The organism is Ruminococcus callidus ATCC 27760, from assembly GCF_000468015.1.
GTDB classification, from domain to species: Bacteria; Bacillota; Clostridia; order Oscillospirales; family Ruminococcaceae; genus Ruminococcus_C; species Ruminococcus_C callidus.
In genome coordinates this window covers 1-57,671 of record NZ_KI260449.1, presented here as the reverse complement: position 1 = coordinate 57,671, position 57,671 = coordinate 1, and the positions used below count along the sequence as shown (strand labels likewise).

The 57,671-nt window shown below is 40.6% G+C and carries 57 protein-coding genes and 1 tRNA gene (1 of these 58 running past the window's edge); 28 read left to right on the top strand and 30 right to left on the bottom strand.

Annotated features, from left to right (window positions below; all coding sequences use genetic code 11):
• The 3 genes from mobQ to RUMCAL_RS10705 all read left to right on the top strand — a co-directional run.
• On the top strand, positions 1–220 hold the end of the coding sequence (gene mobQ, locus RUMCAL_RS10715) for a MobQ family relaxase (protein ID WP_021682889.1). Its footprint begins 1,361 nt before the window's first position; the window shows 220 of its 1,581 coding nt (coding positions 1,362–1,581); its start codon lies off the left edge, out of view; the stop codon is at positions 218–220.
• A gap of 65 nt (positions 221–285) precedes the next feature.
• Positions 286–930: a CHC2 zinc finger domain-containing protein gene (locus RUMCAL_RS10710; RefSeq protein ID WP_040647966.1), complete on the top strand. Its 645-nt coding sequence runs from the start codon at positions 286–288 to the stop codon at positions 928–930.
• Positions 899–2,236, top strand: a complete 1,338-nt coding sequence (locus RUMCAL_RS10705) for a virulence-associated E family protein (protein WP_040647965.1) — start codon at positions 899–901, stop codon at positions 2,234–2,236. The genes RUMCAL_RS10710 and RUMCAL_RS10705 overlap by 32 nt, the downstream gene beginning before the upstream one ends.
• A 28-nt stretch (positions 2,237–2,264) precedes the next feature.
• Here RUMCAL_RS10705 and RUMCAL_RS16780 read toward each other — a convergent pair whose 3' ends face one another.
• Complete coding sequence (locus RUMCAL_RS16780; protein ID WP_021682886.1) at positions 2,265–2,504, bottom strand: hypothetical protein; 240 nt, start codon at positions 2,502–2,504, stop codon at positions 2,265–2,267.
• On the opposite strand from RUMCAL_RS16780, the gene RUMCAL_RS10700 reads away from it, so the two are divergent.
• The 13 genes from RUMCAL_RS10700 (at position 2,478) to RUMCAL_RS10640 (ending at position 21,156) form a co-directional block, all read left to right on the top strand.
• Complete coding sequence (locus tag RUMCAL_RS10700) at positions 2,478–2,675, top strand: hypothetical protein (RefSeq protein WP_002304371.1); 198 nt, start codon at positions 2,478–2,480, stop codon at positions 2,673–2,675. The genes RUMCAL_RS16780 and RUMCAL_RS10700 overlap by 27 nt on opposite strands.
• On the top strand, positions 2,676–4,346 hold the full coding sequence (locus tag RUMCAL_RS10695; protein ID WP_015565206.1) for a recombinase family protein: 1,671 nt from the start codon (positions 2,676–2,678) through the stop codon (positions 4,344–4,346).
• A gap of 292 nt (positions 4,347–4,638) precedes the next feature.
• Positions 4,639–5,559 carry a VirB6/TrbL-like conjugal transfer protein, CD1112 family gene (locus tag RUMCAL_RS10690; RefSeq protein WP_021682885.1) on the top strand — a complete coding sequence of 307 codons (921 nt, stop codon included), beginning with the start codon at positions 4,639–4,641 and terminating at the stop codon, positions 5,557–5,559.
• A 60-nt stretch (positions 5,560–5,619) separates the two neighbouring features.
• Positions 5,620–6,069 carry a PrgI family protein gene (locus RUMCAL_RS10685; protein WP_040647950.1) on the top strand — a complete coding sequence of 150 codons (450 nt, stop codon included), beginning with the start codon at positions 5,620–5,622 and terminating at the stop codon, positions 6,067–6,069.
• Positions 5,987–8,455 (top strand): VirB4-like conjugal transfer ATPase, CD1110 family, encoded by a 2,469-nt coding sequence (locus tag RUMCAL_RS10680; RefSeq protein WP_051343824.1) that lies wholly within the window; start codon positions 5,987–5,989, stop codon positions 8,453–8,455. The genes RUMCAL_RS10685 and RUMCAL_RS10680 overlap by 83 nt, the downstream gene beginning before the upstream one ends.
• Positions 8,456–8,484: 29 nt before the next feature.
• Positions 8,485–12,372: a M23 family metallopeptidase gene (locus RUMCAL_RS10675; RefSeq protein ID WP_021682882.1), complete on the top strand. Its 3,888-nt coding sequence runs from the start codon at positions 8,485–8,487 to the stop codon at positions 12,370–12,372.
• Positions 12,335–12,721 (top strand): hypothetical protein, encoded by a 387-nt coding sequence (locus RUMCAL_RS10670; RefSeq protein WP_021682881.1) that lies wholly within the window; start codon positions 12,335–12,337, stop codon positions 12,719–12,721. The genes RUMCAL_RS10675 and RUMCAL_RS10670 overlap by 38 nt, the downstream gene beginning before the upstream one ends.
• Positions 12,718–13,491, top strand: coding sequence for a CD1107 family mobile element protein (locus tag RUMCAL_RS10665; protein WP_021682880.1), 774 nt, complete (start codon positions 12,718–12,720; stop codon positions 13,489–13,491). The genes RUMCAL_RS10670 and RUMCAL_RS10665 overlap by 4 nt, the downstream gene beginning before the upstream one ends.
• Before the next feature lie 3 nt (positions 13,492–13,494).
• Positions 13,495–13,647, top strand: a complete 153-nt coding sequence (locus RUMCAL_RS15610) for a hypothetical protein (RefSeq protein WP_021682879.1) — start codon at positions 13,495–13,497, stop codon at positions 13,645–13,647.
• Positions 13,648–13,661: 14 nt separating this feature from the next.
• Positions 13,662–15,743 carry a type IA DNA topoisomerase gene (locus tag RUMCAL_RS10660; protein ID WP_040647948.1) on the top strand — a complete coding sequence of 694 codons (2,082 nt, stop codon included), beginning with the start codon at positions 13,662–13,664 and terminating at the stop codon, positions 15,741–15,743.
• 4 nt (positions 15,744–15,747) lie between these two features.
• Positions 15,748–16,587: a fibronectin type III domain-containing protein gene (locus tag RUMCAL_RS16550; protein WP_242823508.1), complete on the top strand. Its 840-nt coding sequence runs from the start codon at positions 15,748–15,750 to the stop codon at positions 16,585–16,587.
• A gap of 15 nt (positions 16,588–16,602) precedes the next feature.
• A complete protein-coding gene (locus RUMCAL_RS10645) occupies positions 16,603–18,339 on the top strand; it encodes a DUF4316 domain-containing protein (RefSeq protein ID WP_021682874.1) in 1,737 nt (578 codons plus the stop codon).
• A 27-nt stretch (positions 18,340–18,366) separates the two neighbouring features.
• On the top strand, positions 18,367–21,156 hold the full coding sequence (locus RUMCAL_RS10640; protein WP_021682873.1) for an LPD3 domain-containing protein: 2,790 nt from the start codon (positions 18,367–18,369) through the stop codon (positions 21,154–21,156).
• 3 nt (positions 21,157–21,159) lie between these two features.
• Here RUMCAL_RS10640 and RUMCAL_RS10635 read toward each other — a convergent pair whose 3' ends face one another.
• The 5 genes from RUMCAL_RS10635 to RUMCAL_RS10615 all read right to left on the bottom strand — a co-directional run bounded on the left by RUMCAL_RS10635 (position 21,160) and on the right by RUMCAL_RS10615 (position 24,807).
• Positions 21,160–22,788, bottom strand: coding sequence for a recombinase family protein (locus tag RUMCAL_RS10635; RefSeq protein ID WP_021682872.1), 1,629 nt, complete (start codon positions 22,786–22,788; stop codon positions 21,160–21,162).
• Positions 22,789–22,883: 95 nt separating this feature from the next.
• A complete protein-coding gene (locus RUMCAL_RS10630) occupies positions 22,884–23,129 on the bottom strand; it encodes a hypothetical protein (protein ID WP_021682871.1) in 246 nt (81 codons plus the stop codon).
• 138 nt (positions 23,130–23,267) lie between these two features.
• On the bottom strand, positions 23,268–23,729 hold the full coding sequence (locus RUMCAL_RS10625) for a hypothetical protein (protein WP_021682869.1): 462 nt from the start codon (positions 23,727–23,729) through the stop codon (positions 23,268–23,270).
• Positions 23,726–24,076 (bottom strand): hypothetical protein, encoded by a 351-nt coding sequence (locus RUMCAL_RS10620; protein ID WP_021682868.1) that lies wholly within the window; start codon positions 24,074–24,076, stop codon positions 23,726–23,728. Before RUMCAL_RS10620 ends, RUMCAL_RS10625 begins: the two co-directional genes overlap by 4 nt.
• Positions 24,077–24,291: 215 nt before the next feature.
• Entirely contained in the window at positions 24,292–24,807 is a 516-nt protein-coding gene (locus tag RUMCAL_RS10615) for a hypothetical protein (protein ID WP_021682867.1), read from the bottom strand.
• Positions 24,808–25,277: 470 nt separating this feature from the next.
• On the opposite strand from RUMCAL_RS10615, the gene RUMCAL_RS15605 reads away from it, so the two are divergent.
• The 9 genes from RUMCAL_RS15605 to RUMCAL_RS10570 all read left to right on the top strand — a co-directional run bounded on the left by RUMCAL_RS15605 (position 25,278) and on the right by RUMCAL_RS10570 (position 33,574).
• Positions 25,278–26,150, top strand: coding sequence for a MobC domain-containing protein (locus RUMCAL_RS15605; RefSeq protein WP_021682865.1), 873 nt, complete (start codon positions 25,278–25,280; stop codon positions 26,148–26,150).
• Positions 26,054–27,361, top strand: a complete 1,308-nt coding sequence (locus RUMCAL_RS10605; protein ID WP_156902522.1) for a relaxase/mobilization nuclease domain-containing protein — start codon at positions 26,054–26,056, stop codon at positions 27,359–27,361. Before RUMCAL_RS15605 ends, RUMCAL_RS10605 begins: the two co-directional genes overlap by 97 nt.
• Before the next feature lie 15 nt (positions 27,362–27,376).
• Entirely contained in the window at positions 27,377–27,970 is a 594-nt protein-coding gene (locus tag RUMCAL_RS10600; RefSeq protein ID WP_021682863.1) for a recombinase family protein, read from the top strand.
• Between the two features lie 134 nt (positions 27,971–28,104).
• A complete protein-coding gene (locus tag RUMCAL_RS10595; RefSeq protein WP_040647946.1) occupies positions 28,105–28,317 on the top strand; it encodes a hypothetical protein in 213 nt (70 codons plus the stop codon).
• A 419-nt stretch (positions 28,318–28,736) separates the two neighbouring features.
• Positions 28,737–29,897: a restriction endonuclease PLD domain-containing protein gene (locus RUMCAL_RS10590; protein ID WP_040647945.1), complete on the top strand. Its 1,161-nt coding sequence runs from the start codon at positions 28,737–28,739 to the stop codon at positions 29,895–29,897.
• A 3-nt stretch (positions 29,898–29,900) separates the two neighbouring features.
• Positions 29,901–31,763, top strand: a complete 1,863-nt coding sequence (locus RUMCAL_RS10585) for a Z1 domain-containing protein (RefSeq protein WP_021682859.1) — start codon at positions 29,901–29,903, stop codon at positions 31,761–31,763.
• Between the two features lies 1 nt (position 31,764).
• Positions 31,765–32,739 carry a restriction endonuclease PLD domain-containing protein gene (locus tag RUMCAL_RS14755; protein ID WP_051343822.1) on the top strand — a complete coding sequence of 325 codons (975 nt, stop codon included), beginning with the start codon at positions 31,765–31,767 and terminating at the stop codon, positions 32,737–32,739.
• Complete coding sequence (locus tag RUMCAL_RS10575; RefSeq protein ID WP_021682856.1) at positions 32,739–33,152, top strand: very short patch repair endonuclease; 414 nt, start codon at positions 32,739–32,741, stop codon at positions 33,150–33,152. The genes RUMCAL_RS14755 and RUMCAL_RS10575 overlap by 1 nt, the downstream gene beginning before the upstream one ends.
• 20 nt (positions 33,153–33,172) lie before the next feature.
• A complete protein-coding gene (locus RUMCAL_RS10570; protein ID WP_021682855.1) occupies positions 33,173–33,574 on the top strand; it encodes a hypothetical protein in 402 nt (133 codons plus the stop codon).
• 42 nt (positions 33,575–33,616) lie between these two features.
• Here RUMCAL_RS10570 and RUMCAL_RS10565 read toward each other — a convergent pair whose 3' ends face one another.
• The 3 genes from RUMCAL_RS10565 to RUMCAL_RS10555 all read right to left on the bottom strand — a co-directional run bounded on the left by RUMCAL_RS10565 (position 33,617) and on the right by RUMCAL_RS10555 (position 35,601).
• On the bottom strand, positions 33,617–34,669 hold the full coding sequence (locus RUMCAL_RS10565) for a DNA cytosine methyltransferase (RefSeq protein WP_021682854.1): 1,053 nt from the start codon (positions 34,667–34,669) through the stop codon (positions 33,617–33,619).
• Positions 34,659–35,018, bottom strand: a complete 360-nt coding sequence (locus RUMCAL_RS14750) for a helix-turn-helix domain-containing protein (RefSeq protein WP_021682853.1) — start codon at positions 35,016–35,018, stop codon at positions 34,659–34,661. The genes RUMCAL_RS10565 and RUMCAL_RS14750 overlap by 11 nt, the downstream gene beginning before the upstream one ends.
• 352 nt (positions 35,019–35,370) lie before the next feature.
• Positions 35,371–35,601: a DUF6809 family protein gene (locus RUMCAL_RS10555; RefSeq protein WP_040647943.1), complete on the bottom strand. Its 231-nt coding sequence runs from the start codon at positions 35,599–35,601 to the stop codon at positions 35,371–35,373.
• Positions 35,602–35,648: 47 nt separating this feature from the next.
• Between RUMCAL_RS10555 and RUMCAL_RS10550 the strand changes: the two genes are divergently transcribed.
• Complete coding sequence (locus RUMCAL_RS10550) at positions 35,649–40,370, top strand: SNF2-related protein (protein ID WP_021682850.1); 4,722 nt, start codon at positions 35,649–35,651, stop codon at positions 40,368–40,370.
• Positions 40,371–40,661: 291 nt separating this feature from the next.
• Here RUMCAL_RS10550 and RUMCAL_RS10545 read toward each other — a convergent pair whose 3' ends face one another.
• Together RUMCAL_RS10545 and RUMCAL_RS10540 are read right to left on the bottom strand one after the other, a co-directional pair.
• Positions 40,662–41,006, bottom strand: a complete 345-nt coding sequence (locus RUMCAL_RS10545) for a plasmid mobilization protein (protein WP_021682849.1) — start codon at positions 41,004–41,006, stop codon at positions 40,662–40,664.
• On the bottom strand, positions 41,003–41,296 hold the full coding sequence (locus RUMCAL_RS10540; protein ID WP_040647941.1) for a hypothetical protein: 294 nt from the start codon (positions 41,294–41,296) through the stop codon (positions 41,003–41,005). The genes RUMCAL_RS10545 and RUMCAL_RS10540 overlap by 4 nt, the downstream gene beginning before the upstream one ends.
• 497 nt (positions 41,297–41,793) lie before the next feature.
• Between RUMCAL_RS10540 and RUMCAL_RS15125 the strand changes: the two genes are divergently transcribed.
• Positions 41,794–42,465 carry a type III toxin-antitoxin system ToxN/AbiQ family toxin gene (locus tag RUMCAL_RS15125; protein WP_021682846.1) on the top strand — a complete coding sequence of 224 codons (672 nt, stop codon included), beginning with the start codon at positions 41,794–41,796 and terminating at the stop codon, positions 42,463–42,465.
• Positions 42,466–42,643: 178 nt separating this feature from the next.
• Here the strand turns inward: RUMCAL_RS15125 and RUMCAL_RS10530 are convergent, their stop codons facing one another.
• The 15 genes from RUMCAL_RS10530 to RUMCAL_RS10455 form a co-directional block, all read right to left on the bottom strand.
• Entirely contained in the window at positions 42,644–44,722 is a 2,079-nt protein-coding gene (locus RUMCAL_RS10530; protein ID WP_021682845.1) for a hypothetical protein, read from the bottom strand.
• A 301-nt stretch (positions 44,723–45,023) separates the two neighbouring features.
• Positions 45,024–45,452, bottom strand: coding sequence for a TnpV protein (locus tag RUMCAL_RS10525; protein WP_040647940.1), 429 nt, complete (start codon positions 45,450–45,452; stop codon positions 45,024–45,026).
• Entirely contained in the window at positions 45,453–45,794 is a 342-nt protein-coding gene (locus RUMCAL_RS10520; RefSeq protein WP_021682843.1) for a hypothetical protein, read from the bottom strand.
• A gap of 18 nt (positions 45,795–45,812) precedes the next feature.
• On the bottom strand, positions 45,813–46,712 hold the full coding sequence (locus tag RUMCAL_RS10515; protein WP_021682842.1) for a hypothetical protein: 900 nt from the start codon (positions 46,710–46,712) through the stop codon (positions 45,813–45,815).
• A gap of 102 nt (positions 46,713–46,814) precedes the next feature.
• Positions 46,815–47,780, bottom strand: coding sequence for a ParB N-terminal domain-containing protein (locus RUMCAL_RS10510; RefSeq protein WP_021682841.1), 966 nt, complete (start codon positions 47,778–47,780; stop codon positions 46,815–46,817).
• The gene (locus RUMCAL_RS10505; RefSeq protein ID WP_040647939.1) at positions 47,764–48,114 is read right to left on the bottom strand and encodes a hypothetical protein; all 351 of its coding nucleotides are present in this window, start codon (positions 48,112–48,114) and stop codon (positions 47,764–47,766) included. Before RUMCAL_RS10505 ends, RUMCAL_RS10510 begins: the two co-directional genes overlap by 17 nt.
• Before the next feature lie 53 nt (positions 48,115–48,167).
• Positions 48,168–48,857 carry a helix-turn-helix domain-containing protein gene (locus RUMCAL_RS10500; RefSeq protein WP_040647938.1) on the bottom strand — a complete coding sequence of 230 codons (690 nt, stop codon included), beginning with the start codon at positions 48,855–48,857 and terminating at the stop codon, positions 48,168–48,170.
• A 5-nt stretch (positions 48,858–48,862) separates the two neighbouring features.
• The gene (locus RUMCAL_RS14745; protein WP_021682838.1) at positions 48,863–49,777 is read right to left on the bottom strand and encodes a helix-turn-helix domain-containing protein; all 915 of its coding nucleotides are present in this window, start codon (positions 49,775–49,777) and stop codon (positions 48,863–48,865) included.
• 19 nt (positions 49,778–49,796) lie between these two features.
• Positions 49,797–50,189 (bottom strand): hypothetical protein, encoded by a 393-nt coding sequence (locus tag RUMCAL_RS10490; protein WP_021682837.1) that lies wholly within the window; start codon positions 50,187–50,189, stop codon positions 49,797–49,799.
• Positions 50,186–50,986, bottom strand: a complete 801-nt coding sequence (locus RUMCAL_RS10485) for a ParA family protein (RefSeq protein WP_021682836.1) — start codon at positions 50,984–50,986, stop codon at positions 50,186–50,188. The genes RUMCAL_RS10490 and RUMCAL_RS10485 overlap by 4 nt, the downstream gene beginning before the upstream one ends.
• A gap of 15 nt (positions 50,987–51,001) precedes the next feature.
• On the bottom strand, positions 51,002–51,265 hold the full coding sequence (locus tag RUMCAL_RS10480; protein ID WP_021682835.1) for a basic region leucine zipper: 264 nt from the start codon (positions 51,263–51,265) through the stop codon (positions 51,002–51,004).
• Between the two features lie 163 nt (positions 51,266–51,428).
• Positions 51,429–51,782: a hypothetical protein gene (locus RUMCAL_RS10475; protein ID WP_021682834.1), complete on the bottom strand. Its 354-nt coding sequence runs from the start codon at positions 51,780–51,782 to the stop codon at positions 51,429–51,431.
• 30 nt (positions 51,783–51,812) lie between these two features.
• Positions 51,813–52,256, bottom strand: a complete 444-nt coding sequence (locus RUMCAL_RS10470) for a single-stranded DNA-binding protein (protein WP_021682833.1) — start codon at positions 52,254–52,256, stop codon at positions 51,813–51,815.
• A gap of 309 nt (positions 52,257–52,565) precedes the next feature.
• Complete coding sequence (locus RUMCAL_RS10460; protein ID WP_021682831.1) at positions 52,566–53,891, bottom strand: relaxase/mobilization nuclease domain-containing protein; 1,326 nt, start codon at positions 53,889–53,891, stop codon at positions 52,566–52,568.
• Positions 53,888–54,247: a plasmid mobilization protein gene (locus tag RUMCAL_RS10455; RefSeq protein ID WP_040647934.1), complete on the bottom strand. Its 360-nt coding sequence runs from the start codon at positions 54,245–54,247 to the stop codon at positions 53,888–53,890. Before RUMCAL_RS10455 ends, RUMCAL_RS10460 begins: the two co-directional genes overlap by 4 nt.
• Positions 54,248–54,809: 562 nt before the next feature.
• Here RUMCAL_RS10455 and RUMCAL_RS10450 point away from each other — a divergent pair.
• Entirely contained in the window at positions 54,810–55,046 is a 237-nt protein-coding gene (locus tag RUMCAL_RS10450; RefSeq protein ID WP_021682829.1) for a hypothetical protein, read from the top strand.
• 516 nt (positions 55,047–55,562) lie between these two features.
• Here the strand turns inward: RUMCAL_RS10450 and RUMCAL_RS10445 are convergent.
• The 4 genes from RUMCAL_RS10445 to RUMCAL_RS15120 form a co-directional block, all read right to left on the bottom strand.
• Positions 55,563–55,639, bottom strand: a tRNA-Met gene (locus tag RUMCAL_RS10445).
• A gap of 325 nt (positions 55,640–55,964) precedes the next feature.
• Positions 55,965–56,612 (bottom strand): leucine-rich repeat domain-containing protein, encoded by a 648-nt coding sequence (locus tag RUMCAL_RS14740; RefSeq protein WP_242823510.1) that lies wholly within the window; start codon positions 56,610–56,612, stop codon positions 55,965–55,967.
• A 29-nt stretch (positions 56,613–56,641) separates the two neighbouring features.
• Positions 56,642–56,974, bottom strand: coding sequence for a leucine-rich repeat domain-containing protein (locus RUMCAL_RS14735; protein WP_051343814.1), 333 nt, complete (start codon positions 56,972–56,974; stop codon positions 56,642–56,644).
• A 227-nt stretch (positions 56,975–57,201) separates the two neighbouring features.
• Positions 57,202–57,555: a helix-turn-helix domain-containing protein gene (locus tag RUMCAL_RS15120; protein ID WP_021682825.1), complete on the bottom strand. Its 354-nt coding sequence runs from the start codon at positions 57,553–57,555 to the stop codon at positions 57,202–57,204.
• Positions 57,556–57,671 lie beyond the last annotated feature (116 nt).

Here is a 57,671-nt window from a genome sequence, read left to right as displayed (position 1 = left end):
AGCCCTGAAAACACCGCTGACCGAGGTACAGGAGGATTTGAAGAAGCTGCGGGACATTCGCTACTGGGTACGGAAAGCCACCCCCGGCACAGAAGAAAGCAAAGAGCCGCCCAAGAAACAGCCTATCAAAGAAGTCTTGCAGGATAAGGCTGACGAGAAAAAAGCACAAAGAACTGTCCCGGCACAGACGAAACACAAACAACAGGATATGGAACTTTAACAGGCACTTGCCATTTTCAATCAGAGAATGTCAGGTGCTTTTCTTATTTTCAAGGAGGGATAGATTTGAATGTATTTGAAGCTGTGAAGCAGTCCGTCACAACAAGACAGGCTGCGGAGCATTATGGAATCCATGTAGGTCGGAACGGGATGGCTTGCTGCCCGTTCCATCATGATAAAACCCCAAGCATGAAGCTGGATCGGCGTTACCACTGCTTCGGCTGCGGTGCGGATGGGGATGTGATTGATTTTGCCGCCGCCCTGTATGGGCTGGGAAAGAAAGAAGCCGCCGTACAGCTGGCACAGGACTTCGGGCTTTCCTATGAGGATTGGAAGCCGCCGGGAAAGGCAAAAAAGCCCAAGCCCCGGCAGAAATCCCCGGAGGAACAGTTTCAGGAAGCAAAAAACCGTTGCTTCCGTATTCTTACCGATTATCTTCACTTGCTTATGGCATGGAGAACGGACTACGCCCCGCACTCCCCGGAGGAAGCCTTTCATCCCCGGTTTGTGGAAGCCTTACAGAAGCAAGCCCATGTGGAATATCTGCTGGATGTGCTGCTGTTCGGGGAGACAGAGGAAAAAGCGGCTTTGATTACGGACTACGGAAAGGATGTGATACAGCTTGAACAGCGAATGGCAGAGCTTGCAGCCGCAGACGCAGCAAGAACTAAAAAACACCATGAACGCCATGCAGCCGCCCCAGAGCATTGAGGAAATCAAGGCGGGGCTGGAAACCACCGAGAAAGGCGGTGTCCGTCAGAGCATCCGGAACTGCCTGACCGTATTCCAGCGTGACCCTCTGCTTTCCGGGGCTATCGCATACAACATCCTAACTGACCGCAAGGACATCATAAAGCCCATCGGCTTCCACAGAGAAAGCACAGCCCTGACCGATACGGACATGAAGTATCTGCTTCTCTATCTGGAAGAAACCTACGGGCTTACCAATGAGAAAAAGATTGATAACGCCATCGGGATTGTGGCGAATGAAAACAAGTACCATCCCATCCGGGACTACCTAAGTGCCCTTGTGTGGGACGGGACAGAACGAATCCGTTTCTGTCTGCGGCACTTTCTGGGGGCTGACGCAGACGATTACACCTATGAAGCGTTGAAGCTGTTCCTGCTGGGTGCAATCTCACGAGCCTTTCAGCCGGGGTGTAAGTTTGAAATCATGCTCTGTCTGGTAGGCGGTCAGGGGGCTGGCAAGTCCACCTTCTTCCGTCTGCTGGCAGTCCGGGACGAGTGGTTCTCCGATGATTTGCGGAAGCTGGACGATGACAATGTGTACCGCAAGCTGCAAGGTCACTGGATTATCGAAATGTCGGAAATGATGGCAACCGCCAACGCCAAGAGCATTGAGGAAATCAAGTCATTTTTAAGCCGGCAGAAAGAAGTTTACAAGATACCCTATGAAACCCACCCGGCAGACCGCCCCCGTCAGTGCGTGTTTGGCGGCACTTCCAATGCCCTTGACTTCCTGCCCCTTGACCGTTCCGGCAACCGCCGCTTTATCCCCGTCATGGTGTACCCGGAGCAAGCCGAGGTTCACATTTTGGAGGACGAAGCTGCTTCCAGAGCCTATATCGAGCAGATGTGGGCAGAAGCGATGGAGATTTACCGAAGCGGCAGGTTCAAGCTGGCTTTCAGCCCCACCATGCAACGGTATCTCAAAGAACACCAGCGGGATTTTATGCCGGAGGACACCAAAGCCGGAATGATACAGGCGTATCTTGATAAGTACACCGGGAGCATGGTCTGTTCCAAGCAGCTTTACAAGGAAGCCTTGAACCATACCTTTGACGAGCCGAAGCAATGGGAAATCCGGGAAATCAACGAGATTATGAACCAGTGCATTACCGGCTGGCGGTACTTCCCGAACCCAAGAATGTTTTCCGAATATGGCAGACAAAAGGGCTGGGAGCGTGAAAACCCGGCAACGGACTCCGGCAACCCGTCTGAAAAAACGATGGATGGTTTTGTGGAGGTCACAGAACAGATGGAGCTTCCATTCTGAAAATGACCGCCCGTTGCACCCCCTGTTGCTATCCCGTTGCCGAGCCGGTTGCCGGGGAAAACCCCTTATTTCCGGGCTTTTCTCCCTTATAACAACCAAAACAACAGAAAAATAAAAGAAAAGTATAAATAGTAACCATCGCCAGATTGAGATTGTTTGCAAGGTCTTTTGAAGCCCGTTGCCGGACTTCGTTGCCGACACCCTCTGTCTGGCTATTTTCATGTATGGAGGATAACTGCCTATGGCAAAAAACAAAACAGAGATTCATGTTACAACGGTGTTTGACGGGGAACTGGACGCCACTGATGTGTTCGTCAGCCTGATTTCCCAGAAATACGGAAAGACAAATACAAAAGAATATCTTGCTAAAAAGAAAGATATAAGCTATAATGAAGATGAGGTTCAAAAGAGCCAGATACCGTCTGGATTGTGTGGGTAAATGGCTATGATGAACGAAATGGAATACAGAACAATCGGAAAGGCACTTGCCGGGGGCTATCGTGCAGCGGTCTATTGCAGGCTGTCAAAGGACGATGACCTGCAAGGCGAAAGTGCCAGTATCGCAAACCAGCGTGATATGCTGGAAAAATACTGCGAAAAGCAGGGATGGGAGGTTGTGGCAGTCTATCAGGACGATGGCTTCACAGGTCTTAACATGGAGCGTCCTGATTTACAGAGAATGTTGAGAGCCATTGAGCGCAGGCAAATCAACCTTGTCATCACGAAAGACCTCAGCCGACTGGGGCGTAACTATCTGCAAACCGGGCATTTGATTGAGGACTTTTTCCCAAGGAACGGTGTCCGCTATATCGCCATGAATGACGGTATCGACACCCTGCGTGATAACAACGATATTGCCCCGTTCAAGAATATCCTGAACGAGATGTACAGCAAGGATATTTCCAAGAAAGTCCATTCCTCTTATCTTCTGAAAGCGCAGAAAGGACAGTTTACCGGGTGTCTTGCCCCGTTTGGATATCGGAAAGACCCGGAGGACAAAAACCATCTGCTCATTGACGAGGAAACCGCCCCGATTGTGCGGCTGATTTTCGGATATGCCCTGAACGGTCATGGTCCGAACTATATCCGCAGACGGCTGGAGGAAGAAAAAATCCCCTGCCCCACATGGTGGAACCGGGAACGGGGGCTTCGCAATACCCGCACCAAATGGGAAAAGAAAGACCCGGAAAACGGGCGGTATATGTGGGACTTCTCCGTTATCAAAGACCTTTTGATGAATCCCGTCTACACCGGGGCGATTGCTTCCCAGAAAAAGGACTACCGTTTCAAAATCGGCACGATTGGGGAAAAGAAGCCGGAGGACTGGATTGTGGTGGAGGGGCAGCATGAACCGCTGATTGATCGCATGAGCTTTGACATTGTGCAGAACAAGCTGAAATCCCGCCAGCGTCCGGGGCAGACCAATGAAATCAGCCTGTTTGCCGGACTGTTAAAATGCGGCGAGTGTGGGAAGTCGCTGACGGTACGCTACACAAACGCAAAACATCCCCAGCAGATTTATTCCTGCAAGACCTACAATGCCTTTGGAAAGAACCACTGCACCCAGCACCGGATTGACTATGACACCCTTTACAGCCATGTGCTGCGGAAAATCCGGGAATGTGCCAGAGCTGCCCTGATGGACGGGGAAGCGGTTGCTGACCGCCTGACCAATACCTGTGAAGCCGAGCAGCGGGAACAGCGGGAAGCAATGGAACGCTCCCTTACAAGGGACGAGGAACGGATTGAGGTTCTGGACAAAATGGTCATGCGGCTTTATGAGGATATGATTGCAGGGCGTATCAGTGAGCAGAATTTCAACACCATGCTGGAAAAGACACAGACCGAGCAGACGGAGCTTAAAGCAAAAGTGTCCGAGGGCAGAAAGCGGCTGTCCGATGAAGTCCAGCTTGCCAATGACGCAAAACAATGGGTGGAAGCCATTCAGGAATACGCCAACATCACAGAGCTGGACGCAGCCACCCTCAACCGCTTAATCAAAGAAATCGTCGTGCATGAGCGCATTGACGAAGATAAAACAAGACACATTTCTATCGAAATTCATTTTAATCTCAAACCCATCCCGGAGGTGGAACAGGTCACTGCCTGACCTGTCCCGCCGGGACGGTTCTCTTAACAACACCATATAGATTTTTTGTACGCCGCCGCCCGCCATCGAGCAGAGTTTTACACCTAATTGGGGATAAAACAGCTCATGGCTGGTTTGGCATTGATTCTGCTGGGCATTGTCATGATTCCGGTTCTGGTCGGCATGATGAACATTACCACCGGTTAATTTTACTGTGATGGTAAATCACTCAAAGGAGGAACAGAGCATGAAAATAATGTCCTCTGTTCCTTTTTTGGCATTATGAAAAATTATTCAAAAAAGGAGGGATTTCATGGGCGTTGTTTCTGATTTTGTGGATGGCATTGAAAGTGCTGTCAAGGACTTTCTAAACGATGCTGTCACACAAACATTGAAAACAACATTCGAGCTGCTCCAAGGCGGATTGGATACCAGTAAAGCAGATGGCATTGGCGGAATGTTTCAGCAATTTCTTAGTGTTCATCCTGCAACCTTTACGGGCGGCGGAAGCACTGGTGCAACTGCTATCTGGACAACAATTGAAAAGGTTTGTAATGATGCAGTAGTACCTGTTGCTGGCATGGTATTTGCAATTGTCGTCATAAATGACTTAATGCAAATGGTCATGAGCAACAATAACTTCAAGGACATAGATGACAGCATTTTTGTTCGCTGGATATTGAAAGTAGTTTGTGGAGTGCTTTTAATCTCTAACACATACTATATCGCCTCCGGCTTTTTTGCATTTGGTACAAAAGCGACCGCAACAGCTATGACAACACTACTCGGCACAAATGCTTTTAGCGGCAATATCTCAGTTGCATCTGATTACGGTATCGGAATGCTCATTGTCCTACTGTTATTGTCGCTGATTATCTTAGTAGGCGTCTTTGTTATGCTTGCAGTCATTGTAGTTGTACTAGCATCACGTATGATAGAAATTTTTATGTACCTCGGAATTTCCCCTCTCCCAATGGCTACGATGATGGGAGGACAATGGTCAGAAGTAGGAAAGAACTGGTTTCGAGGACTTGTTGCACTGGCTTTTCAGGGCTTATTCATTATCCTTGCCTTAGGGATATTCTCCACAATGTTTACGAATGCCCTTGCAAAGTTATCTTCCGGAGGCTCTGCAATCATGCAGATGGCAATCTTATTGGGGTATACCCTCGCTTTGATCTTTACCATTCTGCGGTCTGGTGCAATATCCAAATCTATTTTTAACGCTCATTAACTTTTATCTTTTCCCTACTGTGACTGTAGAGAAAGTGATGTGCAAAAAGGAGGTGACAACTTGGCACAATATGTTCCCATTCCCAAAGACTTATCTGAAATCAAGCAAAAGTTCATTGCCGGACTTACAAAACGACAATCTATTTGCTTTGGAATTGGCTTTGCAATCGGAATTCCTGCTTTTTTTCTTGTGCGATCATTTATAGGGTTGGGCGGCGGTATTGTTACTGGCGGCATTCTTGCCTCACCTGCTATTTTCTGTGGACTATACAGCAAAAACGGACTGCATCTGGAACAGCAAGTGAAATTGACGCTTGACTTCTTTCGCAGCCCCAGAAAACGAACCTATCAATCTGAAAATGTTTACCAACAAATCAAAGATGCAATAGAATATCAGCACTTACGCACAGTTTTGCGATATAACACGTATGAAATTCCAAAAAGAAAGGGAGGCAATCACCGTGCAAAAAAACAAAAAGCAGAAAAAGAACTCCAAAGTACCAACGCATAAAGCCGTTCCGGCAACGCCGTTGACAAAACAAGAGAGAAAAGCAATAGAAGCCAGAATGGCAAAATTGAAAAGCAGCAAGAAAAGCAGTACACAAAAGACAATTCCTTATCTGGAAATGTTTCAGGACGGTACTTGCCAGATAACAAATTCCACTTACTCAAAAACCATACAGTTTTTTGACATCAATTATCGACTTGCTACTTTTGACGAAAAGAATTTTATCTTCTCCAAGTATTGTGATCTCTTAAATTACTTCGACAACACTGTAAAATTCCAATTGACATTTGAAAATCAAAACACTGATGTCGATGAACTTCTGAAAATGTTGGAAATTCCGGAACAAACCGATGACTTCAACGATATTCGGCAAGAATACTCCGCTATGTTGAAAAGCCAATTGATTTCCGGTTCAAATGGTCGTGTGCTTCGAAAGTTTTTGACATTTACAGTAGAAGCTAGCTCGCTGCACAATGCTCGTTTGAAATTGGACAGCATCGCAGCAGAGGTACAAAACATTCTGCGTTCTATGGGCGTTGCAAGTACAATTTTAGATGGCAAAGAACGATTAGAAGTGCTCTACCGTTCATTGAATCCGTTTTCAGATGACCCCTTCCTTTTCGATTGGAAATATCGAATTAAGTCTGGTGCATCTACCAAGGATTTTATTGCACCTACCAGTCTTAGGTTTGTAAAATCAAATTTTGAAATCGGAGAAAATGGATTTGGTTCAGTTTATTCTATCAACTTGCTTGCCGGAGAACTGTCTGATGAGGTTTTATATGACTATCTTTCCAATGACGATCTGATATGCGTCAATCTCCATGTAGAGCCTTACGATCAAATTGCAGCATTGAAATTTATCAAAGGCAAGCTTTCCGACGTGGAAAAGATGAAAATTGACGAACAGAAAAAAGCAACGCAATCTGGATATGATCCGAATATCCTGCCGCCGTCTGTTAAGCTTTATATCGATCAGCTGGAAAAAATGCTGGACGACTTAAATAGCAAGAATGAACGTCTGTTCCACATCACTTTAACCATTCGGGCATATGCAGAATCCAAAAAGAAAATGAAACTTCAACAGGATTTGCTAAAACGAATTACACAGAAAAACAGCTGCAAATTGTTTTCACTGGACTATGAGCAAGAACAAGGTCTTTGCTCCAGTTTGCCGTTGGGCTATAACAATGTCAAAGTGAATCGTGTATTGACAACTTCGGCTATTGCTGTATTTGTTCCATTCACAACACAAGAATTGTTTCAAGGTACTGACGCTTCATATTATGGCTTAAATTCACTTTCGCAGAATATGATTATGGGAAATCGAAAATTACTGAAAAATCCAAATGGATTGATTCTTGGAACACCGGGTTCTGGTAAGTCTTTTTCTGTAAAACGTGAGATTTTAGATACATTCCTAAAAACAACAGACGACATTATCATCTGTGACCCAGAAGCTGAATATTACCCTCTGGTACAAGCTCTTGACGGACAGCTGATTAAAATTTCTACAAGTTCTCAACAGCACATCAATCCTATGGATATTGTCTGGGACAATGAAGAAGACGACGAAAATCCAATTGCAGTAAAATCCGACTTTTTGATTTCTCTTATGGAATTGATTGTTGGCGGCAAATATGGACTAACCGCAGAAGAACGTTCTATTGTCGATCAATGTGTGAGAAATATCTATAACCACTTTCTTTCTCATAATCCTTCTAAGGAAACCATGCCGATCTTAGAAGATCTTCTCAAAGAACTGCGTGAAAATGGCGGAGATATTGCAAAGCGTGTTGCAAATTCGCTAGAGATGTACGTTACGGGATCACAAAACGTGTTTAACCACCGTACAACTGTGGACTTAAATAACCGCATCATTTGTTTTGACATTAAGCAGCTCGGCAATCAGCTAAGAAAAGTCGGTATGCTGATTGTACAAGATCAAGTATGGAACAGAGTTTCCTTGAACCGTGGAAACAAATCAACTCGATATTACATCGACGAATTCCACTTGCTCTTGAAAGAAGAACAAACTGCAAAATATTCTGTAGAAATGTGGAAACGTTTCCGAAAATGGGGCGGTATCCCTACAGGCATTACACAGAATATCAAGGACTTGCTGCAATCACAGGAAATTGAAAATATTTTCGATAACAGTGACTTCATTTATATGCTGAATCAAGCTGCCGGCGACAGAGATATTCTTGCAGAAAAGCTCCATATCTCTGACCAGCAGTTAAAATACGTTACAAATGCCGGACGTGGACAGGGACTTATTTTCTTTGGGGATACAATCTTACCCTTCGTAGACAGATTCCCAAGAGATACAAAGATGTATCAGCTTATGACAACAGATCCAGCCGATCTTGCAAACAAAGTTTCATAATTCAATCTAGTGTCAAAGGTGGTGAAAAAATGAGAATGCACAAACGTAGGCAAGTAGGCTTTCAATCTGGGAGAGATTTTCAGTTACAGGAAAAAAAGCACGTCCATGTTCATTTTTCTCAACAAGTGGACGATTCCGGAAAGCTAAAAACAGGTGTACAAATTACACGCCAGCAAAATCAAGAAATCGGGAAATATCACGGCGTTTTTCATCGTGCAGCTTCTATGCAGCATCGCATCACCGGAGATGTTCCTAAGATTTTCCCTGACAATACCGTTACATCTGCTGCAAAGAATGTCATGAAATTTACAGGACATACTGTTCTAGCAGCGGAAAATGCTGTGATTCGTCGAAAAGACCCAGCTCATGCAGATAATCGGCATTGGCATTTACAATTTCAACGTATGCAAGATTCTACTGGAAATCAGCATACACAAGTTCATTTCGTCCGAAAAGAAAATGAAAACCTCGGAAACACACATGGCTTATTCCATCGTGCAGCTTCCTTGCAGCATCGTATCACCGGAGATACTCCTAAGATCTTCTCCGATAGTGCTGCTGTATCTGCTGCAAAGAATGCCATGAAGTTTACAGGACACACCGTTCTGGCAGCTGAAAATGCTGTACTGCGACGTACTAGACCAGAATACGCTGATAACCGACATTGGCATCTGCAATTTCAACGCAATGCAGACAGCAGCGGAAAATTTCATACACAGGCGAAGTTTGTTCGTATAGAAAATCCTACAGTCGGTGAATATCACGGTGTATTACATCGCATTAACTCTATGCGTCACCGTATCACTGGTGATACGCCAACGATACTGCCAAATTCAGTTGCTTTTCAAACTGCAAAAAAAGCACTTCGATTTACAGGACATACAGCATTAGCTGTAGAAAACGCTTTTATACGACGTTTTGATGCTGGTCATGCTGATAATCGACATTGGCAATTGCAATTGAAACGAACACAAGATCAAAATGGTGGATTTCACACTAAAATGCACTTTGTGCGTACAGATGTTCCGCAATTGCAAAAAAGTCGTGGTGTGATACATAAAGCAGTCTCATTCCGTCACCGCATTTCCGGTGATATTCCATCTCTGACTAAACATCTGCAATCTCAACAACCAAAGACAAAGAAAGCTATTGTTGCAAAGGCAGCTGCACAAGGTGCGTGGGCAGATGTAAAATTAACTGCAAAAGCAGGAATAAATACTGCATTAGCCGCTGAAACCACAGCCTTAACAATCAAAGATATTGGCTGGCGTGAAGTCAAGCGTAAAATCGCTTATAAATATCAACGTGACGTTTCCAATATAGATGATTCAAATCACGGTCTTCTTGCCAGCGGCAAAATTGTAAAGGATGCAGTTGTTGGATTCCAGCGATTTCAGCGGCAAAAAGTTACTCTAAGGCAAGAACGTCAACGACTTGTACAGAAAAAGCAGCATACAATGCTGCTTGCGGAAAAAACAAATCAAGGCTTACAAAAGAGTGTTCATCGCCAAATAGAAAAGAAAGCTGAATTTATCAGCCGGAAAAAAGATTTCCGCATATCCAAAAAGAATGGCAAAGTCACGCCGCTTCAAAAAACTGCATTAAAAAGGCGAAAACAAGTCTATCGTTTTGAGAAAAAGAAGTATCAGAAATTCAAGCGTACTACTTACAGGATTCAGAAAAAAGAAACCAAGGCTTATTTCCTGCAAAAGAAGATCGTAAAATTCAGCAAGCCTAAGCCGCTTATTTTTATGCCGATTAGCTATGCTGGAGCCCGTGCCAAATCTAGCAGCTGGCAAAAAGCTGTCAGTGCAGATGCTGACAATGATTTTATGCGATTAGCAGATGCCGGTGTTCGCACGGCAAGACGCTTTCAAAAATCACCCGCCCAAAAGACAAAAAAAGCACAGAAAAAGCAAAAATCCCTACAGAAAAAATCCAGTCAAACGCAAGTCAAGTTAAAGCAGCAGGAAAGCAAATTAAAGCAATCCAGCAGCAAACAGCAGCAAAGAAAAAAGAAAGCGAACCACAAGAAAAGAACAAAAAAGAAAAGTAGTTTAAAAGAACGTTTTCGTCGTGGATTCCATAAGGGAATTGAAGAAGCCGCCAAAAAATTTATGATTCCTGCTTTACCTGTTTTATTCGGTGGTCTCATCTTTCTGGTTATTCTTGTACTGATTTTTGGTGTCTTTGCAAATTCCGGCTTTATTATGGGTACATACGCCGCTTTGGACGATTCTCTCTCCAAATCAGAAATGGTATACACCAATTTTGCAAATAACATGAATAAAAAGGTGCTTGCTGTTGGAAATGAATCTCTATGGAAAATAGGATTAAATCAACTGGGTGTTTCTTTGGAAATCACAGAGAATTATGATGACACTCCTACTGAATTCATCTTTGGACAATCCGCTGTATTTCCTGACACTCCGGCATATGATTTCAATCCCAATCAGTTGTGGAGTTTTCTCTGTGCTTATTATTATGACTTTGACGCATCAGAGAAAGCAAAAGATAACGAAGAAGATTTTGATGTACCTTACTGGGAATATGACTCCGACACTTACAAAATTATAAAAAAGCTATTTGAGTTGGAGTACACTTTTGATTACCGGTACGATAACGCATCCAGCTGGAGTGAACTAGGTACATATACATACGATTGGAAATTCCATTATGTGACTGGAAGTGGAACCGAAAATGGCTATCCTTACATCGATTTCAAAGCTATTCCAAATGACTTAAAAGACTTTGCAAAAGTAAAATCAAACCGCATTTATTACAATGCCGAAAATGGTGAAATTCTAAATGCCAGAAAAAAATACAAAGCAACCGGCTGGTACTTACAAGATCAACGCTACAATGTGATTGATCCTTCCGGAAATGAATTGCCTTCATTCTACACACAAGATACAAACGCATTTCAGTATGATTACGCTTATACCGGTGGATATGGACGCTTCTATACATTTGAAAGATCAACCTATTGGATTCCCAGCAGCAAAAAAACATCTGATCCTGCCTTTTGTCCTACTGTTGCTCCCTATGACGTTGCCTTCTTCAAATTAAATAACAGTACAGATGTGTCTATCAAAAATGGTTTTTCTGGCTATTTGGGCTATAAAAGTGCTATGGAAAATAAGAATCTAATTACAGATGACTGGAATCGTCATTACGCCTATAATTCTTGGGCAAAAGTGAATGCAGAAGCTGGTGGCTTTTTGGGATATGGTTTCTGTACCTATTATCAAAAATACGAGTGGGTAAAAAATTGCACACTGTACTATACAGTGCATCAAAATTACACATTTGACGAAGCAATCAGAAAAATTCTAAGCGAGCAATCAGATGCCGCAGATCGAATTGCTTATTATGAACTTCTTTGTGGCTCCGGTAGTACTGGTTCTACTACCAATCTATTGGGCAATCATCAAACATTTCCATCCCCTGTAGATGGTGGTATTGTTGATTTAAGTAGCGGCAATTGGATTTACAATGGCTATGGATATGATATGCACGGTTGGAATCAGGAACACTGCTCTATCAATCAGCATAACGGATTAGATATTATTCGCAATTCCGGAAGCAGCGTATACGCCATGGTATCCGGAAAAATTACAGATTATGATCCCGATACACATTCTCTTACCATTATTTCTTCTAAAAAGGTAGACCTGTGGTATGATAAAGAGCGAAAGGTAAAAATCCTATACAGCAATGTCAAACTAAAAAGTGGATTGAATAATGGAGACATTGTAAGTGCCGGAGAAAAAATAGGTACTTCTACCAGCGACCGAAACTGCTTTACTACCAAAAATGAAAAAGCAGTCTACGACTATGTTCACGTTCAAGTATACATTAGCTATGACTGGAACAGCTATGAAATGGCTGACCCAAGACTCCTTATCAATTATTAAAACGGAAAGGCAATTTGATATGAAAGAAACTACAAAAAGGAAATTGAAGCGGCTGCATCAAAAACTGAATGAGCTGGAAGAACGCATGAAAAAAGATGCAATTGATAAACGAGCTATTCAGAAGCAGATTCAAGACATTGAAAGCACTGAAATTTTTAATATGATTCGAAAGGGTGGATTATCCTTAGAAGTTGTTTGTGATGATCTGGAACTGGGAAAGAAGTTGCGTGAATCCGGCATAACAGCATCAGAAATTGCAGAAATGATTACATCGGAATCAAATACAGAAACAACCGCTATGAAAGAAACAAGCACAACCCAAAATGAGAAAGAGAGGAATTTCGAATGAAAAGAAAATGGATTGCAGCACTTGCTGCACTGACAATGGCATTGCCTTTTCCCATGAGCATTTCTGCTTCTGCGGTAAATGAGGATATTCCTGCACAAACTGATGAAAGCATGATGGGACAAGAAGAAAGCAGCAATACCGATGCAGCACAAGAATCTGCGGATCAAATTCTGGGAGAAATTCTTGACTCCAACACAGCAACCGGAAATGCAGATGGCAACTCTGATTCGTCTCAGATTGATTATGAAAATGATCCCTACTATGATACCGAAGGAAATGCATCACTGATCGAGAATCAGAAGATTATCTATGATTCTGATGAGATGCAGTTTATCTCTGTAACCACAAAAAATGGAAATGTATTCTACATCTTGATCGACTATACCGCTGCAAAGGAAAACGGCGGTGAAAATGTTGTTTATTTTCTGAACAAGGTAGATGATTATGATTTATATACTCTGCTGAACGATGGAAATAATTCAGATAATTCGGTAGAGGACTACGAAAAACAGAACGGCACTGCATTTGGCAAAACCACATCTTCTATTGATGAATCCGAAAATGCAGTAGAAACAACTACTTCCACCGCTGCTGCTTCGTCAAGTTCGAAATCAGGAAACAAAAATATGATGATTATTCTTTGCGTGGTAGTTGTTATCGGTGCTGGTGCTGCAATTTTCTTCTTTAAGTTCAAAAAGAAAAAGTCTACCGTTCCAAATGATGATCTGGACTTTGATGAGTACGATGAAGATGAGGATGGTGACGAATAAGCTATGAAAAAAGTTATTGTAGGTGGAATGATTGCAGTTGCAGTAATGGGTGTACTCTTTGCTCTCTCCATCAAGGGAGAAATTGATGCCCAGAAATATCCTGTATACATCAATGAAGCACGATTTCAGAACAGCCGCAATCAGAAAAAAGCGTGAAAGGAGGAATTGCTATGCAGCTGGTGATTGCAGAAAAGCCCAGTGTAGGACGATCAGTCGCTTCTGTAATAGGAGCAACTGAAAAGAAAGATGGCTATTTGGAAGGAAACGGGTATATTGTTACATGGTGCATTGGTCATCTGGTACAACTTGCAAGCCCAGATAAGTACGATTCCAAATACGGTACTAAAATTTCAGAATGGAGTTTTTCAACGCTCCCGATTCTTCCTGAACACTGGAAATTTGTTGTTTCCTCAACAACAAAACAACAGTTTCAAGTAATTCAGGAACTCATGCAGGATTCTCGTGTAGATGAAATCATTTGTGCTACAGATGCCGGACGAGAAGGTGAATGCATTTTCCGCTATGTTTATGAAAAAATCGGCTGCACAAAACCTTGTAAACGCCTTTGGATTTCTTCAATGGAGGATAAAGCAATCCGTGAGGGATTTTCAAATCTTCGTCCTGACAGTGACTATGACAACTTATATGCAGCTGGACTTTGTCGGGCAAAGGCAGACTGGCTTGTTGGATTAAATAGCACACGTCTTTTTACTTGCCGTTATGGAACATTGCTTTCGATTGGGCGAGTACAAACGCCTACGCTTGCTATGATCGTACAACGTGACTACGATGTAAAACATTTCGTTAAACAGAAATTCTTTACTGTAGAGTTGGACTGCGGCACATTTGTTGCATCGTCAGAACGAATTGACGAAGAAGAATCAGCAAAAAACATTGCAGAATCTTGCAGTGGAAAAACAGCTACAATTTCAGAAATCAAAAAAGAAATCAAAACTGTAAATCCGCCGAAACTTTACGATCTAACCACGTTGCAACGTGAAGCAAATCGTCAGTACGGCTATACAGCACAACAAGCCTTAGACTATACGCAGTCTTTATATGAACAGAAGTTGGTTACCTACCCTCGAACCGATAGCCAGTATCTAACGGAAGATATGGAACAAACCGCAGCTGATCTGATACAAACGATTTGCAATACCATATCATGCTGTCAGGGATTATCTATTCCAGAACCAAATGTAAAACGCTGCATCAATAATTCTAAAGTCTCAGATCACCATGCAATTATTCCAACAGCAGAAATTGCACATAAAAAATTAGCAGATCTTCCTGATGGCGAAAGAAATATTCTCAACCTGATTGCAGCAAAATTGATTCTTGCAACAGCTGATCCACATCGGTATGAAGCAACTAAAGTTTCAGTTATCTGTGAAAACCACAATTTTTCTGCAACCGGCAAAGCAATTTTAAATGCTGGCTGGAAAGCCTTTGAAATTGCAATAAAAGAAATGCTGAAAAGCAATGAGGACACTGTAAAATCTGGAGATGAAAAAACACTGCCGCCTCTCGAAAAAGGACAGGTATTTGAAAATGTAACTTCTTCTGTTATAGAGCATTATACCAGTCCTCCAAAGCCATATACAGAAGATACACTGCTAAAAGCAATGGAAACCGCAGGAAATCATAATTATGATGAAAATGCTGATGTAGAGAAAAAAGGACTTGGCACTCCTGCCACTCGTGCTGCAATTTTGGAAACGCTGGTAAAACGAGCATACATTGAGCGAAAGAAGAAACAGATCTTCCCAACTGCAAAGGGCATTAGTTTAATCGCAGTCGTTCCAGATGAGGTAAAATCCGCACAGCTGACCGCAGACTGGGAAACTCAGCTGCAAGAAATAGAACGTGGTCAATGCAATCCAGATGATTTTATGCATGAAATCATCTCATTTGTAAGTGACATTTCTGGAAAATACAACGAAAAAGCTGAAAATGCTGCTTTTCAGACACAGCGAACAGTGATTGGAAAATGTCCAAAGTGCGGAAAGAATGTTGTCGAATGGAAAAAGTCTTTTTCTTGTGAGAATGATAAAGAAAAATGCGGATTTATCATATGGAAGTCCATCTGCAACAAAATCATTTCTGCAACACAAACAAAAAAATTACTTGAAAAAGGGAAAACCGATCTAATCAAAGGATTTAAAAGCAAAGCCGGCAACGAATTTGATGCCTATCTCATCTTAAAAGATGACAAAACCACCGGTTTTGAATTTCCTCCACGAAAGAAGTAATTCTATGTTTGAAAAATTTGTAGGCACTTACATTTCCGCACTTCTCGTCACTTCATCTGTTTCACCATCTACAGAACCAGTGACAATACAGCCACATCCAGACACGTCCATTCATTGCGTTTCTGATTTGCAAGTTTCTCCAGTTTCCGTTTCATGCTTAAAAGTGACATGGACAGCAGAGCAGAACCGTGATTATACGGTTACCTGTACCATTTTAGATTCTGACATCGCATACGTTGATAATATGTGCTTTGTTTTTAAATCGAATTCTCTCTGCTATATTACTGGATTACGGGAAGGGACTTCCTATTCAATTGATGTGATTCCAATTGCTAAAGAAGGAGAAACATCGGAAATGCAATCCACTTGTGCATATGCCAAAACGGAACAAGTAGAAGTGATTGAAAATTTCCCGTATGAAGATGGTTGGACAAATTGCTTTGCATACGAAAATGCTGCTGGATTAACTAGGAATCCTTCTTGGTCTGCAATACGGGGATGTATTCCTGACCCGATTACAGACACTGGAATTATGCGTGATGAATACGGAGATTACTGTGTTGCAATGGGCACAAAATACGGATATTGCAACGACAGATTTCTGATCACTCTGGAAAATGGGATTCAATTTACCGTTAAAATTTGCGATAGCAAGGGGGATGTTCCCTATCATCATTTTGGTGGTACAGGAAAATGTGTTATAGAATTTATTCATGGCAACGGACAACTTCCAAATTGTGTTGCTTTTACCGGAAACTACGGCTGCTTTTCTTGGAATGGTCTTGACTTTGATAACATTCGATCTATACAAAAAATCAACTACGGCAATCCCATTAGCTATTGATGAAAGGAGCGACATATGACTACTGTCGGCAATATCGACTATAAAAAAATCGAAAATCGTCAATTTGTCACTGTCGATACAGACAAAGCCGCTGACATTATTTCTGAATTGACGCAAAAGCAAGTGCCTTTTTCGGGAAGATATGATGATTCTCGATTGACATTACATTTTTCCCAAAAGGACTGGGACATTGTACAAAATGCTCTTTCTGGAGCTGCACGTCCGCATGAAAACGATACTTCAAAAGCCCAGCAAGAATTAGATGACTTGCAGCAACAATTAAAAAGGGCTTTGGAACGTCAAAAAGAATTGGAAGAACAGGCTGCAAAAGTGCAGCAAAGTCAAGACAAGGCAGAATACACCGAATCAAGCGTATTTTCAGGGCAACCACAACCTGAACAACTTCTCCCGATCTTACAAGCAAAAGCAATCCAACACACTGAAAAATTAGACGCACTTTCCGAAAAAAGGACTGCATTAGAGAATAAAATTCAAACCAATCAAGGCAAAATCGATAGATTTTCAGATAAGGTACAACGACTTATTGATACCAATCAGATGCTCCACAGTTTATTTCAAAATGCGAAAGTTCCCGGCATCAAAACTATGGCAGAAGCTGCGATTCATCGCAACGAACAAAAGATCATAAAAATTCAAGAAAATCGAATTCCGAAACTACAAACCAAAATACAAGAGCAATCTAAAAAGATTGAGAAGATCGACAGGAAAAGCGACATTACCCAATGTAAACTTGACAGATGCCGTTGTATTAACCAAATTATCAAGAGTTTCGGTATCTCTGACAATGCTGATAGACGACAAGCCTTTTCGCAAGCAATGGATGGGCTACATCAAACCACAATACAGCGATTGTCCTATAAATTAGATTCTTGTCAGCAGAAGATCTCTCTACTGTCTCAAAAATACATGGCAACAGACAGTGCGGCTGATAAATTGAAAATCCATCAAAAAATCAATACTCTAAAAGAGCGAAAACAAAAAATCACTGCAAAGCTGGACAAATTTCACAGTGTGACATTGCCCTATACCAAACAATCCGGCACTACCATTGACCATGTTATTTCAGGAACTGAACAGCAATTAAGAGAAGCTGCGGAGACTGGTAAAATAAATATGCCTGTATTTGCAGAAAAAATATGCGTAGATAATGCTGATCTTCTGCCTGAAATAGCTCTTTCTGTACCCATAGAAAAGCCCGATCCGTCTCTTATCCCTGAAATTGCAGATCTTCTAAATATGTCTGTGTCTGAGGTGGAAAGCAAACCATTGGATATTCAGGCAATGTTAAAAGACACATATACTGCTAATTACTTTTCCGATCCCTCTACTTTACAAGAAACGCTTACTTACATTATCAATCCCAATTATGAAACAAACCGTGATTTGCAAGAGCATCAAGAAAAAGATAAAACGTCTCCTGCTGTTGCTGCGAAAGAAGCGGATTCTGATTACAGAAAGCATGAACATTCACAGGAAATGCCTCTCGGAAAAACAGCTGCAACTGCAAGTAGTGTTTCTCAAAGCCACCTTCGTTCTGTAGAAGAATTGACAGAAACCAATGCAAATATGATCGATGGAATCCTCAACAATGAAAAACCAGAACCGGAGTTTGAGAAACCTCAAAAAGCAGAATTTTCTTTTTCCAGAAACAGCATGAAAGCTTTAGCAGCAAAGGTTCATGATACTCCGTCCAGTCCCCCTGAAAAGCAGAGAGATGAACTGAAAAAGTAATGGAATTATAAGAGAAAAGGAGAAACGATGAAATACTACGGCAATCAAATCTGGAATGCAGCAACGCCAAGTATTCGAAAAGCTACGCTTTTAATGGACGAAGCTGCCTTTCGTATTTTACAACAGCAGCTGGAACAATATCAATTAAACTATTATGCAGCCGAGAAAAACGGCAAAGTGAAAATGGTCATTAACTATAATGATTCTCACGATATTCAAAAATTGATTGGCAAAAAAACAGCTTCTCAAATTCATTGGTTTCCAAAATCAAGACATTATGCACCACCGGCTTTTAACATTATTGGAAACACCAAGTATCAAGAATTATCTCAAAAGAGTTATATTCGAGGTAACACAGACCTTGTTCTTCAAGTTGCCAAGCAATTAGAAGAACAAGGTATTTCTTTTTCAGGGAGAATCTACAATCAAAATAGAGCTACCCTCACTGTACAGGATCAGGATCAAGAAAAGGTTCTTCGTCTCTATCATGATATTTCAGAAAAAAGAGCTGCACAGTATCACGATGCTGCTGCATTAGAAACTGTTGACATCTCCCTTTCCAATTTACCGCAGCAAACATTTGACGAGATCCTCCCCTATCTAAAACAAACAGATATTTCATTCTCAGCACGTGCGGAAAAAGATCATTGCATTTTTTCCATTTCTCAAAAAGATACCGGTATCTTCTATCAAGCTTTAGTACAAGCAAAATTTCGTTCTGAATTTCATAAAGGTTTAAAAGAACTTGGATTTACAGAACAACAAGATGCATTTTTAGAACCCTTTTCTGTTTTTCTTGCCACACAGGAAGCAGCAGGAAAATTAACATTAGATTATACAGCATATCTCAATCCCAATTACAGCAATCAACAATTACAAATGATTTGTGACCTTTTTCAAGAGTATCACAAACAGTCCATTACAGAACAAATTTCTGCGGACAATCCAGTATTGCAGAAATTACAACAACAGAAATCTCAATTTGACGCAGAAATCACCCTAAACAGCATCATTGGGAACAATCCCTTTCAGCCAGAACAAAAGAATGCTCTAATCGCTGCCATTCAAATCGGCATTCCTCATGAATTATTGAAAAAAATCGATAACACTTATTCAGCAGAAACGATCAATGACTTCATACAAGTATATCAGACCTATGATATGCAAAAAATACAATCTTTTTTGGATTCACATCAACCTGAAACTGACAGTCACTCACAGGAACGGGAAAAAAATTCGCTTACTAAAGCATTTGATGAAATCAAAGAACGATTTGCACAAACTGAACAACAGGCTCTGTTTTTGGATCGCCTTGAAAAATTTGTAGAAAAGAATCATATTACAAATAACGTAATTTCTTCTGCTTTTGAAAAATCACATGGTTTCCGTTCTGCATACGGCAATGAAAAATTACTAAGCAGTCGTATCTTTTTCGGGAGATTGCATCCAGTTTCAGAAGCAATTGAACATGCTGTTTCCAATAAAACAACTGTGATTCAGACCGAACCACAAAAAGCAGAACCAAAACCTACTGCTGAAAAAGAACCATCGTCTGTCACACAGGAAGATTTCGATGTACTTCGCACACTAGAACCTCGAAAAAGTATTTTGAATCTTACCGAAGACGAACTTACTGCAATTCCAACATGGAAAGAGCGATTTCAAAAAGAATTGGCTGAAAAATCCCCTTTTTATCGATTGGAACAAGGAGAATGGAGAGATCAGGAAGCAACACAAATACCAATTCTTTCAATTCCTAGCCACGATGCAGATTTTCAAAGTGTCCGTGCCGATATAAAAAGCAGAAATATCGAACGAGGTTCTTTTACCAATACAGATACCGGCTGGACAATTCAAGTTAGCCGTAATGGATTAGAAGATTCCGTAAAATACGGACACCAACATCATGATAATGCTGTGTATGATATGCTTTACCAACTTCCCAAACTTGTTGAAGAAAGCATTTTCCTTGACAGCACTATTTCAGAAAAAAACAATAAAAATAAAGCAAACAACACAGCCTTTATGCACAAGCTATACGCTGTTTGCAAAATAGATGATCAGCCCTATCTTGCCAAATTAACCATAGAAGAATTTGCAGATGGGCAAAAAGATACATTGAAAAGAATGTATAATGTTCAGGATATAAAAATAGAGCCACTTAGGCTCCTAGAGTTCACTGATAAACAGCTAGCTCGTTCAGTCCTAAATGACTCCACTATTAGTATAGCAGATTTATTTACTGTTGTCAAGGAATTTGACCACGATTTCTATCTAAACCGTACTCCGCAAAAGGCTTCGGAACATACCATTCAAGCCGAACCTAATATTCCTGTTCCAGATGAAATTACACCGGATTCCTCTATAGAAAGTACGCCTCCGCCTATAGAAAAAAGCACAGATTCCATTGAAAAGGATACAGCTAGCCATTCACAAGAATCAGAAGTAGCTTCATCGCCTGAAAAAGAGAAAAATTTCACTATCACTAATGAATCACTTGGCGAAGGCGGCTTAAAATCAAAATTCAAGAACAATATCACTGCCGTGAAAACCTTAAAAACTCTGGAGCAAGAAAATCGTTCTGCGACAGATGCAGAAAAAGAAATCCTTTCAAAATACGTCGGTTGGGGTGGAATTCCGCAAGCTTTTGATAAGAATAATGAATCTTGGAGTACAGAGTATTCACAGCTAAAGGAATTACTTACGCATCAGGAATACAGACAAGCGAATGCTTCTGTTTTGGACGCATTTTATACTTCTCCTGTGGTTATAGAACGACAAAATGGATATAAAAGTGGTTTCAAATATTTGCCCTGATAATCACATCAGGGCATTATGCTTGTCGGCAAGTTCTTTGTCGATGAGCTTGTAATAGACATGGATTTCTCTCGGACGGCTCTTATCGTCCTTGTTGAGATCATCTACGGTCACATATTCGATAAGGTCAAGGCACATCTGGCGTGTAAGCTCAGTCGCTCCTGCATAGCTTTTCAGACGGGCAATAAATTCGTCAACGTCCTTTTCGTCCTGCTTCTGCATTTCGGAGCGTTTCTTGCATTCAGCACATTCAGCCTGCAATGACTTCTTTTCAGCCTGATACTTTTCAAGCAGGCTGATACATACTTCTTCGGGAATCTTACCGATGACCTTATCTTCATAGACGGTCTGAATCAGGTTGTCAAGCTCTGCAATACGGCTTGTAGCTTTCTGCATACGCTTTTTATCGGAACTGTTCTGAGCATCAAGGACACCGTGCTTGCGTTTCAGGAATTCTTCCTTAGCCTTTTCCTCGTCAGCGGCTTTCTCGATCATATCCTGAATATCCATAAGGAGATACTGTTCGATCAGCGGACGGCGGATATAATGAGTAGTACAGCAGCCCTTGCCGAAACGATTATGATAACCGCACATATAAGCCATATACTTACGGTTGGCTGAACCGACCTGACGCATCTTGCTCCCACAGCTATCGCAGTACAGAAGTCCTGAAAGCGGAGCTAACTCACCGATCTTGTCTCGCTTGCCACGGCTCACCGATGCCTCTATTTCACGGACTTTTTCCCACAGTTCCATAGGAATGATAGGCTCATGATTGTTTTCACGCATAAGCCATTCAGATGAATCCTTGCGTATCCTCTTGTGATTCTTGTAGCTCACAGTAGTTGTTTTCATCAGTGCAAGCGTACCGATATAAATCGGATTGCCGAGTATACGAAGTACTATCGAAGAACTCCAGAGATGCACCGATACATGGGGATTTACCTTGTTTTCACGCTGATACAGATAGTCCATAGGTGTCGGTATCTGTTCTGCATTAAGTGCATCAGCGATCTGCTTAGGCTTCTTTCCCTCTGCCCTCATCTCAAAGATACGACGTACAACAGGTGCAGTCTGCGGATCAATAACAGGGGTGTTTTTCTCATCATCTCCTTTGAAATATCCGTAGGCACAGTATGTTGTGCGATACTTTCCGGCTTTTGCATTTGAGTTGATAACAGCTCTCAGCTTTTTGGAAGTATTGGCGGCGTGCCATTCATTAAAGACATTCATTATAGGCATCATATCCATTCCCGTGCTTTCCGAATTAGCTGTATCAACATTATCGGTCAGTGCGATAAAACGGATATTGTACATCGGGAATATGTAGTCCGTGTATTGACCTACCTGAATATAATTACGCCCGAAACGGCTTAAATCCTTGCAAAGTATCAGATTGATCCTGCCGTTCTTGGCATCATCGAGCATTCTCTGCACACCCGGTCTGTCAAACGTAGTGCCTGAAATTCCGTCATCGACGTACTCATCATAGAGCGTCCAGCCCTGTTCACTAATGTAATTGCTGAGAATCTTACGCTGATTCTCAATAGAGAGCGATTCTCCGGCTCTCTCGTCCTCGTTTGAAAGGCGGAGATACATTCCCACCTTGTATTCGGTCTGCTTTGGTATCATTACTACTCCTTTCCTCCAAAGCAGCTTTAATCAACATTACAGTTAATAGTATAGCGCGCAATGCCGAAAAAAGCAAGTACTTATGGAAAATTTTTTCAGGTTGTCTGAGGCGTGCGGTTTATCGTCATAACTTCAGAAAACGCCCTTTCAAAAGCGTTGCGATACAGCACTTCACTGAGGTCTTTATCACCGCAGTAGTGCCGGACGATAACACATCTCCCTTTGCCGATCTGGTACTCACGTCTTTCGGTTTTGCAGTTTTTATACTGCTCGTTCATTGCCTGCATAGTTTTGCCGTTTACTGCCTTCTCTTTGTCTACGGCAGTATCGTTATTATTCATAGCTTGTTACTCCTTTAGCTTCTCTTTCTCTACGCTTATAGAGCGAGGGGATCGCTTTCTTTATCTGCCCCTCTTTGGTGTTTGTTGTCTTGTGATGACAGCCGTGCGGAACGGCAAATGCCGCCCCGTACACAGCTATCATTTTATGTTAGGTTCAGGTTTTGTTGTCAGCGAAAGAACATCTTTCAGCTCACGCAACATCGTATAAGTATCACAGCCCCAGTAATCCGCATACCGCTTGCAGACGGCAAGCTGAATGTCATGAGGTCTGTTACGGAGCGTACCCTCTGTCATACGCAGGAGCTTTGCCACCGCAGGAATGAAGAACAGATAGTCTTTATCCCTGCGATGTTCCTCTACATCACGGCGAATATCTGCATACTTGTCCGAGGTGTAGTTTTCGATGATCTCATCAACGGACTCCTTGTATTCGCTGTCATAATCAAAGACGAAACTTTTCTTATCGAAGCTGCCTTTGAACGGAACTCCGCTTGCAGTAAGTGCGACTGTTATCTGCTGTCCCTTATCCGTAGGCAGTGCAACATATTCTTTATTACTGCACTTATAATCGTCACCGACAAAGAAAATGTATTCGCTCATTCATCGCTCTCTTTCTGATAATCTACATCAAACAGAGTACGGGGAGAATCCTCGTAAGGATTAGCCTTGCCCTTCTCCGCAGGAGCATTATCTGTCAGACCGTCAATATCCGAATCAGACATACCGCCGTAACGGAGCTTTTCAAGCTGTTCATGCTCACGCTCGATAGCGGAGAACAGGTCTTTACCTTTCAACTTGAACTTGTCGGCAAGAGCCAAAAGATAGAGTTTGTTATACTCCTCCATATCCTTGTCGAGCTGTTTCTGCTCCTTAGCGATAGTTGCCTGTCGCTTTGCAATCTTCTTTTCAAGTTTCGTCAGCTTGTCAGCAGTCGAAGTTGTAGCCATATCATCACCACCATTCTGAAATTTTAGTCGAGCCGATCACTCAGCCCCATACTAAAATTATAGCGCACTTCCGTATAAAAAGTCTATTCGCAGTGCGCATGAAGTTGGGTGCGCCATTAGATTTTTCCGTTCGGTATTTTCACTGGGGAAAAAATAAAAAAGCTGCGGAGCGTAAATGAAATGCTTCACAGCTTGTATGTGTATTCGTATGCGGTTTAATAAAATTTACTATGCCCCTGAATCCGTTTCAATTCATCAAAAAATCTCTCCAAGGAAGTGAGTATGTCATATATGTAGGACATATCTATCTGAAGCTCAAAAATAATTCCGCTGTTATATCCGTCAGACGCATTCTTAAAACAGCCACTAACATTACAATGCCCTAATTTATCGAATGTAAAAGTCATGTTTGTACGGTTTAATGTTTCACCATAGTTCTTCAAAACTGCAACAGGCTCAATACCCGGAAGACATTCATATACGTTTTCCAGTTCGATATAAAAATAATACAGATTTCCTATTGTAATATCACATTCAAATTTGCTGTCTATTCCACTGCACTTATATGTAACTTCAAATTTTCCGGTTACTCCGCCTGCCTGTATTGAATACTCTGATTGATTATCATCGAAACACTTGAATGAAAACATGAACCGCTTTTCTCCATCTCGAATATCAATCAGGTTGTATGGCAATTCAAGGTTACTTTCAATCTTTATTGTCTTAAACATAAGCACCACCTCCAAGAGATATTTCCCGATTACTATGATAATGCCGAGGACTGTCTCTTACCCACAAATTATACCACATCGAGCTTGAAAAAGCAACTGCCGACACACCTGAAACCGTAGCGACGAATCATATTCTGTTCGCATATCATATAAAAATCCGCTGTTGAATTTATGCGATAGGGAGAATCGCCATGAACAAAGTGTAAACTTTTGCGAAAACCATTACCAAAAACGCAAATTTCTCGGTAGTAATAGTAGAGGGGGATTTTCATAGGACTGCCGCCCGACCAGCATAACAACTGCGCCGAAGCCCAGTAAAATGTATGCAGAACCGTAACCGATACAGAGAGAAAGTCGCATAGCTCCAAATCACGCAGAAGCGTGAAAATGAGCCGTAGAACGGCAAAATACAAGCTAGGGCGTGAAACGCCCGATGAATTAGCACAAGCACGGTATAAAGTATTACGATTATGGAAAATCGTAAACTTTATACGGCTTGTCAGGGGAAAATTCCCCTAAGACCCCTGAAAGCGATTGCAGGAGCAATCGAAGAACGGCGGCAGAACCGCCGAGAAAGCGAGGACAACACAATGTCAATATTCAAAAAGCCCGAAAAGGGGTTCCTTGCAAAGCTGTTTAAGCATAAGCAGGTCGAGGAACTTGCGGAAGAACTTGCCCACACTTATGCGGACGAAATGCGGGCGGATATGCTGTCCGAAAATCCCGAAACGGATACCGCCGAGGACACCGCTGCTGAGCCTGTTCCAATGTTGGAAGTCTCAGAATCGGGAGAGGTTGACTTCACAGAACCGCCCGAAACCACCGAGGGCGAATCTCCACCGCAGGACACCGAGCCAAGTGAAGTACGCAAGCACCTCATTACATTTCGAGTGAACGATATGGAGCTTGAAGCGATCAACCGCCGATATGCTGAAACATCGTTCAGAAGCAGGGGCGATTTTTGCCGTTATTCTGCATTGACCGTGATGAATGTTGAGGAAGATACCGAGGACATAAAGCAGATAGCACGGTACATATCGTCTATCTCCAATTCGTTCAATCAGGTAGCCCACCGTGTCAATAAAGGCGGCAAGCTCTATGACGAAGATATTGCCGATATGAAAGAGAGGTTAGAGGAAATTTGGCGGTTACTCGTATCCATACGATCCACACGGGAACATACGGTGCAATTGATTATATCTGCAACCCAGACAAAACCGCAGACGGCAAATATGTTGTTAGCAACTTGTGCGTATCTTCTCCATCTGGAGCATCAGAACAGTTTAGGAACATCAGGCAGTCAGTCGGCACAGGGCGAAGCCGAAGCGAGTGCCAGCATATAATACAATCGTTCGCACCCAGCGAGGTCACTCCCGAACGTGCTTTGCTTATCGGGCAGGAACTTTGCAAGGCTCTTTTCAATGACGAGTATCAGTATGTTTTAGCCGTCCATTGCGACCATGAACATATCCACAACCACATAATCGTGAACAATGTGAACTTCTATACAGGACACACTTTTGAAACCGAGCATAATCAGGGAAAGATACCCGACCGAGCGTGGAGCAAACTCCGCACGATTTCGGACGAACTATGCAGAAAACACGGACTTTCTATCATCGAAAACCCGCATTTTTCAAAGGGCAAGAGCCATTGGGAGTGGGAGCTTGATAAGCAGAATCTTTCGTGGAAGGAACAGCTTAAAAGAGCCATTGACGAAGTTATCAAAGTCAGCGAGGATTTTGAAGATTTCCTTGCGAAATGTGCCGATTTTGGAATACTTGTTGACTACAATCCCGACCACAAAATAGACCTGAAATTCATGCTTTCGGAGCAGAAAGAGCGTAATCCGAGGGCGAAGTTCACAAGAGCCAAAACGCTGGGTTACTTCTACGAGAGCCAGCAGATCAGAAGGCGTATCGAGAGTTACAAGTATCAAATGTCGCACAGCCCAACAGCGAGAATTATCCGCACCACAGCCGATAAATTTCAGCAGTCTCAGGGCTTGACGAATTGGGCAGACCGTGAGAATATGAAGGTGGCGAGCAAGGCACTGAATGAAATGACGGCGAGCAACTCCACCCTTGAAGAATTGGAGAGTGCAGCTCATAGGGCGTTTGCTGAATTTATGGTCATGTCAACACCGCAGTTTGAATTGAGCGACCGAATCCACGAATTAGAGAAGCAAATTCCGGCTATCGAGGAATACCGCAAGTACAAGGTCTACTACAAGAATTATACTTATCTGGAGGGCAAATCGAAGAAAAAATACGGAGAGAACTGCCGTTACGAACTCGACCAGTATCATGAGTGCCGTAAAAAGCTGAAAGAACTGTTTCCCGACGGTATCATTCCCAAAATCAAAGACTTGCAGGACGAGCTGAAGAAAGCCCGTGAGGATTATGCCAAGATGAGCGCAGAGCGTAAAGCCCTAAAGAAAGAAGCGGACAGGCTTTCAAGGCTTGCACAGCAGAAGCGTGACAGTCAGAGAACGCTTGCCCGATATATGCAGAACGAACAGGCTGCCAAGAGAAAGAAAGGTCAGCTTGAATAAAGAAAGGTTGAATTTATGAGTAGAATAGGTTATATCCGTGTTTCCACGGAACATCAGGAGACAGCAAGACAGCAGGAGATCATGTGCGACTATCAGGTTGACCGCATCTTCTCCGAGAAGATTTCGGGAGCTAACAAAGACCGCCCTCAGCTCAGGGCAATGCTTGACTATGTGCGTGAGGGTGACACCCTATACATTGAGAGCATCAGCCGTTTGGGGTGCTCCACGAAAGACTTACTGAACATCATCGACACCCTCACCGAAAAAGGTGTTACCCTCATCAGCCATAAGGAGAATATCGACACCGATACTCCTGCAGGCAAATTCATGTTGACCGTGTTCGCTGCACTCTCTCAGCTTGAAAGAGAACAGCTCAAACAGCGACAGCGTGAGGGCATCGAAATCGCTAAGACTCAGGGCAAGTACACAGGCAGAAAGCCGATTGAGATCGACTGGACGAGGTTCGGGCAGCTCTATGGGGAATGGAAGTCAAAGAGCATCACAGGCAGGGACTTTATGCGGAGAATGGGCTTGTCGGCTAATACATTTTACCGCCGTGTCAGGGAGTATGAAGCGGAAAACGGGATAACCGAGCCTGTTTCTGCATGAGCATATTGCACCGAGGATTTTTATAATATTGCTGCGCCCTGCACAATTATTATTACAATTACTCCGCAGGGCTGGACTCCTGTCTTGTCATGGGATATAATGTATCTACAATAAAACACAGGAGGGATACAGCTATGTTAAAGATACCCGAATTGGCTATGCCGAGATCACGCAAGGTCACTACTGTCTACAATGGTAAGCGTGAGGTCTGGACGGACTACGAACAGGCAAAGGCATATTTCCTTGAAACGATGATGACCGCCGAGGGCGAGGAGCGTGACCGAGCAGAGTGCGTTTACATTCAGCTACTTCACGGGCTTGACGAATGCAGTGACGAGGACGAATAATCAGCAGGGCGAGTTGTTTCGGCAGCTCGCTCTTGCTATGCCCTCTGGCGAACAGAAATGCCCCTCACAGCCGTCCGAGCCTGCGGAGCGGAAAAGAATACCGTCTGAAAAGAACAGCCCTGAGAAATGCTTGTACTGCAAATCTCGGGGCTTGTCTGTTATTCAGTTCCATTAGGGTATCCACTGATTTCGGTGCGCGCCATAATCATAATATCAACTTATGCGGAACGTAAAATGAGTGTGCCAGTAGACTAAGACCTATTAGCAATTAAAAAATATTCCATTATCACTAAAATAATAACAAATAGCCGAAAAAAGAAGCTCCAATCCCTTGAAATAATGGTGTATTTGTGTTATAATAAATAATGTATAATCCTTTTTCAAACTGCTATTTGTGAAAATGAAACTGGGGGATTTTTATGAAAGTATTATATTCTAATATGCTTCCGTTAGGAATACAGGATAATCAGGAAACCATAGATGAAAGCATCAAACAGCAGATAGCCAAATCGGACAGAGTTGATATTGCAGTCGGATATGTCTCTCTTGCATCGCTTGAAGAGCTGGATAGGTTAATTTGTGAAAACAAGATCAAGCAGATTGTTCTTGTCATTGGAATGTACTATATTGAGGGTATGCCTGAAAAGACATATCATACTGCCGTTAGGCTTAATAAGAAGTGGCAGGATATGGGCATTGGTGAAATACGCATCGTGCGCTCGCTGAAATATCACGGCAAGGTGTACTGCTTCTATAAGAATAATGCACCTATTTCCGCTGTTATCGGCTCTGCAAATTTAGGCGTTCTCAAACTTGAAGCTAATAACCGCCGTCAGTATGAGCTGTGCTCTCTCACTGAGGACATCTCTGAAACACAGGAGCTTGCAGATATTGTGGAACGTATAAAAGCTCCTATCTGCTCTATCAATATTGCCGATGTTGATGATATGCCGCTTATCAGAGAACAGAATGTATCTCTTACTGGCATTGATACCGTTGAGGAGCTTCCGAAGAATGATATAGAGCTTTATAGTAAACATAAAACCAATCTGACATTTACGCTTCCTTTGAAAGTCCCTGCATTTTCCGAGAGATTTATGGACGATAAAAAGCACTATACTCAATCCAATATCAATGTCTGCTATTCTCTTGACACAAGAAATCCGAAAAGACCTAAATCAAGAAACTGGTATGAATTTCAGATAACTGTTCCGAGCAGTGTTTACACCCTGCCTGGATACCCAAAGAGAAACGAGCCATTCTTTATCGTTACCGATGACGGCTTTATGTTCAAGGCGCATACTACCAGTGATAACAACAAACAGCTTAACGCAGTAGGAAGTGAGCATATCTTAGGATATTGGCTCAAAGGCAGAATTGCTGCCGCAGGATTGGTAACACCCGTACACGATACACAAAAGGATACGGACAGAATAGGCATGATAACGAAAGAAATGCTTGAAGCTTATGGGTGTGACAGCCTTACATTTACAAAGACAAATAAGAAAGCAGCAGACGAGGACGGAAATGAGCTTGACGTATGGATTGTCGAGTTCATTTCTTCCAAAGACGAGGAATAATATATGCAGTATCTTAAAACCTATCTGAACAAAATCATAGCGAGAGGTAATGAGAAGCTCGCAGAATCCATCTCCAAAACCGCAGAAGATATTGGAAAGAGCTATATCAGCACCTTTTCGTTTACAAGTCATGAGATCGGACTTCTGTTCGGAAATGTTCAATCAGGCAAGACAGGACAGATGTTTGGTATCTTATGCAAAGCCGCTGATTTAGGTTTTCCTGCGTTTCTAATACTTACAACAGATAACGTTGTTTTACAGGCGCAGACATTGGAGCGTGTAAAATCCGATTTGGAGGGCTTTTGTATCTGCGGAGAAGATGATACAGGATTATTCGTTGAAAACAGCCTGATACAGCCTGCAATCATTATTCTGAAAAAGAACTCCAGAGTATTGAGAAAATGGGCTAACATCTTCAATACTACGGGATTTATGAAAGGCAATCCGCTTTTTATTATTGATGATGAGGCTGATGCCGCATCTCTAAATACCTTTATTAACCGCAAAGGCAATCAGTTTTCTTCTATCAACAAGTATCTCAATTCTATTAAGAATGGAGCAACAAGTAGCCTGTATCTTCAAGTTACAGGTACACCGCAGGCTATCCTGCTTCAAACAATGGCATCAGGCTGGCACCCATACTTCACCTATTATTTTCAGCCTGGAAGTGCCTATTTGGGCGGTGATTTCTTCTTCCCGTCCTCGCAGAAGCCTGATTGCATAACATTTCTTGAAACTGTCAAGGAAGATACTAAAGAAGCGGTTTTACGTCATATTACAGTATCTGCACAGGTGCTTGCATCTGGCGGAAAGGTCTGCAATGGTCTTATTCACCCAAGTGTAAGGCAGTCAGCACACAACACCTATGCTAAAGATGTAAAGAAAGTGCTTGAATGGTGCAAAGCCAACAATGCTGAGTTTAAGGCGGAAATTATAAAGCATAGTGCATCGCTCAATCCTCAGAAATCCGCTAAGTTATCTTATGATGTTATATTCAGCAAAGCCGAAAGCCTTGTTATGAACGATGAAATCAATGTTTACATAATGAACGGCACTAACGAGGTTGACAGCTCTGCTTATGCTCAGGGGAGCAATATCGTTATCGGAGGAAACACACTCGGCAGAGGTGTTACATTCCCTGGATTGCAGACTATCTACTATACAAGAACAAGCAAGAAACCGCAGGCAGATACAATGTGGCAGCACAGCAGAATGTTTGGATATGACCGTGATCCGGGCATGATGATGATTTATATTGACGAGCATCTTTATAAACTGTTCTCTGATATAAACTCTACGAACAATTCTATCATTGCTCAGATCGAGCGCGGCATAGATGATGTTAAGATTTACTATCCCGAAGGTCTTAATCCTACCCGAAAGAATGTGCTTGACAATAAACACGTTGAGATTATATCTGGCGGAACAAACTACTATCCGTTCTATCCTGATAATGATACCATTGAAAGCATTTCCGAGCTTCTGAAAGCCTTTGACAACACAGAGCTTTATTATCAGGTGAGTCTGCGATTTATCAAGGAAGTGCTGTCGCACATCATTCCAAGCCCCGATTTTAAGCTCTCTGCATTTATGTCTGTGCTGGATACTATGCTCGCAGATACTCCTGCGGGGCAAGGTATTCTGATCGTAAGGCGTGAAAGAGATGTCGCTCAGGGTACTGGCGCTTTGATTTCTCCGAACGATTGGAAGTTAGGCGGACAGTTTACTGATAAGCCTGTCTTGACCATGTATCAGGTTACGGGCAATAAAGGCTGGAAAGGCAAAAAGCTTTGGATACCGAATATCAAGCTCCCACATGGAACGATGTATTATGATGTGTTAGAAGAAGATACACAGGGAGAATAATATGATAACAGGAGATATAACAAAACCGATCTTGTTCGATCCTATCGCTTGCAGAGCGGACAAACTTCTGATATTGAGCAGTTATGCTACCCCAAATATGTCATCATGGTATATGAAACAGCTTCAGGAAAGAAAAACTGCACCTATTGATATATCGGTGATTGTCGGAATGACCGCTTATGATGGTATTAGTATTCCAGCACACAATGGATTTCTTTCACTGCATAATACTTATACATCTAAGAGCGTCAGGTCTTTTAGCTGTAATTATATATCAGATAATCCACCTGAGCATTCAAATCTGTATATTTGGCTTAAAGGCGAACACCCTGAACTTGCCTTTGTGGGATCAGCAGACTTTACTCAGAATGCCTTTATTTCGTCAAGGCGTGAGATTATGCAGGAATGTTCGCCAAGTGAAGCGTATGATTATTACCAAGAAGCCGAAAGCAGATCATGTTACTGCAATCATTCTGAAATTGATGATATGATTATCATTCGCAATAACCACCCTATTCTTGACAATGAAGCTGAATTGATAGGCAGTATATCCTGTGGGACGGTTAAAAGCGTTTCACTTTCTTTGCTTACCAATAAAGGCATAGTTGCAGGAACATCAGGTTTGAATTGGGGACAGCGTGATAAACGAAATCGTAATGAAGCGTATATCCGCATACCAATACAGATTGCACGGCAGGACTTCTTTCCGACAGACCGCCACTTCACAGTGTTGACAGATGACGGGCATCAGCTTATTCTTAGAGCTGAACAACAAAACAATAAAGCATTGACAACACCAATGAACAATTCGCTCTTAGGTGAGTATTTCAGAAACAGGCTCAATTTGCCGAACGGACACCCTGTTACGAAACAGGATTTAGAGCGTTACGGACGTACCGACGTTGTATTCGCCAAAATAGACGAGGAGCTTTACTATATGGACTTTTCTCCCAAAAAGGCTTTAGGTGATAGCTGATGCCGGATAACCATTCAAAAGAAGTCCGCAGTATGAATATGTCACATATCAGAAGCACCAATTCTAAGCCGGAGGAGATTGTACGAAAGTACCTGTTCTCTAAAGGCTTACGATATAGGAAAAATGTTCGCACTCTCCCTGGCAAGCCTGATATTGTGCTAAGAAAATATAAGACGATTATATTTGTAAACGGTTGTTTTTGGCATAAGCATGATTGTGGACGGTTCGTTATGCCGTCAAGCAATATTGAATACTGGACTAAGAAAATTAACCGCAATGTTGAACGTGACAAGAGCAATACAGAACAGCTTGAAGCACAAGGCTGGCGAGTGCTTACGATTTGGGAATGCCAGCTGAAAAAGAAATCAGCTGACGATAATCTAAGAGCATTATACGAAAAAATAATAAACTAATGATTTAGGAGGAATATATTATGCCTAAGACTGGTGATTCATTTATTGTTTCTCTCACACCTTCACAAGTAGCATGGGGAACATACAGAAATCCTACTAACAGAGCACCTATTCAAGGAGAAGGATATATTGCAATCCCCAGAAATTATGCTGTTGCATATAAAATATACAATTCAAAAAACTCGTTTACTGGACTTGGATATAATGAGTTTATAGCAACGTCCAGCGATGGGTTTATCAATGAAGAATTATTATTAGCTCAGGGAAACACTGAAGCTGGTGATCCGTATGCAAAGAATTTTGACATTAAAGGCGATCTCAAAAGATTAGGCGCTTGGTTCGCTTATGCCGGAGCATCTGCTGGCAGTAAAGTGAAGGTTACTTTTACAAGTCCAACCGAGGTTTATCTTGAAATAATATAAGAAAATGGCTGTGTTCTTGCTTTTTAGAACACAGCCATTAGTTTATTCTTCAATATTAGGTTCAATATAATCGTAAGGTACACCTGCAAAGCTCCGTAGTATTGCTTCAAAAATGATTTTTGCACCTCTGCATGGAACAGCCATACCAATCTGTTTTCTAACGCCCTCTTTACTTCCTATAAATTCATATTCATCAGGAAATGTCTGAAGCCTTGCACGTTCTCTGTTTGTCAACGCTCTTGGTTCATCCCAATGGTAGATATGTGTACCACCGCCTCCGCTGCCTGTTACAGTATATGACGGCTTATCGGGATCAAGTCTTTTGTATATCTGGCTGATTTTTGCACCTGTTATATTTAATCTTAAATGTTCAGGCAAATTAGCAGTAAAAGCATTTTGTCCTGGTAGTATATGCGTAAGGCGTTCAACCACTTGCGGAGACTGCTTAGTTCTTTCGTTATTGAAAGCATCTTCGGGGATAGGGGGAACTTCGATAGCTGTCCTGCAAGAATTATCCACATTAGCATACGGAGCAGAGGACGGAACACGATAGACAACATCTATATCGTTTCGTATTCCTACGATGATTATACGATGACGGGCTTGCGGGATACCATATTCCTCAAATTTGTATAAATGCGGAACAACTGTGTAGCCTGCCCCTTTAAGCTCTGCTATTATCTTAGTAAACGCCTTTCCGTCATTAGCGTTTTTCAGACCGCCAACATTTTCAGCCAAAAACCAAATAGGCTTGAATTGTTTGAGTGCCTTTACTCCATACGAATAAAGCGGCCCATAGACACCATTCATACCCTTCTGCTCACCAACTACACTATAATCATTGCAGGGAAAACCGAAAGCGAGAGCATCAATAGGGGCAAGCTGGGACATATCGAACTTGCGTATATCTTCGTGGTAAACTGTTTCAGGTGCATTAGGACAAATATTATGACGATATGTTTTGCAGGTATCAGCATCATAGTCATTTGCCCATTGATGAACAATGCGATACTCAGGATCACCAATGTCTGCATTAGTCGCACCCCAAGCAATACCGCCTGGACCGCAGAACAGTTCTCCTAACCTATAAACCATTGTTCTCACCTGATCCTTCCAATCGTGTTTTTTTCCTTGAAATGAGGAAATCTATAAAAAGCTGAAGATCACGCAAATCGTCCTTTTCCAACTTATCCACTCTTTTGAGCATATAGGCTGGATTTAAGTCGTTTTGCGTAATATAACCTGTTTCAATCATAAATTCAATAGGGCTAATATCGAGGGCTTTGGCTATTTCGCAGAGATTTTTCCAACTTGGATTCTTTCTATCGCCATTTTCAATTTTCATTAACTCACTGTCGCTGATATTGCTCAACTCAGCAAGTTTTTTTCGGGAATACCCACATAATTCCCTGTTTGTTTTTATAACATCTCCGACTCCAGCCATACATTTCACCTCAACTTATTTATTATACCACTCACGCTGCTTTTTGTCAACCCCTATTTTAAAAAAAGCTGCCTATTGGAAATTTTCTTGATATAGCGTAATAATAAGGCGACTCCAAAGAACCGCCTTATTTCTTTTCTTTTGACCGAACAGACTTTGTGGTATGTGGTATGCTGTATCCAGCACAAAAGCGGCGGAGCATACCGCACGATACAATACGCTGAGAAACAGGGCACGAAGATAGTGAACCTTGTAGACGAAAACTGAATAGGCATCTGAAAAGAAAAATCAGGGCTATGCCTTCCGCACACGGTCACGGAGGACATAGCCCTTTCCTTATGCAGTGATTGTATCAGTCCTGAATCTCCTGCATCATAGTTGCACCGTCCTTGAAGCCGACCTTGTAGGCAGCTCGCATTTCAGCGGCGGCGGTTTCACTCACACAGTCAAGTATCTTGTGAAACACGTCAATCTGCTCCTCACTCAGCGAATCTTCAAACGGTATGCAGAGCTTGTTGAAATCGTCCGAAAACTCAGTGGAGTGAATATCGCCCTGGCGGTAGTTGTAAAGTGCATCGATCATAGATATAAGTCCTTTCATTTATTGCTATATCAGCAATTTTCTGTAAGTTGATAAAGCTGATTTGGACTTTATATCCATTTGTTTGCTCTATCGTAATTGATGGCATCTATGAAGCACTTGAAAATTTCGGTTTTCAAGGCGGAAATGTATTGGAACCAGCAATGGGTGTCGGAAACTTCTTCGGACGTATGCCGGAAGAAATGCAAAAAAATTCTCGGCTTTATGGTGTCGAGATCGACAGCATATCCGGCAGAATCGCCCAGAAACTTTACCCCGATGCTGACATTGCAATACAAGGATTTGAAAAAAACAATTTTCAAAATGGATGCTTTGATGTTGCTGTGGGAAATGTCCCCTTTGGAGAGTTGAGTTTCAAAGATGACAAACATGGTACAACAAAGCTGCATGACTATTTCTTTTCCGAAACACTGGACAAAGTAAAAGACGGCGGTATTGTGGCATTTGTAACATCAGCTGGAACGCTGGATAAACGTGATGAATCCACCAGAAAGGCATTAGCGGAAAAAGCAGACTTTATTGGAGCAATTCGCTTACCGGGTGGCAAAAATGGTGCATTTAAAAGCAATGCAGGCACAGAAGTCACAACCGATATTATCTTTTTGCAGAAAAACGAGCATAAAGTTCCCGATCCAGAAAAAGAAATTTGGATTTCTATTGGCGAAATGGATGAAGGACTGCCAATCAATCGATATTTTGCCGAAAATCCTAACATGGTGCTTGGAACTGTTGTAGAAGGAAATAAGCTATATGGCAGCGGAACCATGGTTATAGCTGAAGATGGTGTTGATCTAAAAGAACAGATCTCACAGGCTGTATCACAATTGTCAACCGCAATTTCGGATACAAGAACAAAAGAAGTATATGCAAAATCAGCAGACGGTGCTGCTATCGAAATCCCATCCGTTCTTCGAAATTATAGCTTTTTTGCAGATGACAAAAGCGGAGAAATCTACTACAAAAAGCCAAATCAGACGATTCGCTGGAATGGAAATGACTCTCCTTCCAAAAAGAAACGTATGGAAGCCTTTCTCACGCTTCGAGATGTTACAAGAGGAATTTTGCAGGCACAAGAAGAAAATTGCTCTGACACGGTTCTAACGGCATTACAGGGCAAATTAAATCAGTCTTATGACACGTTCTATGAAAGCTTTGGCTTACTTCACAGTTCCTATAACACATCACAACTTTCAGATGATGTTTCCTTTCCCTTAGTTTGTGCACTAGAGAGCAAATTTGAAAAAGAAAAGCTTATTGCAAAATCAGATCTCTTTACAAAACGCACCATTCAGCCGCCCAAACCAATTGAACACGTTGATACACCGCAAGAAGCTCTTGCATTATCAATGGCTGAAAAAGCGTGTGTTGACTTTGATTATATGCAAAAGCTGACTGACATTCCCAAGGAAGATATTGTATCAGCACTGACGTTAGCAAAAAGCATTTATCCTGTTCCAGAATGCTCTGACGATGAGAAGATCATCTATCAAGAAGCATCTGAATATTTATCTGGTGATATTCGAAAAAAGTTAGATAATGCAATAGAAGCCGCAAAAAACAATCCACTCTTTGAAGCAAACATTTCTGCATTGCAAGAAGTAATGCCTGAGCCCCTAAAAGCAGGCGATATTGATGTAAAAATCGGTGCTACATGGGTGGATCCCAAATATTATCAGCAATTTCTGTACGAAACACTGCATACGCCGCAATCGCTTCAGGCATCTGAGAGAGATTCGTGGATGAGAAAACTATTTGGAAAGAAATCCATTGCAATAGAATTTGCCGAAAATCAATGGCACATTTCCAATAAAGGGTCTGACCGTTCCGTAAGTGCTACACAAACTTACGGTACATCCAGTAAAAATGCTTATGAGATCATGGAAAATCTCTTAAATCTCCGTGAGACAAAGGTCTACAAGTCTGTGGGATACGGAGAAGAAAAGAAAAGCGTTTTAGATTTAGATGCCACAAGAGCAGCACAACGAAAAGCACAAAAAATAGAAGAATCCTTTGAATCATGGATTTTTCAAGATCCACAACGACGTGCAGATCTAGTAGACACCTACAATCGCAAATTTAATGCAATACGACCGAGAGAATATGACGGTTCTCACTTAACATTTCCGGGCATGAATGCTGGCATTCAGTTACACGGACATCAAAAAAATGCAATTGCCCATGCAATTTACGGCGGAAATACACTTTTTGCACACAGCGTCGGTGCTGGAAAAACCTTTGAAATGATTGCAACGGCAATGGAATCCAAACGACTGGGCTTATGTAACAAATCACTCTTTGTAGTTCCAAATCATTTAACAGGACAAATCGGCGACGACTTCCTAAAGCTTTATCCCAATGCCAATATTCTCGTAACCACCAAAAAAGATTTTGAGAAAAAGAATCGACAAGAACTTTTTGCAAGAATTGCCTCTGGAAATTTTGATGCAGTTATAATAGGACACTCTCAACTGAAACATATTCCCCTTTCTCAAGAACGCCAAGAAAGACAACTTGAAGAACAAATTCAGGATATTCTCTCCAGCATAGAACAACTGAAACATGAAAATGGTGATAGTTTTCAAGTAAAAGCTATGGAACGCACCAGAAAATCATTGCAAAAACAAATTGAAACGCTAAAAGTAAAAAAACAAGATGATGTTATTCCATTTGAACAGCTGGGCGTAGACCGCATTTTCGTCGATGAAGCCCACGAATTTAAGAATTTATTCTGTGCGACAAAACTTCAAAATGTTGCTGGTATATCAAATTCTGCATCTCAAAAAGCATTAGATCTTTTTCAAAAGTGTCGGTACATGGATGAAAAAACAGGCGGCAGAGGCATTGTTTTTGCAACTGGCACACCTGTATCAAACTCTGTCACTGAACTGCATACAATGATGCGTTATCTCCAGTATGATTTTTTGCAGGAAAAAGGACTACATCATTTTGATAGCTGGGTTTCGACTTTCGGCAAGCAAAAAACCGATTGGGAACTTGCTCCGGCAGGAAATAAATTCAAGCAGCGTACCAGAATCGCAAGCTATGCAAATATGCCTGAACTTACTAGTATGTTTAAACAGTGTGCCGATGTAAAAACAGCGGATATGCTGCACTTAAATGTTCCAGAGTGTGAAATGCACATTGTCAATGTAGAGCCTACAGAACTTCAGCAAAAACTTGTTACAGAGTTGGCTGACAGAGCTGATGATATACAAGGTGGAGCTGTGGATCCGGAAGTAGATAATATGCTTCGCATTACCGGCGATGGAAGAAAAGTTGGTTTAGACCCCCGTTTGATTAACCCTGATTTTGAGGATAATCCTCAAACAAAATTAAATCAGTGCATAGATAATGTATACCGTATTCACCAAGAAACCGCACCAGACAAGCTTACCCAAATCATTTTTTGTGATTTAGGTGTTCCAAGAGGAAAGCCAGCAAAAACAGCAAAATCCCAATCTGATGAAGAAGAAATTATATCTGATTCCTTAGAAGAAAGCGGTGATTTCTGCATCTATGATGACATTAAGAAAAAGCTTATGGAAAGAGGAATTCCAGAAAAGGAAATTGCTTTTATTCACGATGCACCAACGGAAAAAGCAAAAGCAGAACTTTTTGAAAAGGTTCGATGCGGCGATGTACGAGTGTTGATTGGTAGTACCGCCAAAATGGGAACTGGTACAAATGTACAAGATCGCCTTGTTGCACTTCATGATCTTGATATACCATGGCGACCAGCTGATCTGGAGCAACGTCGTGGAAGAATGGTTCGGCAAGGAAATATCAACAAACAAGTACACCTATACCGCTATGTTACCAAGGGAACATTCGATGCCTATAGTTATCAGACGTTGGAGGCAAAACAACGATTTATCAGCCAGATTATCACCTCTAAAACACCAGCTCGTACTTGCGAAGATGTTGACCAACAAGCATTGTCCTACAGTGAAATCAAGGCTCTATGCACTGGTGACGAACGGATCAAGGAACTTATGGTGCTTGAATCCGAAGTCAAAGAATTAAAGTCCATGCAGTCTGAGTATCAAAATGTACACTATGATATGCAAGATAAACTTCAACGCTACCCTCAAGCAAAGCAGCGGCTTGAATTCAGCATAGATGCTATGAAAAAAGATCTGGAGCATTGCAAAAGTCTTCCGATTGATGAAAGTACACATCTGCCAGCATTTAAAATAACACTGGATGGAACAACGTATACAGATCGCACCGAAGCTGGAAAAGCATTAGAAAGCGTGTGCTGCAAGCTGATCGGCGAATCTAACAAACCTTTGCCAATCGGCGAATTACACGGCTTTCCAATCACAATACGATTTGCACCAGATCAGAATTGCCTACAGGCAACATTGCAAGGTTCAAAGCCATACACAACAAATTTTTCCGTTTCTTTCCCAACTAATCTAAAGCATCTGGAAAGCCTGTTATTTTCATTAGATCAAAAAATTGCAGCAACTCAAAACGCTCTAAACCAATTGAATTTAGATGCCAAAGAAGCTGAAAAAATTCTTGCTGAACCGTTTGCATCTGGAGATATTCTTCGAGAAAAGTCGGAACGTTTAACCACACTTCGAGATGATTTGAATCAAGAAGCAATGGAAGCTGCAAAAAGCGGAAATAAACCACAACGAACATTTTATTTTGAAATGGCAAAATTAAAGAAAAATGCAAGAACAATTTCAAAATCCACTTTGGAAAAAGCAGAAGGAAAGAAAAAGGCGGAATCTCTGGAATAATAATTACAGCATTGCTCAATCGATTTTTTCAAAAAGTTCTTGACAAATGACATGACTTTAGGTATAATAATAAAGATAAGTTTTTATTTATCATATGAAGGCATCACGCCTTTGTAAAAAGCAGTGAGTCCTACTGTGAGTGGAACCGATAAGAGCAGTGAGTCCTACTGTATGAGTGGAATCAATAAAAGCGGTGAGTCCTACCGTAAGTGGAAACAATTAAAAAGGCTGCGGATATATCCGCAGTCTTTTTTATTTATATAGTCAAGTAGAAAGTTCACTAACCATCAGTTATTCAATTTCGTACCGCTGACGCAATGTTTCTGCGGTTTCCCACTGCGGCGTAACAGATTTCACAACGCCGGGACATTTCCCCCCGATTACATCCGAAAAAACTGTAACACGATCACCGACACGAGGAACGGTATCCGGAGAAAAATAAATAGTAACCTTTTCCCCAGTTTCCAGAACGTCACATTTCGCAATGTAACAGGACGGAACAACCTGACAGCATAACCGGATAAAATCCGAAACCGTTTCCCCTGCTGCAGCTGCGGCATCCTGAATTGCACGTTTTTCATCCGTTGTCAAACGCATTGATAACGTGGTTTTCTGCGGCTTTTCCCAGTATGTCATAAAACTACACCCCCATCCACGGAAACCAGATAACGGACAGCACAGCGGTATTTGCGGTTCGATGCATCGAACATGGACATATTGAAATAAGCCAATGACGTTTCAAACGCACAGCGTGCAGAAAACAAAATACAACGTTCTGCACAGATTTCAATTTTTCTGTTCAGGTCAGAAATATTTGACGTTTCAGGTAATTTAGAAATCCGACGAGAAACTAACGAGATAGCCAAACGGACAACCATCGGAAAAACAATATCTTTTTTGGAACGAATTAATGTGTAATTAATCATAATTCATGCCCCCATATTATGTTTAGTAGTTCGTACATCATCCGAACCAATAAATATATTATACACTATTCGCAACTACATATTGTTAATCATGTTTTAGAACAATAAAAATAATTTGCAAATTATGCAGTGAAATAAAACAGCATCCATGTAAAGAACATAATCACTAATCACATTAAAACAATGACAAAAATATCAAAAAAACACATGTTTACGCCTGTCCAATCCCTAGAATGCATAATGTAAATGTTTTCCAAATCGAAAATAATTGCTTTATCAAAAAAGGTCTTGACAAATGATATTTCTTTGGGTATAATAAAGATGGAGATAAGCATTGACTTATCGTATGAAGGCGTTTTGCCTTTGTAAAAAGCAGTGGACCCTACTATGAGTGGGAGTTTTAAAAGCAGTGGACCCTACTGTGAGTGGGACTTTTTAAAAGCAAGGCTGCGGTATTTCTATCGCAGCCTTTTTGTTAGAATAAAAAAGGAGAAAAAATGAAAAAAGAACGATTACATCTATATCAATTAGACATGAAATATGTTCGTGATCTTGCTAAAGCCGATGATAAGGTAATGTCTGTGTCACCTCAACAGCACAAAGAGAATCGCCCATTTGTAGGAATAATAATAGTAATGGATCAACATAAGTATTGTATTCCTCTAACTTCGCCTAAGCCCAAACATAGCAAAATGAAAAATGATCTGGATTTTTCAAAAATCTTAGATTCAGATAACAAAATTATTGGAGCACTCAATCTTAATAACATGATTCCGGTTTCAAAAGAAGTAATTCGGATATTAGACATCAGACCTGACAGAAGAGATTCTCCTAAAGAACGAGCTTATAAAGAGCTGTTGAACAATCAACTTGACTGGTGTAACAATAATATAGAATCTATCACAAAAAAAGCAACTAAGCTGTATGTTCTTGTTACTCAAACGCCGGAGAAATCCCGTAATCTTACTAAACGTTGCTGTGATTTCAAAAAGCTTGAAGCTGTTCTGGAGAAGAAATTGCTCTCTCATCAAGAGCAACATGAACAGCCTTCAAAGCCATCTTCTTTTACATTTTCTAGCAAGCAGAGAAAACAAGTTCAGTCTGCTGTGCAGCAAAAAGAATCAGATAAATCTCACACTCAGGATAAAAAGAGAAAACCGTCGCTATAATCATCCGATCAAAAAACACATAATTTTTGTAAAATGAAAGAATTCAAGCATAAAAAAGCAATTTCAAAACATGACACTGATATAGCAGTATTGTTCCAATCGATATTATTAAAGCCTAGAAACGAATTACAAAAAACAGGCAGGTGCTTCCTTAATGTATGAAGCACCTGCCTGTTTACTATAATTTAATCCCTTGTTCACCATTATCTATTATTATCGAATCTGGAGAACCAATCCATTGATAGAAGAAGGACTCTGGAAAGAAATCCTTACTATTTAAGATACTATCGTATTTTCCCGATAATCCATTATCATCTAACATTTCCTTTATTATAGATATTGTATCCGAATAAATATGATTCGGTCTTAGTTTACCTACACATCTCTCTAATTCAAATTCATGCAACCTCGTTTTGTTAGGTGCGATTTTTTCATACATCCATTTTTCAAGACCTTTGGATTGCTTCATTATTTCATGAATCGCATTTGAAAAAACAATAAAGTTCCATAGCTGAGATAAATTTTGAGTTTTTCTCCTTTTTTCAAGAATTTCAATTATATAAGTAAATAGTCTAACCATTAGAATGTTATTTCGTATAACATTGATAGGAATAAATGTGCCAAGTACCGCTACTGCACCATTTTGAATCAGTAAATCAGCAATACATACGGCACCTCTTCCACGTGGACTAACATTACAAGCACTTAATATTACTACTGGAGGAAAAACAAGATTATCATTTGCCATCCAAAAATCCTTGCCTATTTCAATTCCGGCTATGTTTTGTTCTTTTTGATACCAACCATGAGCTGAGATATACATAATATCAGCATCTTTGTTTTGATTTATGAATTCAATCATTTCTTTGATAGTTGTTATTTTAGCATGATTAACAGTAAAGCAATTAGAGTGGCTTTTTAAGAAATTGTATACATACTCAGAATGCCCATATATTTCATCATTGTCATTAATACATTGTGCAAATGCAATTGTGATTTTTGATTTTAAAATTATTCTTCTATTAGGACGTAATTCAAATTCAAGCTGACGTGTTAATGGAGTTAAAGGTCTATATGTAATACTCTTATAGCAGAGCAACGGCACTTCATCATTAGGAAGAATAGCTAACCCTATTGGAAAATCAGAAAAGAAGGTAATATCTTTTGAATATTTCAAAGCAAAAATTTGATAATCATTCAAATTTTTGCTTAATATCATACCTATTTTCATGATAGTGTTCCAAATATACTTGTTATTATATTTTCGACTATCAATACAATGAGATTCTAATTCATTCAAAAGTCTAAAAGCGTCATCTTGAATAATTGGAAGATTGATATATATGCCGTTTTTTTCAATTGCCTTGTGTACACACATAATGCTTATTATTTGGTTATCTACTGATGAATAGCCATTTGTTGAAATATGATTTTTTTTAAGGACTTTAGATTGACCAGGGAATGAGGCTATAACGCTACTGCTAAATTTTTTGTTCCGTTCAGATACTTCTATGTATTGTTTTTCGGTTATTGTCGATCTATCTATATTGTTACTTATAAAGTACGACCAAGTATCAAGCATCATACTGTATTTGCAAGTCCATTCAATACAAACTTTTTCAATCTGGCAATCTGGTTTCATTAACTCTTTTATAATTATATCATGTCCACCAACCTGATTTGCATAAAATAATAAAGGTAAAGCAGGAAAAATATTATCTGATAAAAAAGAATGCTGAATTGAAAGTGTTGAACTTACTTCTCCCATTTGTTGAACAATTTGACTAAGTATATTCCAATGAGTATTGAGAAGCGAGTCTGTCAATTCACTTACCTTGCACGTTTCAAGAGTGGGCTTATATTTTTTACATGTCTTTATAGCATCAGAATCACAATTATCTGCAACAATAAAAAGCGTTGGATATGATTGAACACAACAAAAATAATGTTCTATTTTTTCAATTTGACTATCAGGAATTAATAATATATTATGGGAGTTTCCATTCCACTTAAGCATTATTTCTTCAGGACAATCTATCACATCAAAGCAAAATCTTGGCAAATGTAAAGCATACTTAATAGCTGGGATTACATTTATCAAATCCTTATCCAGCATATGCATACTATTGTTCTCAATTACATCGTATTGAGATTTAAATTGTAAAGGGCTGATATTTTCTGAATTTTTTGTAGATTTAAACACGATTATGTAGTAAAAATAAATAGAATTTATTTTATCATTTATTTGATGATACATTTATAAAATTCTCCTCTAATACAATATTGTCCGATAAAATGCTCTGAAATGCCCTTATGTCTCATAATGTGCCTTTCTATATATAAACTAAAGCTTTTTATATCAAAATAGCCCCATCGAAAAGACAGGGCTAAAAATTTTCAAGCTGTGCATTGGATTTACTTCCAATCATAAACCAAGCAATTTCTCAATATAAACACTGCTGTTTAACTATCATTATACTTGATTTCCTTGAAATTGTCAATAGTTATATTAAAAGTTCAATTGAAAGTTTATCTCAAACGAAAAAGTCAAGTGTTACTCAAACATAAATCACAGCCGGATACATCAGTTCTTCTGCTCGTGCCTTAAAATTTTCCAGCAATCCAGCTTTCTTCAAAAAATCTCCATTGGCTGTTGTCAACAGAAACTCTGAATCCGTTTGTTCCCACAAAATTATTTGATCCCATACTACTTTTACTGCTTTTTGCTGAATCCTCATCAGATGCAGATATAATGTTCCATCATTCAGCATTTGTTCTAACTGCTCTGGACGTTCGTCCATTAAAAAGCCAAGCCGTTTTGCAGCATAGTTCCCCTCAAAGTCCAGCTCTCGATATTGTTTCCGTTTCGGACTGTAGTACAGTAACTTAAAATCACGATTTATCCCCGGATATTCTTCCAAACGCCATTTGGGAACATACCGTTCTGTTTCTGTATCATATACCATCGTTATAGAATCCACTGTCAATCATCCTTCCTGTTTTTCTGCAATAATTCGCATCAATTCCTGCCGTAGCATTTCTTCTGTTGTTTCCGGCAAATCACTTGCAAACTCATATGCTCCGATCAGTTGCTCTATACAAGCCTCTCCACACCGTTTCAGCTCGTCTTTTGGAATACCTGTCAGATTAGACACACACCCCAACAAATAGGAGTTGTAGCCATTCTCAATGATTTTGTGCAATCGGTGATACTCCTTAAATTCCAATGCAAACACCAATTCTACATGACATTCTTCAGACAGTTTTGATAGAGTGCTCACGTCCCAACCAGTCATTTGCGAAACACGCTGCATATCGTCTAACTTCATTTTCACTGCTCCTATACTTTACGATTTTTTCTTATTTTTCCAATAGTAGAATGCAGCACCACCAGCTCCGCCAACAATAACAGCTACAGCTGCTACAACAAAACGCATAGATGTGCCGTTTGCAGTTGTTTCCTCTGCCGGCTCTGTTGTTGCATCAGTAGTATTTTCAGAAAGATTATCTTCACTATAATATCCATCACCACTTGGATTTATATGATCTACAGTTGCATTATCATCATCACCATGATATGTTTTATTTTTTTCTGTATCATTAGAAGATCCTGTTCTACTGGAAAAACTATCTGCTGCACTCTCCTGTCCATGATTGTCCTCTCCCTCTGAATCACCGTCCAACATCATAATATCTTCGTTTTCATCGTAGATGCCATAGTCTTCCGGAGACATATTTTCATACGGTTCATTCAAATATGTAAACTGATACAATTTGTCATAGCTTTCTGTCATGTTTCCGGCTGCATCACAAAGCTGCCACGTGTCACCAGCATCTACAAATGTGTATGTTCCGGTATCCCGTATCAGTTCCCATACACCGTTTTCCTCATCAGCATCTTCACTGGCATAGGGTCCGGTATATTCCAACCAATCCAGCCAAGCTTCATGAAAGTCATCCATTTTTCTATCTGATGTAATGTCAACATCGTCCAAAGAGTTACTGTATGAAGGTCCGTGATCATTATAATATTCCATAAATTCGTCCATTTTAGAATATTGATATGCTACCATTGGATAATTCTCAATACCACCCAGCTTCATAGATGGAGAAGTGAAGTTTTCCCAACTATACTCCAACAAAGCAACCTTTAACGCCTGCCGATCAGCTTCTGCATTTACTGTAAGCTGCATTGATGCGATTGCACATACACTGCTGAAAATTACAGCCCATTTTCTTATTTTCATATACTTTTACTCCTTTTTGTTTCAATTTACTTGTTTCTACTCGCATTATACCAGAATATCAATTAAAATTCAATCCTATTCTGCTTGTTTCCAAAAATAATATTAAACTCTTTGTTTGCTTTCGTCGATGTTTGTCGAAAAAAAGAAAGCCAGTGCCTTAGAAATCACATCTTCGATTTCCTCTGTTGCTGTTCCCTCCGGAAAATACCGGCTATAGGTCTTATAAGAGACACGCACGGCTTTTCGTTTGGGAGCATCAGACATACCGCTTACGATCTCATGTATTTTCTCTTTTGTGAGTGTTCCTGCTGCGTTCCGAAGTTGTTTTGCAATCTTCATATCAATTTTGAAATCCTTCGCTTGTTCAAAAACAATACGCTGTTCTTCTTCTGACAAGAAAGAAAGTTCTACACCACTTCTAACGGCAAGCACTTTATTATCGATCCATTCTTTTAGATCATCATTCAACTTACTGATTCTGATTAGTTGTACAACGAATGTTCTGCAAAGTCCGTAGTCAGATGCAATGTTCTTTGCCGTATCGACCCCTTCATTTGACTTTTGACGCAATGCGTCAAAAGTTGCGACAGACTCACCGTTTAGAATTTTCAGCTCTTTAATAATATCATTTCGCTTCCCTTGGGAAAACATTTCATGATGCCGTTGTGCAATTACAGCAGCTTGCTCACTGACTTTCAGATTATTGAAACCACGCTGTATGATGTTGCTCTCAATCACATACATCTCAGCTTCTTCCGCCGTCAGTCCTGTCTTCACAATTGCCGGAACTGTAGCTTTTCCAATGCTTTTCGCACAATTCCAACGATTATGCCCGATCAATATCTCATATTTCTGTACTGATGTTGACAACGGCTGTACGATTAGCGGAGTTAAAATCCCGTTTTGACGAATGCTTTCCTCCATATCCTCCTTTCGTTCTCCGGTATAAAGTTGGAATTTATGATTGTGATAGGGAATCAAGTTTTCAACGGGAATCTGTTGAATCTTATTTTCACTTCCTTCTTCAAAAGTTCCAAGCATCGTTTGCAAATCAAACGCAGCTGTCATTATCCACGCCTCCCTCTATGCAATTCCAATAAGAATCCGCAGAATCAAATCCCCAAATAGCATAATCGCAAGTGTTGATCTCTTTCCATAAAGATTCACTTGTATTCGGAAATTGCTCCATCCAATCACAAAGCAGCCAGTCTTTCACATCAACATAGTCAAAACGTTCTAAATCAATACCATTACCACCTCGAAAAGCCGCATCTTGCACGTTTTGCATCACGAATAACATTTGCTCTAGTGCCTTTGCATATCGCTGTTCTTCTGATACTTCTGGATTCTGATGAAAAGCAGACATACAACGAAGCATTTTTTTCAAATCGTCAAATCTCATATTCTTTCTCCTTGTAATAGTTTCTTTTGATGACATCTTGCGTTCTGTGGCTTTTATTCCATACCAGAAATCATAAATCTAACGCTTTTCTCATAAATGTCACCAAGAACAAGCAAATCAGAAAAATTGAATGGATAATCTCTAAGTGCATCTTTATGTTTCTTATCGCTTAATATAAAATCAGCCTTGCAGCATAGAAACTCATCGGGAATTTGCTCGCCAGAACAAATTCCTAAGTTATGTAAAACAATTCTGCTAAGCTGCATCTGCATATTAGCGATAATCGGATTATTATTTACATTATCAAAGATCGCAAGCAGCTTATCCCAACCACGTTCACTTATATTTGCAGTTGTTCTACATGATTGCCTTTCAACAAACTTTTTCTCATATCCACAAAGGAAAAGAATGCTACAATTGGCGAATATGGCTATCTCATTCAGATATTCATCCTTTAAAGGGTTGCCTACTTCTAAGGAAATAGTTCTTGCTGAAGTCAACTCATTTCCCCACAACTCCTGACTTACCACAGCACCTACACCATTATCACTATGTTCTTCTCCCAAAAGGAATCCAACCGTACACTCAAGCTTTTGAGAAATTTGAATGAGCACTGCATAACTCGGATTCCCACCATGTTTCCAGTTGGTCACATTACTTTTACTCAATCCCAGATCTGCAACTAGGGAACTGGGTGAATATCCTTTTTCTTTGCAGCGTGTTTTGAACGCATTATAATCCACAAATCTCACTCCTCATTCTCTGAAAATCGGTATCTCCAAAAGTCGTACATATTTCTTGTAATCTTATGAAATCGAATTTCTTCCTGCTTTTCCCACCACAATTTCAATAAACTCTGTAGTTCATTATCTTCAAACTGCAAAAGAAACTTCTCATCTTCCTTTTTAATCTTTATCCCATGAATGTCTTCCAATGCAAACAGCAGCTGCATGGTGTCGGCTATATCTGAAACACAAAAAGCTTGTAATGAGACCTGCAAAACACTTGCAAGTTTCTTTTTCAATTGCATATTGGGATTTCTGGCTCCCTGTTCATACTGTGCCACTCGCACACCGGCAGTATTTTCACCAAATTCAATCGCCACACCTAATTCAGCTTGTGTCAAGCCTTGCATTTGGCGAATTTTACGAATACGGTTTCCAAGCACATTTTTTCCACTATGCCTTTGTAAGTTTAATGCAGCCTTTTCTACATTCTCATCTTCATGAAGATAGTAATATCTCATCCACTGCTCTATTCCCGGATACATTTTTTCTATGACAGTAAAAAGAAAACGATCCATTTCTTCAATGTTTTGAATATCCTGATATTTTTTTGTTTCCCCCTCATTCCATTCATGCCAAATCAAATTCAATTCATCTGCGAGTGGAACCAGCAGATGCTGATTTACTGCATATAAAATCTCATTGTAAATTTCGCTATAAGTCATAACGGGTTCTTTATCGATCTCCCCCATTTTGCTGAATAAAGGCTGCTCTGCCCATTTCAATTCTCGAATTACATCGATTATGAAACCGCCTATTGCAATCAACTGTTTCCATTCAGGAAGATCTCCATCCAAATACAACTGAATCGACTTCAATTTTCTGACTAGATTCTCATTTTGTCCATTCTTGTTGATGTATTCCTTCGTAAATTCCATGTTTTCTCCTACCTATAAATCAAATCTCTGATAGTGCTATCCTGTGCAGCAATTTCATTCTCTCCTTTTTGATTTCACTGATTGTGAGATCTGCTTTTATCAATAAATCCATACAAGCCCACAACAGCCGTTTGGTATCAAAATCTTGTTCGCATTCAAAAGTATACGCACTGATCATGCCTTCTTTATCCAATTCCATATGAATGCCCTCTACAAGCTGCTGGACAAAAATCCGTATCTCATTTTCATAGCTATTTCGCAAAAAGCATCTCTGAAAACAATCTTCGTCTGTTTCTGAAAAGGCAGATGTCCGAAGAAATCCAAATGCCAAATCATTGTTGCTATCTTTTAGATACCATTTCTCGCCATTCTTCTTTTCGTCATAAGTCTTAATTCTGATTTGTTTCATCATCTGCCCCCCCTAATTCCCTGTAAGTCATCATACTGTATGATCTCCTCTGCAAGAGCAGCATATTCTGCTCCCAACTTTGTACGTACAGCAATCATGTTTCCAGCAGCTGCCGCTTTTGCAGCTTCCACGCTGTTGTGAATAACAGTATGAAACAATACATCCTCGTATTGCTGTCCCATTTGCCACATAACTTCTCGACTGATCGTTGTCCGGTCATTTACCATCGTCGGCAAAATCCCTCTCATACGCAGCGTAGGATTTACCATAGAGCGAATTTGCTGATAGAGGTTCATAAGAGAACGCAATCCGTCCATTGCAAATTTTTGTGACTGCACAGGAACAATCATTTCATCAGCTGCAACCAATGCATTGATAAGAAGAATCCCCAAAGAGGGAAGACAATCCACCAACACATAATCGTACTTCTCTACCACCTCCGGCAAAAGAATACGCTTTAAGACGCTTTCTCGTGCAAAAGCCGGTATCATTCTCATTTCAGCACTTGCAAGATTTATATCAGAAGGAATATAGTCGATGTGATATTTCACATTGCAATAGATGCCTTGCTTCACCTGTAGAGGCGTCACCATACTTTGTTCGATTACTTCAAGAATCAAATCTGTAATCATCACATCGCCAATTTCAAATCCAAGATAAGCTGTCAAATTTGCCTGTGGATCTAAGTCTATCAACAGTACCTCTTTCTTTTTGGCTGCCAATGCTGCCGCAAGGTTAAACGTCGTAGTTGTTTTTCCTACGCCGCCCTTCTGATTACAAATCGCAATTATCTTTCCCATAAATACACACTCCTTTTAGTTCACCATGTTCCGAAGCATTTGAATCTGCATTCGCAGCTCTGTTACTTCATCCTGCAAGTTTTCAGCTGTCTTCTTGGCTTGCTCCAACTCACGCCGTTTTTTGTCACGATACCTTTTCGAACGAATCCGACTATTTTGACGATCAGTCAGTTTTTTACACTCTGAACAGTACTGCTTTGAAATCAACGCAAAATAATCTGTATCATAGACATTTCCGATCTCTTTGCCGCAAATTTTACAGCGTTTTAATTCTAACATTGCAAACTCCTTTCTGTTTCCGTTGCATCACGCAAACATTCTAAAAACGATTGCGTTCGTCACGGATACATCTGTTTCAGTTCGTCACGAAATCATTCCAGAAGCCTTTTCATTCGTCACGCAAACGTTTTTTTCTCCCCGTTTGTGTGACGAACAGTCCGATTTAGCCGCTTTTCAAAAGTCTCCGAAGGAGAATTCTTTGACGGGTTCGCTCATGCATTAAAAATTGAATCAATTCGCCGCAAGTAGTGTTCTCGGAAAAATCTCCATCTAACCATAATTCCAACTCTTTTTCTTCACCATTACAATCAAACCATTGCAATGTCAGCACACCCTCACGATTTCCTCGACGATACATCTGCATATCCGTAATCATATCTTCCAAACTTTGAATATCCTCATTAACCATAGACATCTGTTCTACTCTTTTTTGTGCTGCAACATAATCAAAGTATCCGAATTCCGAATCACGCTCTTCCGATAAAAGTCGATGTGCCAATTGGCGTAACAATCCCATTTTCTCACCTCATGTAAAAATCAGTTTCTACTAAAACGGAACTTCTTCGTCTGAAAGAATTTCTTCAAACTCGGATAAATCAAGATCTGAACTCCAACCATTTTCCTCTGGGTGTTCTGCCGTATCCTGTATTGCAGAATACTCTGTTTCTTTCATGTACTGCTTTGATTTTTCTCCTGTAAAATAGATATTTTCCGCCAGCACTTCCATCGTAAAGCATCGCTTTCCGTCTTTTTCATATGATCTTGTCTGAAGCATTCCTTCCAGTGCAATCATACTGCCCTTTCTGAACCACTCCCACAAAAACTTCGCCCTATTGTTCCATGCTACACAGCGGATAAAGTCAACCTGTTCTTTCTTTTTTCGTTCGCAGGCGATTACTACATTACAAACACATTTCTGCGTTTCCGCATCGATCATATGCAGTTCCGGATCAGCGGTCAAACGTCCCATTAACACAACATGATTTAGCATTTACAATCATACCTTTCTACTCATAAATTTCAACTTCAGTTACCCAACTCAACAACTGGATCCCATCCTCTGTTAATGAATACTGTTGGGTGTCGTTTGCTGTCATCAATCCCAGATACAAAAGTTCCTGTAAAGCAACTACATTACTTTCATCTCTACAGATGCAATTTTGATGAATCTGAAAAGACTTGTACTTCCACCCACGCAAACGGGTTCCATTAAAAGAAATTGTACATTTCATCAACTCGATCTGTTCGAATGTGATATTGCAATAATCCCGATACCGCATAAACTTTCTCCAACCCCTCTTTAATACAATTCATCATCTTTCTTCTGCTGATTCTCCTGCACTTGCTGCTGACTGTGAAGATATTCCTCAATAGTAGTACGTGCATAATCCAATTCTTTTAACTCGGCTACTACCTGACGAAATACTCCATTTTGAACATTTCTCTGTTCTATCAGCTTCTCTCGCTCCTGTGAAAGCCGTTCCAAACTTGGAATCTTCCGGTCTGGGAATCGTTCCAAAAGAGCCGATTTAGCATCTGAAAACTGTTGCAGCTCTTGCTTGTGCTCCTTTTCATACTTTTTTCGGAATGTAGCACTCTGATACGCATCATAAAACGGCTTGTACTTTTTGTATTTCTTCACAAGCTTTATTGTATCTGTCACAGTTTCAATCTGACGTTGCAGCTTGTTCAGATCTCCTACTAACTGCACACGCTGCCCATATGTCAAAATAGACCGTTGTTCTAATTCTTCTTGAGTTGCAATTCCTTTTTCTGTGAGGTAATTCAGAATCTTAGAAGCCTCTTTTATATTCTGAATTTCAGCCCATCTTGACAATCCCTTTGCCTGTTGAAACTTCTCCGCAGAAGTATCATACAAACGAGTCTTCTGCGTGGACGTTGTTCGTCCGGTTCGCAGTAACTGATAATTGTCAATTCGCTTTCGAATTTGTTTTTCTTCATAATACCAGCCCAGTGTTCGAGAACGACAAAATCGCTTCATGCCCTCTAAGCGATATTTCAAAGAAATCACATTCTCCGGACGATAAACTACATTCACATCTTGTTGCTTTAGCTGATAAAGGAAATCATCGAAACCAGTGCAGTTCATGATTGCAGCATCAATCTTATCTTTTAGTTTTGCTTTCCATGAACGGTTCTGTCGAGCCATGTCCCATTCATAATGACTCTTACCTTTTCCTTGTTTCGGATTTTCAATTACATTCAAACCATATTCTCTGCACAAAGCATCACTGATTTCCTGCAATCTTTCCTTTTCGTGCCCACCTCGATTCTCTTGATATTCGAAGCTTCGAAAGGTTTCCATATTGGTATTGCAAAAGATAATATGATTATGAATGTGATCTTTATCAATGTGCGTTGCAAGCACATATTGATAATCATCATGCAAAAAGCTTTTTACAAGTTTTCTGCCAATTTCCATTGCTTCATCTGGTGTGATTTCATCGGGCAAAAAAGATTGTATCATATGCTTGGCAAGCACATCTCCTCGACCAGTTCCCATGCTTCTGGTTTCCATAAAATCTTCTGCAATTAAATTTGCCTGAAATGGTGCACAGCAAAATGTTTCAATCAATCTGCCTTGTTCAGTTTTTTCAGGTTTCATGATGTAGGCAATTGCTTTTGACAGCGTAGAACGGATTGAATGGATTTTAGTGACCGCCATATTTCCTCATACCTTTCTTGCAATTCCACAAAATCCTCCTTGTACAGAATTCCACTTTGATTCACTCGAATTGCAATTTGGTTTACATTGTTCCCGATACGCTGTAAACTTTGCTGCAAGTCTTTCAGCAAAGCCGAATCATAACGAATGATCATTCCCGTAATTGCCATTTTGCGAAGATAATCAGACATCGTAGAGCAACCCGAACATTGCAATTTCTGCATGATGTATGCATATTCTTCTTGCGTAACACGGCACTTAATGCAAACTGTTCGATTTCCAGAAAAATCCGACATGATACATTACCTCCTTTCTTTCAAACAAGGTGTTTTTGGTTTTGGGCTTTTGGAATAAAAGCTGTGATATTCTATTTTTCACGAAGTGCGAAAAATGCAAAAATGGGGTTTTAGGGGTATCCCTTAACAAGCATGATTTTCGAAGAAAATCGCTATTTGTGGCACAAATAGCTTGCTTGCTACTCTGGGGAACGCCCTACGGGTGTTCCAGCCACCCACGGGCTCTGCCCGTTAAGATTAGGGAACCAATCCGCTAAAAAGGATACTCTCTGCCCAGCAAGCAAATTGTTGCGTGACAACAAAAATGCAGATAGAGCACACAACAATATGAGCTGTTTCAGGGAAAAGAAGATTTCCTGATAAAAAGGCTGTTTGTCAAAAATGCACCCTCACTATATATACCGAATCCAACAAGCAAGTTATCGGTACTTTTTTCAGAAAATCTCAAAAATTGTAGAAATACACAAAAAGAATTTTTTAGGATTGTAGATATAGCACAAAACAAAAAAGAGCCATTCTCAAATAAGAATGACTCTTTCAAAAAGATATAGAAAAAAAGAAAATGGACTCCAGAAAAAATCCAGAGTCCATAATCTGTGCGGCAGCGGCATCTTTATCGCATCAGATACCTGTCGATCATTTTGCAGAAAAAGTAAAAGAACGGATAAAATCCGAGAAAATTGCTGATTCTCCGTCATTTTGGGACAGAAAAGGAGCAATATCAACGCTTTTTCTAAAAAATGTGCCTAATATTCTCAAATATCACAAAGTTTTGCTTGACATCATAACTGAAATGTGATACAATGATAAACAAAAGAGCACCCCCACAGGGTATAGTTGTGCGTCAACGCAACTATACCCTTACGCCAGACAGAAGACCTAACCCGTATTCTGTACTGACTTGTGAGAATGCTGTTCATGTATCCGTTTTGTAAGTGGCTGACCTGTCACTCAAAATGCGATGCTTTGAATAGATTTTTGCGAGCCTGTCCAGAGTACCATTCTGGCAGGCTTGCTCTTTTTTTAAGCAATCCCAAACAATTGAACATCTTATATCAGCAATTTTTGCTGACGGTACTTTCTGTGCATTCGTTCAAACCGTTATCATCAAACGAATTGGTTTGGACTCAGCCGCTGCAAAGTAGTGAGGATGTTGCCGTTCGGTGGTATATGAAGCGTTCTATTCAGACGCTTTACACCATTTTTTATGATACACAGTCTTTCGACTGATTGATTTCAAAAAGAACATTCAGGCAAATCAACAGCTAAACTTGCACCTCCAGCTGTTTCACTTGCTTGAATGTTCTTTTCCATTTGGTTGCGGGAGCCAGATTTGAACTGACGACCTTCGGGTTATGAGCCCGACGAGCTACCGAGCTGCTCCATCCCGCGATATACTTTCGTCCGTACCTCTCGTACCGACTTAATTAGTATACCACATTTTGCGTCGCATGTCAACCATTTTTCCGATTTCAAAAAATAAAAAAGTTCAACAGCATCAAATTTATAAATATAAGGTGCAATCAACTTGTAAAGTGCAATTCAGCAATTATATAAGCCCAAAACGCAATCGAAAAAGTTGTATCTTTCAAATTACCATTGCTCCTGCAAAAGCAAAATTCAGGCGTATCCGCATAAAAACCAACGCTCTGCGGCAGAATCCTATGCCAACACGCCCAAATCACACGCATAATTTCGTCGTTTTTCCAAATTATTGTTATGCCATGATCGCATTCTTATAGCGAATCAAGTCCAAATAAATCTCCTGCTGTTTCTTGTCAATAGCATACTGAATATACTTGTCCACGTTTTTCTTCGTAACAAAATCCGTCTTTCCCAGAAGCACCTGAATCAGCTGCAAATTACCGTTGTCAATCAGCATCTTCACGCCCTTGGTAAGCATCTTTTTCACATACGCCTTAGCTTCTGCGTTGTCGTGCAAGTCGATCATTTCTACAGCCATCTGAAATTTCATACACAGCGGCATTTTCACCTCTGTGTCCATTTTTCCGGTTCGCAGCATTTCTTTCACCGCAACAATATCTTTTTCCACTTCAATATAATAGCCAACAATCAGGAACTTTTCATCAGAAATCGCAATTTTAATATTGGTCAGACTTTCACACCCCCAAAACGCCGCTTCTACAATATTGATTACACGCTTCGGAATCATAATGCTGGTCAAACTTTTACAACAGGCGAATGCCCAATTTCCAATACTGTTCAAACTGTCGGGAATCTTAACACTAGTCAGCCTTTCGCAGCTATTCCATACACCACTTCCAATACTAGTCACACCATCTGGAATTGCGATACTGATTAGATTAGTACATTTATAAAACGTCCAATCTCCAATGCTAGTCACATGATTTGGAATTGTGATATTGGTCAAACTTATGCAATCAACAAATACACACTTCCAATACTAGTCACACTGTCAGGAATCGTAACGCTGGTCAAACTTTTACAACTATGAAACATATAATCTCCAATAGTGGTCACGCCGTTCGGAATTACAATACTTGTCAGGCTTGTACACTCACAAAACGCATGATCCTCAATACTAGTCACACTATCCGGCATTGTGACACTAGTCAGACCTTCACACCTCGAAAACGCCCAATCACCAATACTAGTCACCCCGTCCGGAATCACAACATCTCCGCCTGCACCAGTATACTTTACCAGTACACCATTTTCAATTTCAAAGTCATTGTTACTGCTCATTTGCATTTTTCCTTTCTGTATAAAACGACGGTATCACATCAATTATAAACTGTCTTAAAATAAATGTCAAGAGTAATTCCATAGATTGTAAAACAGTTTTGTTTCATTTGATGCTAATATTATGCCACTTTAGTTTTTCAAATAAAATAGAACTATCAAAATTCTGCCGAAAAAACAAAAAAACAGGGCAAAAACACTGCCCTGCTTTTCGTTTGCCTGCAGATGAATCAAGACGGTTCCTGTGTAAAATCGGTGATTTCCTCCACGATTTGTGCAATTTTGACCATTTGTTCCGGCGACAGCCCATTCATAGCAACCTTGATGCGATGAAAAGCGTCTTCTTCCCCCACTTCCGTATTAGAATCAATGTCCAGCAATTTCGGGATCGACACTTTCAGCCCGTTGGCAATCTTCGAAACGGTTTCAATCGTGGGGCATTTTTCCCCGCGTTCCACCTTGCCGATATAAGCGGGGTGAATTTCTGATGCAAAAGCCAGTTCTTCCTGACTAAGGTGCTGCCGGGTGCGGAACTGACGGATTCGTTCTCCGACAGCAGCGGCGACGTTGGTTTTGTTCTTCATAATGGAAATCCTCTGTTTCTGCTCTAAAGTATTCTATATTTCTATTTTAAAGGGTATCTGAAACAGATTCAAATATTTATAGTGCCTTTGTCAATAAAAAACTGAGCCACCTCGCT

What these genes read in the sequence shown, in the direction of transcription:
- RUMCAL_RS10690 (WP_021682885.1), top strand. Translation starts at nt 4,639, where the DNA reads ATGGGCGTTGTTTCTGATTTTGTGGATGGCATTGAAAGTGCTGTCAAG.
- RUMCAL_RS10675 (WP_021682882.1), top strand. Translation starts at nt 8,485, where the DNA reads ATGAGAATGCACAAACGTAGGCAAGTAGGCTTTCAATCTGGGAGAGAT.
- RUMCAL_RS10490 (WP_021682837.1), bottom strand. Translation starts at nt 50,189, where the DNA reads ATGATGAAACAAATCAGAATTAAGACTTATGACGAAAAGAAGAATGGC.
- RUMCAL_RS10585 (WP_021682859.1), top strand. Translation starts at nt 29,901, where the DNA reads ATGCAGTATCTTAAAACCTATCTGAACAAAATCATAGCGAGAGGTAAT.
- RUMCAL_RS10475 (WP_021682834.1), bottom strand. Translation starts at nt 51,782, where the DNA reads ATGGGATTGTTACGCCAATTGGCACATCGACTTTTATCGGAAGAGCGT.
- RUMCAL_RS10485 (WP_021682836.1), bottom strand. Translation starts at nt 50,986, where the DNA reads ATGGGAAAGATAATTGCGATTTGTAATCAGAAGGGCGGCGTAGGAAAA.
- RUMCAL_RS10595 (WP_040647946.1), top strand. Translation starts at nt 28,105, where the DNA reads ATGTTAAAGATACCCGAATTGGCTATGCCGAGATCACGCAAGGTCACT.
- RUMCAL_RS15605 (WP_021682865.1), top strand. Translation starts at nt 25,278, where the DNA reads ATGGAAAATCGTAAACTTTATACGGCTTGTCAGGGGAAAATTCCCCTA.
- RUMCAL_RS15120 (WP_021682825.1), bottom strand. Translation starts at nt 57,555, where the DNA reads ATGAAGAACAAAACCAACGTCGCCGCTGCTGTCGGAGAACGAATCCGT.
- RUMCAL_RS10520 (WP_021682843.1), bottom strand. Translation starts at nt 45,794, where the DNA reads ATGAAGTTAGACGATATGCAGCGTGTTTCGCAAATGACTGGTTGGGAC.
- RUMCAL_RS10615 (WP_021682867.1), bottom strand. Translation starts at nt 24,807, where the DNA reads ATGTTTAAGACAATAAAGATTGAAAGTAACCTTGAATTGCCATACAAC.
- RUMCAL_RS10620 (WP_021682868.1), bottom strand. Translation starts at nt 24,076, where the DNA reads ATGGCTACAACTTCGACTGCTGACAAGCTGACGAAACTTGAAAAGAAG.
- RUMCAL_RS10555 (WP_040647943.1), bottom strand. Translation starts at nt 35,601, where the DNA reads ATGATCGATGCACTTTACAACTACCGCCAGGGCGATATTCACTCCACT.
- RUMCAL_RS10630 (WP_021682871.1), bottom strand. Translation starts at nt 23,129, where the DNA reads ATGAATAATAACGATACTGCCGTAGACAAAGAGAAGGCAGTAAACGGC.
- RUMCAL_RS10600 (WP_021682863.1), top strand. Translation starts at nt 27,377, where the DNA reads ATGAGTAGAATAGGTTATATCCGTGTTTCCACGGAACATCAGGAGACA.
- RUMCAL_RS10705 (WP_040647965.1), top strand. Translation starts at nt 899, where the DNA reads ATGAACGCCATGCAGCCGCCCCAGAGCATTGAGGAAATCAAGGCGGGG.
- RUMCAL_RS10665 (WP_021682880.1), top strand. Translation starts at nt 12,718, where the DNA reads ATGAAAAGAAAATGGATTGCAGCACTTGCTGCACTGACAATGGCATTG.
- RUMCAL_RS10530 (WP_021682845.1), bottom strand. Translation starts at nt 44,722, where the DNA reads ATGTATCATCAAATAAATGATAAAATAAATTCTATTTATTTTTACTAC.
- RUMCAL_RS14755 (WP_051343822.1), top strand. Translation starts at nt 31,765, where the DNA reads ATGATAACAGGAGATATAACAAAACCGATCTTGTTCGATCCTATCGCT.
- RUMCAL_RS10565 (WP_021682854.1), bottom strand. Translation starts at nt 34,669, where the DNA reads ATGGTTTATAGGTTAGGAGAACTGTTCTGCGGTCCAGGCGGTATTGCT.
- RUMCAL_RS10545 (WP_021682849.1), bottom strand. Translation starts at nt 41,006, where the DNA reads ATGACATACTGGGAAAAGCCGCAGAAAACCACGTTATCAATGCGTTTG.
- RUMCAL_RS10470 (WP_021682833.1), bottom strand. Translation starts at nt 52,256, where the DNA reads ATGCTAAATCATGTTGTGTTAATGGGACGTTTGACCGCTGATCCGGAA.
- RUMCAL_RS10660 (WP_040647948.1), top strand. Translation starts at nt 13,662, where the DNA reads ATGCAGCTGGTGATTGCAGAAAAGCCCAGTGTAGGACGATCAGTCGCT.
- RUMCAL_RS10570 (WP_021682855.1), top strand. Translation starts at nt 33,173, where the DNA reads ATGCCTAAGACTGGTGATTCATTTATTGTTTCTCTCACACCTTCACAA.
- RUMCAL_RS10575 (WP_021682856.1), top strand. Translation starts at nt 32,739, where the DNA reads ATGCCGGATAACCATTCAAAAGAAGTCCGCAGTATGAATATGTCACAT.
- RUMCAL_RS10480 (WP_021682835.1), bottom strand. Translation starts at nt 51,265, where the DNA reads ATGTTAGAATTAAAACGCTGTAAAATTTGCGGCAAAGAGATCGGAAAT.
- RUMCAL_RS14750 (WP_021682853.1), bottom strand. Translation starts at nt 35,018, where the DNA reads ATGGCTGGAGTCGGAGATGTTATAAAAACAAACAGGGAATTATGTGGG.
- RUMCAL_RS10645 (WP_021682874.1), top strand. Translation starts at nt 16,603, where the DNA reads ATGACTACTGTCGGCAATATCGACTATAAAAAAATCGAAAATCGTCAA.
- RUMCAL_RS16780 (WP_021682886.1), bottom strand. Translation starts at nt 2,504, where the DNA reads ATGAATCTCTGTTTTGTTTTTTGCCATAGGCAGTTATCCTCCATACAT.
- RUMCAL_RS10695 (WP_015565206.1), top strand. Translation starts at nt 2,676, where the DNA reads ATGGCTATGATGAACGAAATGGAATACAGAACAATCGGAAAGGCACTT.
- RUMCAL_RS10680 (WP_051343824.1), top strand. Translation starts at nt 5,987, where the DNA reads ATGAAATTCCAAAAAGAAAGGGAGGCAATCACCGTGCAAAAAAACAAA.
- RUMCAL_RS14745 (WP_021682838.1), bottom strand. Translation starts at nt 49,777, where the DNA reads ATGGAATTTACGAAGGAATACATCAACAAGAATGGACAAAATGAGAAT.
- RUMCAL_RS15125 (WP_021682846.1), top strand. Translation starts at nt 41,794, where the DNA reads ATGAAAAAAGAACGATTACATCTATATCAATTAGACATGAAATATGTT.
- RUMCAL_RS10460 (WP_021682831.1), bottom strand. Translation starts at nt 53,891, where the DNA reads ATGAAACCTGAAAAAACTGAACAAGGCAGATTGATTGAAACATTTTGC.
- RUMCAL_RS10455 (WP_040647934.1), bottom strand. Translation starts at nt 54,247, where the DNA reads ATGTCGGATTTTTCTGGAAATCGAACAGTTTGCATTAAGTGCCGTGTT.
- RUMCAL_RS10670 (WP_021682881.1), top strand. Translation starts at nt 12,335, where the DNA reads ATGAAATGGCTGACCCAAGACTCCTTATCAATTATTAAAACGGAAAGG.
- RUMCAL_RS10700 (WP_002304371.1), top strand. Translation starts at nt 2,478, where the DNA reads ATGGCAAAAAACAAAACAGAGATTCATGTTACAACGGTGTTTGACGGG.
- RUMCAL_RS10590 (WP_040647945.1), top strand. Translation starts at nt 28,737, where the DNA reads ATGAAAGTATTATATTCTAATATGCTTCCGTTAGGAATACAGGATAAT.
- RUMCAL_RS10510 (WP_021682841.1), bottom strand. Translation starts at nt 47,780, where the DNA reads ATGACAGCTGCGTTTGATTTGCAAACGATGCTTGGAACTTTTGAAGAA.
- RUMCAL_RS10640 (WP_021682873.1), top strand. Translation starts at nt 18,367, where the DNA reads ATGAAATACTACGGCAATCAAATCTGGAATGCAGCAACGCCAAGTATT.
- RUMCAL_RS16550 (WP_242823508.1), top strand. Translation starts at nt 15,748, where the DNA reads ATGTTTGAAAAATTTGTAGGCACTTACATTTCCGCACTTCTCGTCACT.
- RUMCAL_RS10450 (WP_021682829.1), top strand. Translation starts at nt 54,810, where the DNA reads ATGGACTCCAGAAAAAATCCAGAGTCCATAATCTGTGCGGCAGCGGCA.
- RUMCAL_RS10540 (WP_040647941.1), bottom strand. Translation starts at nt 41,296, where the DNA reads ATGATTAATTACACATTAATTCGTTCCAAAAAAGATATTGTTTTTCCG.
- RUMCAL_RS10635 (WP_021682872.1), bottom strand. Translation starts at nt 22,788, where the DNA reads ATGATACCAAAGCAGACCGAATACAAGGTGGGAATGTATCTCCGCCTT.
- RUMCAL_RS10625 (WP_021682869.1), bottom strand. Translation starts at nt 23,729, where the DNA reads ATGAGCGAATACATTTTCTTTGTCGGTGACGATTATAAGTGCAGTAAT.
- RUMCAL_RS10505 (WP_040647939.1), bottom strand. Translation starts at nt 48,114, where the DNA reads ATGAGATTTGACGATTTGAAAAAAATGCTTCGTTGTATGTCTGCTTTT.
- RUMCAL_RS10515 (WP_021682842.1), bottom strand. Translation starts at nt 46,712, where the DNA reads ATGAAAATAAGAAAATGGGCTGTAATTTTCAGCAGTGTATGTGCAATC.
- RUMCAL_RS14735 (WP_051343814.1), bottom strand. Translation starts at nt 56,974, where the DNA reads ATGAGCAGTAACAATGACTTTGAAATTGAAAATGGTGTACTGGTAAAG.
- RUMCAL_RS15610 (WP_021682879.1), top strand. Translation starts at nt 13,495, where the DNA reads ATGAAAAAAGTTATTGTAGGTGGAATGATTGCAGTTGCAGTAATGGGT.